The sequence below is a fragment of the Lachnospiraceae bacterium JLR.KK008 genome (assembly GCA_037015955.1).
In the GTDB taxonomy this organism is placed as follows: domain Bacteria; phylum Bacillota; class Clostridia; order Lachnospirales; family Lachnospiraceae; genus VSOB01.
Window position 1 is genome coordinate 2,501 of the sequence record CP143548.1, and the last position, 57,671, is coordinate 60,171.

General features: G+C 46.8%; 54 protein-coding genes, 7 tRNA genes, 1 rRNA gene and 1 CRISPR repeat array (1 of these 63 cut by a window edge). Of the genes, 61 read left to right on the forward strand and 1 reads right to left on the reverse strand.

Annotation, left to right across the window (positions count from 1 at the left end; translation table 11 throughout):
- The first annotated feature begins 22 nt into the window (after nucleotides 1-22).
- The 61 genes from V1224_00025 to V1224_00325 all read left to right on the forward strand — a co-directional run bounded on the left by V1224_00025 (nucleotide 23) and on the right by V1224_00325 (nucleotide 56,324).
- Entirely contained in the window at nucleotides 23-196 is a 174-nt protein-coding gene (locus V1224_00025) for a hypothetical protein (GenBank protein WWR15898.1), read from the forward strand.
- Nucleotides 191-3,073, forward strand: a 23S ribosomal RNA gene (locus tag V1224_00030). Before V1224_00025 ends, V1224_00030 begins: the two co-directional genes overlap by 6 nt.
- Nucleotides 3,074-3,153: 80 nt before the next feature.
- A tRNA-Asp gene (locus tag V1224_00035) sits at nucleotides 3,154-3,227 on the forward strand.
- A 22-nt stretch (nucleotides 3,228-3,249) separates the two neighbouring features.
- Nucleotides 3,250-3,322, forward strand: a tRNA-Val gene (locus V1224_00040).
- Nucleotides 3,323-3,346: 24 nt separating this feature from the next.
- Nucleotides 3,347-3,419: transfer RNA gene (locus tag V1224_00045), tRNA-Thr, on the forward strand.
- Nucleotides 3,420-3,422: 3 nt separating this feature from the next.
- Nucleotides 3,423-3,504 (forward strand) — tRNA-Tyr (locus tag V1224_00050).
- Nucleotides 3,505-3,582: 78 nt separating this feature from the next.
- Nucleotides 3,583-3,656, forward strand: a tRNA-Met gene (locus V1224_00055).
- A 7-nt stretch (nucleotides 3,657-3,663) separates the two neighbouring features.
- Nucleotides 3,664-3,736, forward strand: a tRNA-Phe gene (locus V1224_00060).
- Nucleotides 3,737-3,789: 53 nt separating this feature from the next.
- Nucleotides 3,790-3,862: transfer RNA gene (locus tag V1224_00065), tRNA-Lys, on the forward strand.
- A 274-nt stretch (nucleotides 3,863-4,136) separates the two neighbouring features.
- Nucleotides 4,137-4,667, forward strand: coding sequence for an ImmA/IrrE family metallo-endopeptidase (locus V1224_00070; GenBank protein ID WWR15899.1), 531 nt, complete (start codon nucleotides 4,137-4,139; stop codon nucleotides 4,665-4,667).
- A gap of 390 nt (nucleotides 4,668-5,057) precedes the next feature.
- Nucleotides 5,058-5,642 carry a hydrolase gene (locus V1224_00075; GenBank protein ID WWR15900.1) on the forward strand — a complete coding sequence of 195 codons (585 nt, stop codon included), beginning with the start codon at nucleotides 5,058-5,060 and terminating at the stop codon, nucleotides 5,640-5,642.
- Nucleotides 5,643-5,715: 73 nt separating this feature from the next.
- Nucleotides 5,716-6,435 (forward strand): tRNA threonylcarbamoyladenosine dehydratase, encoded by a 720-nt coding sequence (locus V1224_00080; GenBank protein WWR17386.1) that lies wholly within the window; start codon nucleotides 5,716-5,718, stop codon nucleotides 6,433-6,435.
- Nucleotides 6,436-6,528: 93 nt separating this feature from the next.
- On the forward strand, nucleotides 6,529-8,229 hold the full coding sequence (locus V1224_00085) for a L,D-transpeptidase family protein (protein WWR15901.1): 1,701 nt from the start codon (nucleotides 6,529-6,531) through the stop codon (nucleotides 8,227-8,229).
- Nucleotides 8,230-8,306: 77 nt separating this feature from the next.
- Nucleotides 8,307-8,813, forward strand: coding sequence for an HD domain-containing protein (locus tag V1224_00090; protein ID WWR15902.1), 507 nt, complete (start codon nucleotides 8,307-8,309; stop codon nucleotides 8,811-8,813).
- Nucleotides 8,776-10,317 carry an aminotransferase class V-fold PLP-dependent enzyme gene (locus V1224_00095; GenBank protein WWR15903.1) on the forward strand — a complete coding sequence of 514 codons (1,542 nt, stop codon included), beginning with the start codon at nucleotides 8,776-8,778 and terminating at the stop codon, nucleotides 10,315-10,317. The genes V1224_00090 and V1224_00095 overlap by 38 nt, the downstream gene beginning before the upstream one ends.
- Nucleotides 10,274-11,686 carry a pyruvate kinase gene (gene pyk / locus V1224_00100; protein WWR15904.1) on the forward strand — a complete coding sequence of 471 codons (1,413 nt, stop codon included), beginning with the start codon at nucleotides 10,274-10,276 and terminating at the stop codon, nucleotides 11,684-11,686. Before V1224_00095 ends, pyk begins: the two co-directional genes overlap by 44 nt.
- Nucleotides 11,687-11,695: 9 nt before the next feature.
- On the forward strand, nucleotides 11,696-12,283 hold the full coding sequence (locus V1224_00105) for a guanylate kinase (GenBank protein ID WWR15905.1): 588 nt from the start codon (nucleotides 11,696-11,698) through the stop codon (nucleotides 12,281-12,283).
- 5 nt (nucleotides 12,284-12,288) lie between these two features.
- A complete protein-coding gene (locus V1224_00110) occupies nucleotides 12,289-12,729 on the forward strand; it encodes a YaaR family protein (protein WWR15906.1) in 441 nt (146 codons plus the stop codon).
- Nucleotides 12,730-12,751: 22 nt separating this feature from the next.
- Nucleotides 12,752-13,741: a DNA polymerase III subunit gene (locus V1224_00115; GenBank protein WWR15907.1), complete on the forward strand. Its 990-nt coding sequence runs from the start codon at nucleotides 12,752-12,754 to the stop codon at nucleotides 13,739-13,741.
- A gap of 50 nt (nucleotides 13,742-13,791) precedes the next feature.
- Nucleotides 13,792-14,700: a stage 0 sporulation family protein gene (locus V1224_00120; protein ID WWR15908.1), complete on the forward strand. Its 909-nt coding sequence runs from the start codon at nucleotides 13,792-13,794 to the stop codon at nucleotides 14,698-14,700.
- Nucleotides 14,690-15,427 carry a tRNA1(Val) (adenine(37)-N6)-methyltransferase gene (locus V1224_00125; protein ID WWR15909.1) on the forward strand — a complete coding sequence of 246 codons (738 nt, stop codon included), beginning with the start codon at nucleotides 14,690-14,692 and terminating at the stop codon, nucleotides 15,425-15,427. The genes V1224_00120 and V1224_00125 overlap by 11 nt, the downstream gene beginning before the upstream one ends.
- A 46-nt stretch (nucleotides 15,428-15,473) precedes the next feature.
- Nucleotides 15,474-16,325 (forward strand): 16S rRNA (cytidine(1402)-2'-O)-methyltransferase, encoded by an 852-nt coding sequence (gene rsmI, locus V1224_00130; protein WWR17387.1) that lies wholly within the window; start codon nucleotides 15,474-15,476, stop codon nucleotides 16,323-16,325.
- A gap of 88 nt (nucleotides 16,326-16,413) precedes the next feature.
- Nucleotides 16,414-16,647 carry an acyl carrier protein gene (acpP, locus tag V1224_00135; GenBank protein WWR15910.1) on the forward strand — a complete coding sequence of 78 codons (234 nt, stop codon included), beginning with the start codon at nucleotides 16,414-16,416 and terminating at the stop codon, nucleotides 16,645-16,647.
- Complete coding sequence (gene fabK / locus V1224_00140; protein ID WWR15911.1) at nucleotides 16,648-17,571, forward strand: enoyl-[acyl-carrier-protein] reductase FabK; 924 nt, start codon at nucleotides 16,648-16,650, stop codon at nucleotides 17,569-17,571.
- A 110-nt stretch (nucleotides 17,572-17,681) separates the two neighbouring features.
- A complete protein-coding gene (gene fabD, locus V1224_00145) occupies nucleotides 17,682-18,593 on the forward strand; it encodes an ACP S-malonyltransferase (GenBank protein WWR15912.1) in 912 nt (303 codons plus the stop codon).
- A 117-nt stretch (nucleotides 18,594-18,710) separates the two neighbouring features.
- The gene (fabG, locus tag V1224_00150) at nucleotides 18,711-19,451 is read left to right on the forward strand and encodes a 3-oxoacyl-[acyl-carrier-protein] reductase (GenBank protein WWR17388.1); all 741 of its coding nucleotides are present in this window, start codon (nucleotides 18,711-18,713) and stop codon (nucleotides 19,449-19,451) included.
- An 18-nt stretch (nucleotides 19,452-19,469) separates the two neighbouring features.
- Nucleotides 19,470-20,705 carry a beta-ketoacyl-ACP synthase II gene (gene fabF, locus V1224_00155; GenBank protein WWR15913.1) on the forward strand — a complete coding sequence of 412 codons (1,236 nt, stop codon included), beginning with the start codon at nucleotides 19,470-19,472 and terminating at the stop codon, nucleotides 20,703-20,705.
- A gap of 16 nt (nucleotides 20,706-20,721) precedes the next feature.
- Nucleotides 20,722-21,159: a 3-hydroxyacyl-ACP dehydratase FabZ gene (gene fabZ / locus V1224_00160; GenBank protein WWR15914.1), complete on the forward strand. Its 438-nt coding sequence runs from the start codon at nucleotides 20,722-20,724 to the stop codon at nucleotides 21,157-21,159.
- 1 nt (nucleotide 21,160) lies between these two features.
- Nucleotides 21,161-22,225 (forward strand): nitronate monooxygenase family protein, encoded by a 1,065-nt coding sequence (locus tag V1224_00165; protein ID WWR15915.1) that lies wholly within the window; start codon nucleotides 21,161-21,163, stop codon nucleotides 22,223-22,225.
- 15 nt (nucleotides 22,226-22,240) lie between these two features.
- Complete coding sequence (locus V1224_00170; protein ID WWR15916.1) at nucleotides 22,241-23,203, forward strand: beta-ketoacyl-ACP synthase III; 963 nt, start codon at nucleotides 22,241-22,243, stop codon at nucleotides 23,201-23,203.
- Nucleotides 23,204-23,324: 121 nt separating this feature from the next.
- On the forward strand, nucleotides 23,325-24,203 hold the full coding sequence (locus tag V1224_00175; protein WWR15917.1) for a transporter substrate-binding domain-containing protein: 879 nt from the start codon (nucleotides 23,325-23,327) through the stop codon (nucleotides 24,201-24,203).
- 245 nt (nucleotides 24,204-24,448) lie between these two features.
- Nucleotides 24,449-25,084, forward strand: coding sequence for an amino acid ABC transporter permease (locus V1224_00180; protein ID WWR17389.1), 636 nt, complete (start codon nucleotides 24,449-24,451; stop codon nucleotides 25,082-25,084).
- Nucleotides 25,074-25,817 carry an amino acid ABC transporter ATP-binding protein gene (locus V1224_00185; protein WWR15918.1) on the forward strand — a complete coding sequence of 248 codons (744 nt, stop codon included), beginning with the start codon at nucleotides 25,074-25,076 and terminating at the stop codon, nucleotides 25,815-25,817. Before V1224_00180 ends, V1224_00185 begins: the two co-directional genes overlap by 11 nt.
- A 21-nt stretch (nucleotides 25,818-25,838) precedes the next feature.
- Nucleotides 25,839-26,963, forward strand: coding sequence for an N-acetylglucosamine-6-phosphate deacetylase (gene nagA / locus V1224_00190; protein ID WWR15919.1), 1,125 nt, complete (start codon nucleotides 25,839-25,841; stop codon nucleotides 26,961-26,963).
- A 231-nt stretch (nucleotides 26,964-27,194) separates the two neighbouring features.
- Nucleotides 27,195-27,845, forward strand: a complete 651-nt coding sequence (locus V1224_00195; protein ID WWR15920.1) for a nucleoside recognition protein — start codon at nucleotides 27,195-27,197, stop codon at nucleotides 27,843-27,845.
- A gap of 141 nt (nucleotides 27,846-27,986) precedes the next feature.
- Nucleotides 27,987-28,922, forward strand: coding sequence for a hypothetical protein (locus tag V1224_00200; GenBank protein ID WWR15921.1), 936 nt, complete (start codon nucleotides 27,987-27,989; stop codon nucleotides 28,920-28,922).
- Between the two features lie 24 nt (nucleotides 28,923-28,946).
- On the forward strand, nucleotides 28,947-30,512 hold the full coding sequence (locus V1224_00205; GenBank protein WWR15922.1) for an HD domain-containing protein: 1,566 nt from the start codon (nucleotides 28,947-28,949) through the stop codon (nucleotides 30,510-30,512).
- 97 nt (nucleotides 30,513-30,609) lie between these two features.
- Nucleotides 30,610-31,146 carry a hypothetical protein gene (locus V1224_00210; GenBank protein WWR15923.1) on the forward strand — a complete coding sequence of 179 codons (537 nt, stop codon included), beginning with the start codon at nucleotides 30,610-30,612 and terminating at the stop codon, nucleotides 31,144-31,146.
- Nucleotides 31,147-31,883: 737 nt separating this feature from the next.
- Nucleotides 31,884-32,393 (forward strand): hypothetical protein, encoded by a 510-nt coding sequence (locus V1224_00215; GenBank protein ID WWR15924.1) that lies wholly within the window; start codon nucleotides 31,884-31,886, stop codon nucleotides 32,391-32,393.
- A 237-nt stretch (nucleotides 32,394-32,630) separates the two neighbouring features.
- Nucleotides 32,631-33,611 carry a hypothetical protein gene (locus tag V1224_00220; protein WWR15925.1) on the forward strand — a complete coding sequence of 327 codons (981 nt, stop codon included), beginning with the start codon at nucleotides 32,631-32,633 and terminating at the stop codon, nucleotides 33,609-33,611.
- A 54-nt stretch (nucleotides 33,612-33,665) separates the two neighbouring features.
- A complete protein-coding gene (gene cas3, locus V1224_00225) occupies nucleotides 33,666-36,110 on the forward strand; it encodes a CRISPR-associated helicase Cas3' (protein WWR17390.1) in 2,445 nt (814 codons plus the stop codon).
- A 50-nt stretch (nucleotides 36,111-36,160) separates the two neighbouring features.
- Nucleotides 36,161-36,916, forward strand: a complete 756-nt coding sequence (gene cas5c, locus V1224_00230) for a type I-C CRISPR-associated protein Cas5c (GenBank protein WWR15926.1) — start codon at nucleotides 36,161-36,163, stop codon at nucleotides 36,914-36,916.
- Nucleotides 36,882-38,822, forward strand: a complete 1,941-nt coding sequence (cas8c, locus tag V1224_00235) for a type I-C CRISPR-associated protein Cas8c/Csd1 (protein ID WWR15927.1) — start codon at nucleotides 36,882-36,884, stop codon at nucleotides 38,820-38,822. The genes cas5c and cas8c overlap by 35 nt, the downstream gene beginning before the upstream one ends.
- Before the next feature lie 14 nt (nucleotides 38,823-38,836).
- Entirely contained in the window at nucleotides 38,837-39,688 is an 852-nt protein-coding gene (gene cas7c / locus V1224_00240; protein ID WWR15928.1) for a type I-C CRISPR-associated protein Cas7/Csd2, read from the forward strand.
- Nucleotides 39,688-40,365, forward strand: a complete 678-nt coding sequence (gene cas4, locus V1224_00245) for a CRISPR-associated protein Cas4 (protein WWR15929.1) — start codon at nucleotides 39,688-39,690, stop codon at nucleotides 40,363-40,365. Before cas7c ends, cas4 begins: the two co-directional genes overlap by 1 nt.
- A gap of 38 nt (nucleotides 40,366-40,403) precedes the next feature.
- The gene (cas1c, locus tag V1224_00250; protein WWR15930.1) at nucleotides 40,404-41,435 is read left to right on the forward strand and encodes a type I-C CRISPR-associated endonuclease Cas1c; all 1,032 of its coding nucleotides are present in this window, start codon (nucleotides 40,404-40,406) and stop codon (nucleotides 41,433-41,435) included.
- Between the two features lie 8 nt (nucleotides 41,436-41,443).
- Nucleotides 41,444-41,734 (forward strand): CRISPR-associated endonuclease Cas2, encoded by a 291-nt coding sequence (gene cas2, locus V1224_00255; GenBank protein WWR15931.1) that lies wholly within the window; start codon nucleotides 41,444-41,446, stop codon nucleotides 41,732-41,734.
- 165 nt (nucleotides 41,735-41,899) lie between these two features.
- Nucleotides 41,900-43,062: direct repeats of the CRISPR family, unit length 32 nt; unit sequence GTCGCTCCCTACGCGGGAGCGTGGATTGAAAT.
- Between the two features lie 388 nt (nucleotides 43,063-43,450).
- Nucleotides 43,451-44,470 carry a 4-hydroxythreonine-4-phosphate dehydrogenase PdxA gene (gene pdxA / locus V1224_00260; GenBank protein WWR15932.1) on the forward strand — a complete coding sequence of 340 codons (1,020 nt, stop codon included), beginning with the start codon at nucleotides 43,451-43,453 and terminating at the stop codon, nucleotides 44,468-44,470.
- Between the two features lie 30 nt (nucleotides 44,471-44,500).
- Nucleotides 44,501-45,862, forward strand: coding sequence for a four-carbon acid sugar kinase family protein (locus V1224_00265; GenBank protein ID WWR15933.1), 1,362 nt, complete (start codon nucleotides 44,501-44,503; stop codon nucleotides 45,860-45,862).
- A gap of 38 nt (nucleotides 45,863-45,900) precedes the next feature.
- Nucleotides 45,901-46,923, forward strand: coding sequence for a 2-keto-3-deoxygluconate permease (locus V1224_00270; GenBank protein WWR15934.1), 1,023 nt, complete (start codon nucleotides 45,901-45,903; stop codon nucleotides 46,921-46,923).
- Between the two features lie 104 nt (nucleotides 46,924-47,027).
- Nucleotides 47,028-47,531, forward strand: coding sequence for a YcxB family protein (locus V1224_00275; GenBank protein WWR15935.1), 504 nt, complete (start codon nucleotides 47,028-47,030; stop codon nucleotides 47,529-47,531).
- Between the two features lie 23 nt (nucleotides 47,532-47,554).
- Nucleotides 47,555-48,316, forward strand: a complete 762-nt coding sequence (locus V1224_00280) for a DeoR/GlpR family DNA-binding transcription regulator (GenBank protein ID WWR15936.1) — start codon at nucleotides 47,555-47,557, stop codon at nucleotides 48,314-48,316.
- A 164-nt stretch (nucleotides 48,317-48,480) separates the two neighbouring features.
- Nucleotides 48,481-49,596: a DUF3048 domain-containing protein gene (locus tag V1224_00285; protein ID WWR15937.1), complete on the forward strand. Its 1,116-nt coding sequence runs from the start codon at nucleotides 48,481-48,483 to the stop codon at nucleotides 49,594-49,596.
- A gap of 70 nt (nucleotides 49,597-49,666) precedes the next feature.
- Nucleotides 49,667-50,194, forward strand: a complete 528-nt coding sequence (locus V1224_00290) for a nucleoside recognition domain-containing protein (GenBank protein WWR15938.1) — start codon at nucleotides 49,667-49,669, stop codon at nucleotides 50,192-50,194.
- Between the two features lie 152 nt (nucleotides 50,195-50,346).
- The gene (locus V1224_00295) at nucleotides 50,347-51,531 is read left to right on the forward strand and encodes an ABC transporter substrate-binding protein (protein WWR17391.1); all 1,185 of its coding nucleotides are present in this window, start codon (nucleotides 50,347-50,349) and stop codon (nucleotides 51,529-51,531) included.
- Nucleotides 51,532-51,660: 129 nt separating this feature from the next.
- Nucleotides 51,661-52,554 (forward strand): branched-chain amino acid ABC transporter permease, encoded by an 894-nt coding sequence (locus tag V1224_00300; GenBank protein WWR15939.1) that lies wholly within the window; start codon nucleotides 51,661-51,663, stop codon nucleotides 52,552-52,554.
- A 4-nt stretch (nucleotides 52,555-52,558) separates the two neighbouring features.
- The gene (locus V1224_00305; GenBank protein WWR15940.1) at nucleotides 52,559-53,641 is read left to right on the forward strand and encodes a branched-chain amino acid ABC transporter permease; all 1,083 of its coding nucleotides are present in this window, start codon (nucleotides 52,559-52,561) and stop codon (nucleotides 53,639-53,641) included.
- A 2-nt stretch (nucleotides 53,642-53,643) separates the two neighbouring features.
- On the forward strand, nucleotides 53,644-54,498 hold the full coding sequence (locus V1224_00310; GenBank protein WWR15941.1) for an ABC transporter ATP-binding protein: 855 nt from the start codon (nucleotides 53,644-53,646) through the stop codon (nucleotides 54,496-54,498).
- A 4-nt stretch (nucleotides 54,499-54,502) separates the two neighbouring features.
- Nucleotides 54,503-55,210, forward strand: a complete 708-nt coding sequence (locus V1224_00315; GenBank protein ID WWR17392.1) for an ABC transporter ATP-binding protein — start codon at nucleotides 54,503-54,505, stop codon at nucleotides 55,208-55,210.
- 128 nt (nucleotides 55,211-55,338) lie between these two features.
- Nucleotides 55,339-55,794: a restriction endonuclease gene (locus V1224_00320; protein ID WWR15942.1), complete on the forward strand. Its 456-nt coding sequence runs from the start codon at nucleotides 55,339-55,341 to the stop codon at nucleotides 55,792-55,794.
- Between the two features lie 89 nt (nucleotides 55,795-55,883).
- On the forward strand, nucleotides 55,884-56,324 hold the full coding sequence (locus V1224_00325) for a MarR family transcriptional regulator (protein ID WWR15943.1): 441 nt from the start codon (nucleotides 55,884-55,886) through the stop codon (nucleotides 56,322-56,324).
- A 67-nt stretch (nucleotides 56,325-56,391) separates the two neighbouring features.
- On the opposite strand, the gene V1224_00330 is transcribed toward V1224_00325, so the two are convergent.
- Nucleotides 56,392-57,671 carry the 3' portion of a DUF885 domain-containing protein gene (locus V1224_00330; protein ID WWR15944.1) on the reverse strand. The gene runs 532 nt beyond the window's last position, so the window shows 1,280 of its 1,812 coding nt (coding positions 533-1,812); its start codon lies off the right edge, out of view; it ends in the stop codon at nucleotides 56,392-56,394.

The window sequence follows — 57,671 nt, forward strand, 5'->3', positions numbered from 1 at the left end:
CATGTACCTTGAAAACCGAATATTGAAAGAATCAAACAGAAAGAAAAGAAGAGACATCCGAGGCATCATAGAAGCGGAAGAGGGAAGCGAGAGCGGAAACGGAAGCGGAAATGATGAAAAGAAAGAAACAAAGAAGCAACAAGAAAAGAAAGACTGTGTACGGCATAACGCTATATGCCGTAAGCAGAGAGGTTAAGCAAGAAAGAGCACAGGTTGGATGCCTTGGCACTAAGAGCCGATGAAAGACGTGATAAGCTGCGAAAAGCTGCGGGGAGTGGCAAATACACAAAGATCCGCAGATGTCTGAATGGGGAAACCCCCATGAGGAAGACTCATGGATCCGTATATGAATCAAATAGTATACGGAGGGGAACCCGGTGAAGTGAAACATCTAAGTAGCCGGAGGAAAAGAAAGAAACATCGATTTCCAAAGTAGCGGCGAGCGAAATGGAAGGAGCCCAAACCGCCATGCGAGCATGACGGGGTACGGACTGCAGAAAAGACTGATGCGTATAGCGGAACAGTTTTGGGAAAGCTGGCCAGAGAGGGTGAGAGCCCCGTAGGCGAAATACAAGTCAGGAAAGCAGGATCCAGAGTACTGCGAGACACGAGAAACCTTGCAGGAAGAAGCGGGGACCACCCCGTAAGGCTAAATACTCCTTAGTGACCGATAGAGGATAGTACTGTGAAGGAAAGGTGAAAAGGACCCCGGGAGGGGAGTGAAAGAGAACCTGAAAGCCTGTGTTTACAAGCTGTGGAACTACTATGAGAGAAGTAGGACCGCGTACTTTTTGTAGAACGGTCCGGCGAGTTGCGGCATCTGGCAAGGTTAAGCGCGAAAAGCGCGGAGCCGAAGGGAAACCAAGTCTTAAAAGGGCGGTAAAGTCAGATGATGCAGACCCGAAACCGGGTGATCTATCCATGTCCAGGCTGAAGGTGCCGTAAGAGGTAGTGGAGGGCCGAACCCACATCCGTTGAAAAGGGTGGGGATGAGGTGTGGATAGGGGAGAAATTCCAATCGAACCCGGAGATAGCTGGTTCTCCTCGAAATAGCTTTAGGGCTAGCCTCGTCTTAGTCTGCCGGAGGTAGAGCACTGAATTTCCTAGGGGGCGTCAAAGCTTACCGAAGAATATCAAACTGCGAATGCCGGAGAGATGATGGACGGGAGTCAGACTGCACGAGATAAGTTGGGTAGTCAAAAGGGAAAGAGCCCAGACCACCGGCTAAGGTCCCAAAGTGCGTGTTAAGTGGAAAAGGATGTGGGATTTCAAAGACAGCTAGGATGTTGGCTCAGAAGCAGCCATACATTGAAAGAGTGCGTAATAGCTCACTAGCCGAGAGGTCCTGCGCCGAAAATGTCCGGGGCTGAAACACGCCACCGAAGCTGTGGAACCGCAAGGTTGGTAGAGGAGCATTCCTGAAGGCGGCGAAGCTGTACCGAAAGGAGCAGTGGAGTGACAGGAAGAGAGAATGCCGGAATGAGTAGCGAGATGGAGGTGGGAATCCTCCAGGCCGAATATCTAAGGTTTCCAGGGTAAAGCTGATCTGCCCTGGGTAAGTCGGGACCTAAGGAGAGGTCGAGAGACGTATCCGATGGACAACAGGTAGAGATTCCTGTACTGCTGTGAGACAGAACATGTGGGGACGCATGTGGAAAGTAGAAGCCGGGAATGGGAAGCCCGGTGCAAGCGCAGGAGGCGCATGGGAGGCAAAACCCCCATGCAAGCTAGAGGCGTTAAGCGGAGCGAAAGAAAGTAGCGAAGGATATGAGCCATGTGCCAAGAAAAGCTGCTATGGCTCTCACAGTACCCGTACCGTAAACCGACACAGGTGGATGAGGAGAGAATCCTAAGGCCGGCGGGAGAAGCATTGTTAAGGAACTCGGCAAAATGACCCCGTAACTTCGGGAGAAGGGGTGCCACAGTGATGTGGCCGCAGAGAATAGGCTCAAGCAACTGTTTAGCAAAAACACAGGTCTATGCGAAACCGAAAGGTGAGGTATATGGGCTGACGCCTGCCCGGTGCTGGAAGGTTAAGAGGAGAAGTCAGGCAACGAAGCTTTGAATTTAAGCCCCAGTAAACGGCGGCCGTAACTATAACGGTCCTAAGGTAGCGAAATTCCTTGTCGGGTAAGTTCCGACCCGCACGAAAGGCGTAATGATTTGAGCGCTGTCTCAACAATGCACCCGGTGAAATTGAAGTGCCAGTGAAGATGCTGGCTACCTGCGCCAGGACGGAAAGACCCCATGGAGCTTTACTCCAGCTTGATACTGGGATTCGATGCTGTATGTACAGGATAGGTGGGAGGCTAAGAAGTGATGACGCCAGTTGTCACGGAGCCGATGTTGGGATACCACCCTTGCAGCATTGGGTTTCTAACCTGCGCCAGTGAGCCTGGCGGGGGACAATGTCTGGCGGGGAGTTTGACTGGGGCGGTCGCCTCCGAAAGGGTATCGGAGGCGCTCAAAGGTTCCCTCAGAATGGTCGGAAACCATTCGCAGAGTGCAAAGGCAGAAGGGAGCTTGACTGTGACACCGACGGGTGGAGCAGGTACGAAAGTAGGACTTAGTGATCCGGTGGTATAAAGTGGGATTGCCATCGCTCAACGGATAAAAGCTACCCTGGGGATAACAGGCTTATCACTCCCAAGAGTTCACATCGACGGAGTGGTTTGGCACCTCGATGTCGGCTCATCGCATCCTGGGGCTGTAGCAGGTCCCAAGGGTTGGGCTGTTCGCCCATTAAAGCGGTACGCGAGCTGGGTTCAGAACGTCGTGAGACAGTTCGGTCCCTATCCGGCGCAGGCGTAGGATATTTGAGAGGAGCTGTCCTTAGTACGAGAGGACCGGGATGGACGGACCGCTGGTGTACCTGTTGGGGACCAACCCCATGGCAGGGTAGCCAAGTCCGGCAGGGATAAACGCTGAAGGCATCTAAGCGTGAAGCCCCCCTCAAGATGAGATATCCCACGAAAGGTAAGACCCCTTAGAGAGAATGAGGTAGATAGGACGCAGGTGGGAGTGCAGCAATGCATGAAGCAGAGCGTTACTAATCGGTCGAGGGCTTAACCAAGGGAAGAAAGAAAAGGGATAGGAAGATGTTGTAAGTGATGATTTCAATGTTCGGTTTTCAGGGCACAAGCAATATTGTACGGCCCAGTGGCTCAGTTGGTTAGAGCGTCGCCCTGTCACGGCGAAGGTCGTCGGTTCGAGTCCGATCTGGGTCGTTTATTAATAAGAATTACATATGGGATCTTAGCTCAGCTGGGAGAGCATCTGCCTTACAAGCAGAGGGTCATAGGTTCGAGCCCTATAGGTCCCATTTTTATAGAGAAATAAGCATGATGCCGATGTGGCTCAATTGGCAGAGCAGCTGATTTGTAATCAGCAGGTTATCGGTTCGAGTCCGATCATCGGCTTATGGATGGATTCCCGAGTGGCCAAAGGGGACAGACTGTAAATCTGCTGCAAATTGCTTCGGTGGTTCGAATCCACCTCCATCCAGTTCACTTTTATGTATTGTATAAGTGAGACAAGGAAGTGCATAATATATTATGTGCTGACATATTTATAATTTTATAACGCGGGGTGGAGCAGTCTGGAAGCTCGTCGGGCTCATAACCCGAAGGTCATAGGTTCAAATCCTATCCCCGCTATTAAGATGCCCAGATAGCTCAGTTGGTAGAGCAGAGGACTGAAAATCCTCGTGTCACTGGTTCGATTCCGGTTCTGGGCATTTTGTGTTATTAATCTTTGGACAGGCTGCTTTGGTTTTATGCAGCAAAATAGGGGACACTAGCTCAGGTGGTAGAGCACTTGACTTTTAATCAAGTTGTCGGGGGTTCGAGCCCCCCGTGTCTCATGACTGTATTTATACAGTAATATGTCAAATGTCATAAATCATTTCTTTTATCGATAGTATATAGTTTGTAATTTCTAAGATATTTCAAGAGTTTTTAAAAATTCCCTGTTGAATTAACTGATAAAGATTCGAAAATGTTTTATTTTGATCTATACTTTAATGTCAGTATGGATTCCTATATAATTTATAAAATAGTCACGATCAGGGATTTATGTGTTATAATAAATTAAGAATATATATGTATGTTGTAATGGGAAAGGGGGGGGTGCTATTTATGAGGCAAAGTGAAGTAAAAAAGAGAGCAGAAGATTTTTGCATTCAAAATAACATCAAAACTTATCCGGTAGAAATTGTTCGTATATGTAATGAAAATGGACTGAAGGTATTTGAAGAATATTTGGATTCTGAAGTTTCTGGTTTGATTGTAGTTGATGAGAAAGTGTGGAAAAAATATAATACAAATAAATTTATACTTGTAAATCTTGCAGAGTTGGCAACTAGGAGGCGTTTTACTATTGCGCATGAATTGGCGCATTATATTCTTCATAGAAAAGGAAATAGTTTATATGCGCATAGAGATATGGTTTGTAATGATGTTTTTAAAAGTGGCATAGAGCAGGAGGCAAACTATTTTGCTGCAAATATATTGATGCCTGAAACATTAATAAACGAGAAGATAGAAGACTTAAAAAGTGGAACTTGGGGGAAATTACCTGATTTTGTTTTAGTACGTGAGATTGGGGATCATTTTGCTGTAAGTGAAACAGCAGCGGAGGTTAGGCTGAAACAGCTTGGATTAATTTAGGAGTATCGAATGGAAGACGAACAGTATAAATCTTTCAATTTTTGGGAAGGGTACAGTAACAGATTTAGGGATTATGGTTGTGAATATAGGAGGGATAATTTCAGCATTGGTGATTTTACCCAAAATAATCGCGCAACATTTGTTTCCGACAGATGAAGAAAGAAATATGCTTAAAATGGTCAGAAACATGCAGGATAATGATTCAAAGATACGAAATGTTTTATTCAGGAAGCAATATGACAATAAGTAAACAGTAGTTTCGACTGCTGTTTTATTATTTTGGCGCTTCTTATGTGTTCCGCTTGACAATAGCAGCCGGAAATAACATAATAATTTAAGCAAACAGTGCTGTGATGCGATAAAAATTACAGGAATTATGGGGAAGAGAAAATGAGAGAATCTATCAGCAGAGATGATGCTTTGGCATTGCTAAGAAAATACAATAAGGAGCCTTTTCATATTCAGCATGGGCTGACGGTGGAGGGTGTTATGAAATGGTATGCCAGAGAACTTGGATATGGAGAAGAGGCAGAATATTGGGGGATTGTCGGACTTTTGCATGATATAGACTTTGAAATGTATCCGCAGGAGCATTGCATAAAAGCACCGGAGCTTCTGAAAGAAGCAGGGATGGGGAACGACATGATTCATGCGGTGTGCAGCCATGGATATGGACTGACCGTCGATGTGCGGCCGGAACATGAGATGGAGAAAGTACTATTTGGTGCGGATGAGCTGACCGGTCTGATCTGGGCCGCTGCACTGATCCGGCCATCGAAGAGTGTACAGGACATGGAATTGAAATCATTGAAGAAGAAATATAAAACCGCCAGCTTTGCTGCAGGCTGTTCCAGAGAAGTCATAGAAAAAGGAGCTGAAATGCTGGGATGGGAGTTGAATACGCTTTTGGAAAAGACATTAAACGCTATGCGTTCGTGCGAAGGGGAAGTCGCTGAGGCAATGGAAACATTGTAAAAGGAATAATCAGTTTTCATAAAAGATATATTCAGTGTCATGGATATGTCAGATCATACGGGGAGACAGACAGATGCAGGAGCGGTTTTCGAGAACGGAATTATTGCTTGGCAAAGAAAAGATGGAACGTCTGCACCGGGCGAGGGTAGCGATATTTGGTATCGGCGGTGTGGGCGGTTATGTGGCGGAAGCGCTTGCAAGAAGCGGTGTAGGCACATTGGATTTGATCGATAATGACATAGTGTCGGTCAGCAATCTGAACAGACAGATCATAGCCACGGAAAAAACAATCGGAAAATATAAAGTGGATGTGGCTAAAGAAAGGATTCTGGACATCAATCCGCAGGCTCATGTCAATATCTGGAATGTTTTTTATCTGCCGGAAACTGCCGATCAGTTTGACTTCACGCAGTATGATTATGTAGCGGATGCTATCGATACGGTGAGTGGAAAGCTGGAACTGATCGAGCAGGCGCGGCGATCCGGGGTACCGATAATCAGCTCTATGGGCGCTGGCAATAAATTAAATCCGGCTTTGTTTCAGGTGGCAGATATTTCGGAGACAAGCGTCTGTCCTCTTGCACGTGTGATGCGCCGTGAGCTGAAAAACCGGGAAATTGATCATTTGAAAGTTGTGTATTCGACGGAAAAACCGGTAACGCCGGCTGGTATGATTGAGGATGCTAAGCAGAGACGGCAGACGCCAGGCAGTATCGCGTTTGTACCTGCTGTGGCAGGCTTGGTGATGGCAGGAGAGATCGTGAGAGATTTAACAGGGGACTGTACTGTGTAAAAATTCCAGTAATATTTTTCGGTATCTTATTGTTTTTGCAGCAGAAAGCATATAAAATAAATAAGAGAAAATATCATTACCGGGGGAGAAAGATTGAAAAAAGTAAGCGGAAAAAAGATCTATCTTTTTTGCGGGATTGCCGTGATCATTGCAGCTTTTATCAGTTATCTGGCGCTTTCGCTTTTTTTTATGGATCATTTTTATTTTGGCACGGTCATAGGGAATATTGACTGCAGCGGCAGGTCAGTGGAGGAAGTAAAGGCACTGATCACCGGTCGTGCGCAAAATTATACTTTAAGGATTGAAGGGCGGGAGGATGCGGAAGAAACGTTGTCTGCTTCCGACATTGGTCTGCAGTTTTTGACTGATGATACACCCGAGAGGATCATGGCGGCGCAAAACGGATTTGCATGGCTTTCCTTTCTCTGGAATGAGGGGAATGCTGGCGACATGCCGGTTGCCGTGAGTTATGAAGAATCGCTTTTGGATGACAGATTACAAAATATGTCCATCTTTCAGCAAAAAAATATGAGAAGTCCGCAAAACGCCTACATTGGCGAATACAGTAGTGAGAGCAAGAGTTATCCGATTGTGCAGGAAGATAAAGGAACTACGATCGACAGACAGGCGGCAAAAGAAGCGATTATCTCAGCGATCGAAAATATGGAGGGGACACTCAGTCTGGAGGAGGCTGACTGCTATATCAAACCGGAAGTAGGACAGAATGATGAAATGCTCAAAAAGTTTGACGACTGTCTGAACCGGTTCGTCTCAAGCAGAATCGTCTATGACTGGCATGGAATTGAAGAGATCGTGGACGGCGATGTGATACAGGAATGGTTGGAGATCGACAGAGACAAACGGATAGTTTCCATCAATGAAGAAGCTGTCCGCAATTACATAAACGAAATTTCGAAAAAAAATGATACCTTTGGGAAGACAAGGAAGTTTCGCACGAGTGAGGGAAAGGAGATTGATCTGAAACCGGGAAGCTATGGCTGGAGAGTTGACCGGGCGACGGAGACAGATCGACTGATCGGTCTTGTCCGCAGTGGATGGCAGGGCGACAGAGAACCGGAATATCTGTACACGGCTGCTGTGAAGGGAGAGGATGACATCGGAGATTCTTATGTGGAGATCAACCTGACGGCGCAGCATTTGTATTTATATGTGGAAGGGGAACTCATTACAGAGAGTGATTTTGTATCGGGAAATGTATCGAGAGGCTTTACGACACCGGACGGTGTGTATGGTCTGACCTACAAGACGCTGGATGCCACATTAAGAGGAGAAGGGTATGCGACTCCGGTCAAATATTGGATGCCTTTTAATGGCAATATCGGAATGCACGATGCGAAATGGAGGAAACAGTTCGGAGGAAACATTTATCTGCGAAACGGTTCTCATGGCTGTATCAATCTTCCGGCGGAAGAAGCCGAAAAAATATATGAGCAGGTGGAGAAGGGATTTCCTGTCATTTGCTATTCCGACGAAACTGCGGAAAAGGAAAAACGTAAAGGTGTGAAGAGCAGACCGAGTGCGACACCGGTTGAGAACGTGCCGGAAACCCCGGCTGTGAACCCGGGCGAAGCGCCAATCGTGAATTCGGGCGAGGCACCGGTCGTAAATCCGGGTGAAGCGCCGACCGTGAACCCGAGTGAGACTCCGGCTGTGAATCCGGGCGAAGCGCCGACCGTGAACCCGAGTGAGACTCCGCCTGTGAATCCGGGCGAAGCGCCGATTGTGAATCCGGTCGATGTGCCGGCGGGCGATCCAGCTGTGAGCACAGGATAAGATGCAGCCGGACCCGGCTGATAATACAGGCAGCAATTATAATAATCAATAGCCATACAGGCATAACAGCTTGATTTATGGAGGCAGAGATGACGAAGTGCGGCGATTTGATCAAGAAAAATGGCATCGATATTTTGAATTCTAAACATCACAAACAGACAAGGCAGGATATTCAGCATGGGAACATGTCAGTCAGACAACATGAAATTAATGTGGCGAGGTACAGTCTGCTGATCAGTGAGAAACTGGGGATCACCTGCAACAGACGTGCGCTTGTGCGTGGCGCGCTGCTCCACGATTTTTTCCGTTATGACTGGCATGACCGGGAGCACAGTAATCTGCTGCGGCTTCATGGACTGTATCATCCGGGCATAGCCCTGAAAAATGCAGAACAGGAATTTGAGCTGTCCGATGTGGAAAAAGAAATTATCAGAAAGCATATGTGGCCGTTGACGGTAGTCCCTCCATTATGCAGGGAAGCATGGATCGTATCGGCGGCAGATAAATATTGTTCGTTGATGGAGACGATACGCTTACACAGGAAAAATGACAGAAAAAACAGCAGAAAACACCAGGCAAGATAAATCGAGGCATTTGTATGAAAAATTAAGACAGCTTAAAAATTCATCTGTATACCCTTGCCATATGCCGGGGCATAAACGAAATATGACAAACTATCCCATGAGGGAATACTATGGACTCGATATTACAGAGATTGATGGGTTTGATAATCTGCACAATCCACAGGGGATTCTGAAAGAAACGATGACACGGGCGGGCAGTTTATATGGAGCGGAGACATATCTGCTCGTCAATGGCAGTACCGGTGGGATACTGAGCGCTGTCTCTGCTGCAGTCCGCAGAGGCGATATGTTGCTGATGGCGAGAAACAGTCACAGAGCGGCTTATCATGCCATATATTTAAACGATTGTAAAGTAAAGTATATTTTTCCGTCTTTTTTGGAAGCATATGGAATATGTGGGGATGTTTCGGCCCAGCAGGTAGATAAGATGCTGACGGAAAATCCACAGGTCAGGGCTGTCTTGCTCACATCGCCGACATATGACGGAGTCGTGTCCGATGTAAAAGCAATCGCAGCATGTGCGCACAGACGAGGGATACCCGTAATCGTGGATGCGGCGCATGGTGCACACTTTCTGCTGGATGGGTTTCCGGCCAGCGCGGTGGACTGCGGGGCAGATCTGGTCATTCACAGCATTCATAAGACATTACCGGCATTGACACAGACGGCGCTCGTGCATGTGCAGGGAAATCTGATTGACAGGGAAAGACTTCGGTGGCTTTTAACGGTCTATCAGACGAGCAGTCCGTCTTATCTTTTGCTGGCAGGAATTGAACAGTGTATTTCCATTCTGGAAGAAGAAGGGAGTGCTCTGTCCAGACAATTTTTTGAAAATAATAAATTATTTGAACAAAATATACAAAACCTTAAATATCTGCGGGTCTTTGGTGTAAATATGAGAAACACTCCGGCTGCAGAAAGAGCTTGGAATATGAGTTGTAATAGAGAGTTATTTGATTTCGACGTGGGAAAAAAAGTAATTTCCGCAAGAGGGAGCGGCATGTCGGGTCAGGCTTTGTACCATAAGCTTCTGGAAAAATATGGAATCCAGATGGAGATGGCGGGTCAGGATTATGTGACAGCTATTATGACGGTGATGGACCGCAGAGAGGGATTTTTGCGGCTGGCGGATGCGCTGGCTGATATTGACAGCCGTATGGGTGCGGTATCACCGGTTTCCTGTACGGACCGGGCAAAGCGGATGAACGTGCCGCAGACTGTATTTGAGATTGGCGCTGCTCTGGAAATGGAGCGGGAGACAAAGCGGCTTGAAGATTGTGAGGGCGAAGTGGCGGCGCAGTTTATTCAGATCTACCCGCCAGGCATACCACTGATTGTCCCAGGGGAGCGGTTTACAGGAGAGATCATCGATCTGCTGCTTGAGTACAGGCAGCAGGGGTTTCAAATAGAAGGCATGAGAGAACAGGCAAAAAAAGCAGATGTGGTCAGAAAGGAGATCTATGCGCAAGACGAAAATTATTTGTACGATAGGGCCGGCATGTGAGAGTGAAGAGAAGATGCGGGAACTGATAAAAGCGGGAATGAACGTGGCAAGGTTTAATTTTTCCCACGGAACCCATGAAGAACATAAAGTCAAATTTGGCAGGATCATAAAAGTCAGCGGGGAACTGGGGATGCCGGTTGCCACTTTACTTGATACAAAAGGACCAGAAATCCGTCTGCGTGATTTTAAGGGTGGGAAAGTACAGCTCACTGCGGGACAGGAGTTTATTCTGACGACAGAGGAGATAGACGGAGACGAGAAAAGAGCGTCTATTACTTATAAAAATCTCAAAAACGACGTACAGGCAGGCTCTGTCGTGTTGATTGATGACGGAAAGATTGAGATGGAAGTCAAAGAGATCAACGGTGAGGACATTATATGCGTCGTCAAGAACGGCGGAGCAGTCTCCAACCATAAAGGGATCAATGTGCCGGGCACGGAATTGTCGATGCCATATATCAGTGACGTGGACAGGGAAGATATTTTATTCGGGATACAGATGGGCTTTGACTTTATTGCCGCTTCTTTTGTGCGGACAAAAGAAGATATTCTGGAGATCCGAAAGATTCTGGAAGAAAACAAAAGTCCGATCAAGATCATCGCAAAGATCGAAAGTCTGCAGGGGATTCGCAATCTGGAAGGGATTCTCTCTGTCTCCGACGGAATCATGGTGGCAAGAGGCGACATGGGTGTGGAACTTCCACTGGAGGAAGTGCCGATTATACAGAAAAAGATGATTAAAATGGCGGTAGCGTCAGGGAAACATGTCATTACGGCGACGCAAATGTTGGAGTCCATGATACAAAACCCGCGCCCGACGAGAGCGGAGACGAACGATGTGGCCAATGCGATCTATGATGGTTCTACGGCGATCATGCTTTCAGGTGAAAGCGCTGCGGGAAAATATCCGGCAGAGGCCGTGGAGACGATGGCGAGAATCGCGGAGCGAACGGAAGAAGTGATCGACTATAATGGCAGAATGTTACGCAAAACACCGAGAAATCTCGAAGATGTGACAACAGCGATCTCTTACGCGACCTGTACGACAGCAATGCACCTGAATGCGGAAGCAATCATTACTGTGACGATGTCAGGATTTACGGCGGGAATGGTCTCCCGATATAAGCCGAATTGTCAGATTATTGCCTGCAGCGTAAATCCGCGGGTATGCAGGCAGATGGCGCTTTTATGGGGCGTAACGCCTATACTGATGGAGAAGGAAGATAATACAAAAGATCTGTTTGACGAGGCGATTCATCTTGCGAAAAAGCAGGAACTCATTCATAATGGTAATACGGTAGTATTGACGGCGGGAGTTCCGCTCGGGGAATCCGGAAAGACCAATATGATACAGGTGCTGGAAGCGTAGAGGAATAGAATGGGCAAGATCTTTTATATCATGGGGAAAAGCTCCACTGGCAAGGATACGATTTATAAACGGCTTCTGGAGCATCCGGGCAACACGCTGCGTACGATTGTTATGTACACGACCCGGCCGATTCGCGAGGATGAGCGGGATGGTGTGGAATACTTTTTTGTAGATGAGAAGAGGCAGAATGAGCTGTCGGCAGCAGGAAAGATCATTGAACTGCGATCCTATCATACGTTTCATGGAATATGGAGCTATTTTACCGTAAAGGACGATCAGATTGATCTGGAGCACAATGACTATCTGATGATTGGTACATTGGAGTCTTATATGATGACACGGACATATTTTGGCAGGGAAAGCCTTGTTCCGATCATGATAGAATTAGACGACGGGGTACGGCTGCAGCGGGCGCTTGACAGAGAGAAGCTCCAGAAGCCGCCCCGCTATCAGGAGCTTTGCAGACGGTATCTGGCGGATGAGGAAGATTTTTCAGAGGAAAAGATAGCCGCAGTGGAAATAGAGAAGCGTTTTTATAATGATGACCTGGAGAGATGTCTTACGGAGATTCTCTCCTACATAGAAAAGCGGAGGTAGTCTGAATGGATATGAAAGTCAATTCACTGTCTCAGCCCGCACCGGTAGAGCAGGTACAGCAGCCGCAGGAGAGCGACGGAACATTTAAGTTTACTTTGACGAGCCGCATTGAGGAGGCCGGACTTCAGGAACGACTCAATACGATGATGCAGGAGATCACGATGCAGGGCAATAAAATTGCCAAGCATATGGATGTGCGGGATATGAAGCGTTACCGCGGTATGATCAAGAGTTTTATGAATGAAGTTGTAAGCCGTTCGCACTCGTTTTCCAGAGAAAATTTTCTGGATCGACGAGGCAGGCACAGGGTATACGGGATTATCCGGCTTGTAGATGAAACGCTGGATGAACTGGCACAGGAATTAGTAAAGGACGAGAAGGATCATATCGCGATTCTCGGCAAGATCGGGGAGATCAGGGGTCTGCTGCTGGATATATTTACATAAGACAGCGGGGAAAGGAACTATCGTGGCAAAATTTTCGGATATTATCGGACAGGAGCAGTTAAAAGAGCATTTACAAAATGCGATCAGGGCAAATAAAGTGTCCCACGCCTATATTATCAATGGGGAGAGATGCGCCGGGAAAGAATTTATCGCGGGCATTTTCGCGATGGCGCTTCAATGTGAAAAGGAAGAAGCGGAGCCCTGCCAGGAATGTCATTCGTGCAGACAGGCAATGTCGAAAAGTCAGCCGGATATTATAAGAATCGTACATGAGAAGCCAAACACGATCGGCGTGGAAGACATCAGGAAGCAGATCACCGGCGATATGGGAATCAAGCCCTATAGCAGTCCACGGAAGATCTATATTATCAATGAAGGCGAGAAGATGACTATACAGGCACAGAATGCGCTGCTCAAGACATTGGAGGAGCCGCCGGAATATGGGGTGATACTGATTCTGACCGCCAATGTAAACATGTTGCTTCCCACGATCGTGAGCCGCTGTGTCGTCCTGCATATGAGGCCGGTCGAGGACAGGCTTGTAAAAAAGTACCTTATGGAAGACTTACATATTCCGGACTACAAAGCCGACATATGTGTCGCTTTTGCCAGAGGTAATATCGGCAGAGCGAAGCTGCTTGCCAGCAACGAGGAATTTGACAATATCCGGGAGGAAGCCGTCACGCTGATGAAATATATCGGGGAGATGGAGATCAATGAGATCGCGGCTGCGATCAAAAAGATAAGCGAGTACAAACTGGAAATCAATGATTATCTGGACATCATATCGATTTGGTACCGGGATGTCCTGTTATTCAAAGCGACGAATGATGCTAATCATCTGATATTCAAAGAAGAAATACAGTTTATTAAAAAAGCAGCAGGGAAAAGTGATTACGAGGGCATTGAGACGATACTGAAAGCTCTGGAAAGGGCAAAGAGCCGTCTGAGCGCCAATGTTGGCTTTGACCTGACGATGGAGCTTCTGCTGATGACGATAAAAGAAAACTGACAGCGAATCCGGCTGTCGGAGGGCAGGAGCGCCACTGGAGGTAAATAGAAATGATAAAAGTAATAGGAGTCAGATTTCGCACGGCGGGTAAAATTTACTATTTCGATCCGGCGAAATTCCAGATTAAAAAAGGCGATTATGTCATTGTAGAGACTGCCCGTGGGGTAGAGTTTGGCACGGTCGTCAGCAATATTAAGGAAGTAGAAGACGACAAAGTCATTCAACCGTTAAAACCGGTGCTGCGAATTGCCAATGAAAGAGATCTGGAGCAGGAGCAGGGGAATAAAGTAAAAGAAAAGGAAGCCTTTCAGATCTGTCTGGAGAAAATTAAAAAGCACAACCTGGAGATGAAGCTGATCGACGCGGAATATACGTTTGACAATAACAAAGTATTGTTTTACTTTACCGCAGACGGACGGATTGACTTCCGGGAACTTGTCAAGGATCTGGCATCCGTATTTAAGACAAGGATCGAGCTGCGGCAGATCGGAGTCAGAGATGAGACGAAGATCATCGGCGGTATGGGCATCTGTGGGAGGACTCTCTGTTGTCATGCGCATCTGTCCGAATTTGTACCTGTTTCCATCAAAATGGCCAAGGAACAGAATCTCTCACTCAATCCGACGAAAATATCCGGTGTCTGTGGCAGACTGATGTGCTGTCTCAAACATGAGGAAGAGACTTATGAGGAGCTGAACAGGAAACTGCCCAATATCGGAGACTATGTGACGACAGACGACGGGCTCAAGGGCGAGGTATCCAGTGTCAATGTACTGCGGCAGCTCGTGAAGGTGCTTGTAACGGTGGATGATGAGAAAGAGATCCGCGAATATAAAGTGGAGCAGTTAAAATTCCGCAGACGGCACAATAAGCGCAACAAAATAGAAGTGGATGCGGAGTTGAAAGAACTGGAGAAGCTGGAAAAACAGGAAGGAACATCAAAACTGGATGACAACTGAGTTAAAGGCGGGAGAACGTCTGGACGATCTGCAGAGAAATAATCTGCAGATCATTCAAAATCCGCATCAATTCTGTTTTGGCATGGATGCGGTACTTCTGTCCGGTTATGTGAAAGCCGGTTGCGAAGACCGGGTGCTGGACCTTGGTACGGGCACGGGTATTATACCGATCCTGTTATCGGCAAAGACACAGGCACAGCATCTGACAGGTCTGGAGATCCAGGATGAGAGTGTGGATATGGCGAGACGGAGTGTGCGGCTGAATGGTCTGGAAGCAAGGATCAAGATCGTACATGGAGACATCAAAGAGGCTTCGTCTATATTTGGGGCTGCTTCCTATGATGTGGTTACATGCAATCCGCCTTATATGATCCGTCAGCACGGCCTGCAAAACGCGGATGGTCCGAAAGCGATCGCCAGGCATGAGATTCTGTGTACCTTTGAAGACGTGGCGCGGGAGGCGGCGAAAGTGCTGAAGCCGGGAGGCAAATTTTATCTGGTACACAGGCCATTCCGGCTGGCGGAGATTGTCTCTACACTGATCGCCCATAAACTGGAACCGAAACGGCTCCGGCTTGTCTATCCGTTTGTGGACAAAGAGCCCAATATGCTGCTGCTTGAGGCGATCCGGGGAGGAAATTCCCGGATGACGGTGGAGAGACCGCTGATCATCTACAGCGAACCGGGGGTATATACGCCGGAAATATATGAGAGATACGGATATTAAGAATAAGGGAAGTCAGGAGCAGATCAGGCTGTCCCATGGAGACGATATGTGCGGAAAGTTATTGCTGTGCGCGACACCGATCGGCAACTTACAGGATATGACGCCGAGGGTCATCGAAGCGCTTGAAGGGGCGGATCTGATCGCGGCGGAGGACACACGCAACAGTGTGAAGCTGCTCAATCATTTTCACATTGCGACGCCGATGACAAGCTATCATGAATACAATAAAATAGAAAAAGGACGTTATCTGATCGGGTGTATGAAGGACGGCAAGACGGTAGCGCTGATCACAGACGCAGGTACCCCTGCCATCTCAGACCCGGGGGAGCTGCTGGTACGGATGTGCCAGGAGGAACAGATACCGGTCACATCTCTGCCGGGGCCGGCGGCCTGTATCACGGCGCTCACGTTATCGGGCCTGTCTACGAGAAGGTTTTGCTTTGAAGGATTTCTTCCGTCCGACAAAAAAGAAAAAAGGCAGATATTGGAAGAGCTTCGGGAGGAGGCCAGAACGATCATTATTTATGAGGCGCCGCACCGTCTCGTGCGAACGCTCGGAGAACTGCTGGAGACGCTCGGACAGAGACGGCTGACATTGTGCAGAGAATTAACCAAAAAGTTCGAGACAGTCATTCCCACGACGTTGGAAGAAGCGCTCTCTTTGTATGAAACACAGGAGCCACGGGGAGAATATGTGCTGGTACTGGAAGGAAAGAGCCGCACGGAACGGGAGCGGGAGAGCAGAGAGGGCTGGCAGCAGGTTACGCTGGAGGATCATATGAGACTCTATGAAGAAAAAGGTGTTGACCGCAAAGAGGCGATGAAGCTGGTAGCGGCGGACCGGGGAATTTCCAGAAGAGAAGTGTACCGATATTTTGTCGATCATAAAAATAGTTGACGAAAATAGTTGACAAAAGTATGTGTGGAACATATACTTTGAATGTCAAACTATTTCAATATATAAAAAATAAAAAGGAGATTAAGTTATGTTAGAAAGAGTAAAAGAAATCATTCAGGAACAGTTAAATTTGGACGGAGTTGAGATTACTGAAGAATCTTCTTTTAAAGACGATCTGGGCGCAGACTCTCTTGATCTGTTTGAGCTTGTGATGGCGTTTGAGGAAGAGTATGGAATCGAGATCCCTTCCGAAGACCTGGAGCAGATCACTACAGTTGGTGCTGTCATTGAATATATGAAGAGTAAGGGCGTTGAAGCATAAATGAAAACAAGGGTAACAGAATTACTGGGAATCGAATATCCCATTATCCAGGGCGGAATGGCATGGGTAGCGGAACATAATCTGGCAGCCGCTGTGTCGGAAGCCGGAGGATTGGGACTGATCGGCGCCGGTGGGGCGCCGGCAGACTTTATCAGAGATCAGATCCGACAGGTGAGAGCGGTTACGAACAAACCGGTTGGTGTGAATCTGATGTTGATGAATCCGGAGGCGGATGCGATCGCACAGATTATCGTGGATGAAGGTGTGGAAGTCGTCACGACTGGCGCAGGCAATCCGGGAAAATATATGTCCATGTGGAAAGAGGCCGGGGTAAAAGTCATTCCCGTAGTGGCCAGTGTGGCGATGGCAAAGATGATGGCGCGTGGCGGGGCAGACGCTGTGGTGGCGGAAGGCATGGAGTCTGGCGGTCATATCGGATCGGCAACGACGATGACACTGGTACCACAGGTTGTGGATGCAGTGAGCATTCCGGTCATTGCAGCCGGCGGAATCGCAGACGGCAGAGGATTTGCGGCCGCTATGATGCTGGGGGCGGAAGCGGTCCAGATGGGGACACGCTTTGTTGTGGCAAAAGAATCCATTGTCCATGAAAATTATAAGAAAAAACTTATTGGAGCCAAAGATATTGATTCGGAAGTTACGGGCATGAGTCACGGGCATCCGGTTCGTCAGCTTCGCAATAATATGACGAGAGAATATCTGAAATTGGAGAAGTCCGGCGCTTCTTTTGAAGATCTGGAAAAACTTACGCTGGGATCTCTGCGCAAGGCAGTGGTAGAGGGCGATACGGTCAATGGTACTTTGATGGCAGGACAGATCGCGGGACTTGTAAAAAAAGAGCAGACATGCAGTGAAATGATCCGGGAGATCATGGCAGAGGCAGAGAAACTGCTGACACGGTAAGAGAAACAACAATGGGTGAAATACATAGGGGGTCATCACAGACCTCCAATTTCACATATTAATACTTTGAAAATCAAAGTAAAATTTGGATAGTTGAGAAGGAGCAGGGTATGGGCAAGACAGCATTTATGTTCCCGGGGCAGGGAGCGCAGTATGTAGGGATGGGGAAAGACTTTTATGACGCAGTCCCCGTGAGCCGGGAAGTATTCGACCTGGCAGGGAAAGCAAGCGGGCTGGATGTGGCAGCCCTGTGCTTTGAGGAAAATGAGAAGATCAATATTACGGAATACACGCAGATCGCAATGCTGGCAACAGAGGTGGCGATATTGCGGGCCGTGGAAGAAAAAGGCATCAAAGCGGATGTGACCGCGGGTCTGAGCCTTGGAGAGTATGGAGCCCTGGCAGCAAGCGGTGTGATGAGTGATGAAGACGTATTCCGGATTATCAGAAAACGTGGTATTTATATGCAGGAGGCGGTTCCGACCGGAGGCGCTATGACGGCTGTGCTTGGTCTGGATGCGGAAGTCATCGAAAAGATCTGTGCGGAGACGGAAGGGATCGTATCGATTGCCAATTATAACTGCCCGGGCCAGATCGTGATCACCGGACAGGAGACGAGTGTTGCAGAAGCGGCGCAGAAGCTGTCGGAGGCAGGTGCAAAGCGCTGTGTACCGCTGAAAGTAAGCGGGCCGTTCCATTCACAGATGCTGAGCGGTGCGGGAGAAAAACTGGGCGAGGCGCTGAAGGACGTGGAGATCCGGGAGATCGGGATTCCATACATAGCAAATGTGACGGCGGATTACGTGACGGATAAAGGACAGGTAAAGGATCTGCTGACAAAACAGGTATCTTCTTCTGTCAGATGGCAGCAGACAATCGAGCGGATGATCGCAGACGGTGTGGACACCTTTATTGAGATCGGACCGGGAAAGACACTGTCTGGATTTATGAGAAAAATTAGCAGGAATGTAAAGACCTTCAATATAGAAAAATTAGAAGATTTGGAGAAATTAACGCTGTAATTGTGTTTATTATGATAACATCTGCCCGAATGAAAAAAGGCAGACTACAAACAAATATATCAGACGATTACAGAACGAAATTGGATATAGAAGCCGGATATGGAAAGGGATAATGGGATGTTGGAAGGTAAGGTTGCACTGGTAACAGGAGCCAGCAGGGGCATTGGCAAACAGATCGCGCTGACGCTGGCTGATTATGGCGCTGTTGTCATCGTGAACTATAATGGATCGAAAGAGAAAGCGGATCAGGTAGTGGCACAGATCGAGGCGAAGGGAGGCCGTGCGGAAGCAGTGCAGTGTTCCGTTGCCGATTTTGAAGCCTGCGGAAGCATGGTCACGGAAATGCTTGGAAAATATGGACATATTGACATTCTTGTCAACAATGCGGGTATTACAAAGGACAACCTTGTGATGAAGATGACAGAGGCAGACTTTGATGCGGTCATCGCAACGAATCTGAAGGGCACTTTTAATACGATCAAGCATATGTATCGTGCTTTTCTGAAACAGCGCAGCGGCGCGATTATTAATATGACAAGTGTGTCAGGTGTGCTTGGCAATGCAGGACAAGCCAATTATGCGGCTTCTAAGGCAGGTGTGATTGGTCTGACTAAGACAATGGCCAGAGAACTGGCGAGCAGAAATATTACCGTTAATGCCGTGGCACCGGGATTTATTGATACCGACATGACGCAGGCGATGACAGAGACGGCCAAAGAGGCTACATTGGCACAGATTCCACTTAAGCGAATCGGGAAACCGGAAGATATTGCGGAGACAGTGGCGTTTCTGGCAAGTGATAAGGCTTCTTATATTACAGGCCAGATCATCAGTGTCGATGGCGGTATGGCAATTTAGGAAAAGAGAGGAAAGAGTATGAGCAGACGAGTAGTTGTGACAGGTATGGGCGCGATCACCCCCATCGGACTCAGCGTTGAGGAGTTCTGGCAAAGTGTGAAGGCACAAAAAATCGGATTTGCTGAAATCACAAAGTTCGATACGACAGATTATAAATGTAAACTGGCGGCAGAAGTAAAAGACTTTGATGCCAAAAGTTTCATGGATTTTAAATCGGCCAAGAGGATGGAGTTGTTTTGCCAATACGCGGTAGCGGCTACAAAGGAAGCGATGGAAGACGCCGGACTGGATATGTCAAAAGAAGATCCTTATAAAATAGGTGTGGCCGTCGGATCAGGAATTGGTGCTCTGCAGGCGATGGAGCGGGAACATAAGAAATTGCTGGAAAAGGGACCCGCAAGAGTGAATCCGCTGCTGGTGCCGCTGATGATCTCTAATATGGCGGCAGGTAACGTTTCAATCTATTTCGGATTAAAAGGAAAAAGTATCAATGTGGTGACAGCGTGTGCGACTGGGACTCATTCCATCGGGGAAGCGTTCCGCTCGATCCAGTATGGTGAGGCAGATGTAATGATCGCGGGCGGCACGGAGAGCAGTGTCACGCCGATCGGTATCGCAGGCTTTTCTGCATTGACGGCATTGTCTACCAGTACGGACCCGGCCCGCTGCTCGATCCCGTTTGATAAGGAGAGAAGCGGCTTTGTGATGGGAGAAGGTTCTGCGATTGTTGTCTTAGAGGAACTGGAACATGCGAAGGCACGCGGAGCAAAAATTTATGCGGAAGTCGTGGGCTATGGCGCTACGAGCGACGCATATCATATTACATCCCCTGCGGAAGATGGAGCCGGAGCGGCGAAAGCGATGGAGTTTGCGATTGCAGATGCGGGAGTTGAAAAAGAAGCAGTTACATATATCAATGCACATGGTACGGCAACCCATCATAATGATCTGTTTGAGACACGGGCAATCCGGCTGTTGTTTGGTGAACATGCGGACCAGATGAAGATCAATTCCACAAAGTCGATGATCGGTCATCTGCTTGGTGCGGCCGGAGCGATCGAGTTTATCACTTGCGTCAAAGAGCTGGAAGAGGGATATATTCATGCGACAGTGGGCTATCAGGTGCCGGATGAAGACTGTGACCTGAATTACTGCAAGGAGCCGGTCAAGGAAGATGTCACATATGCGCTTTCCAATTCTCTTGGGTTTGGCGGACACAATGCAAGTATTCTTGTAAAAAAGTACGAGGCATAGGACAGGAGGAGACGGTATGTCGATATTGACAGCGAAGGAGATCATGGAGATCATCCCTCACAGACAGCCTTTTATGCTCGTAGATACGATTGAAGAGCTGGAGGCAGGGAAAAAAGCAGTAGGCAGAAAATGTGTCTCATACAATGAACCGTTTTTTGCAGGGCATTTTCCGGGAGAACCGGTGATGCCGGGCGTGCTGATCGTTGAGGCGCTTGCGCAGGTAGGCGCGGTGGCGATACTGAGCCTGCCGGAAAACAAAGGAAAGACCGCTTATTTCGGTGCGATTAATTCGGCAAAGTTTAAAGGAAAGGTCGTACCGGGAGACGTACTTATGCTGGAGACAGAGATCATAAAATCGAAAGGTCCCATTGGCGTGGGCAGCGCCAAAGCATACGTGGACGGAAAGGTAGTTACACAGGCAGAACTTACGTTTGCACTGGGAAAAGCGGAGTAAAATGATGGAGGATAAAAGAAGGAAATCACTTGTTATCGGGGATCTGAAAGCAGAAGTTCCTGTCATTCAGGGCGGCATGGGCGTAGGCGTCAGCCTGTCCGGGCTGGCAGGGGCGGTTGCTGCCCAGGGGGCTGTCGGCATCATATCGACGGCGCAGATCGGATACCGGGAGCCGGATTTTGATGAACATCCGATTGATGCCAATATGCGTGCCATTCATAAGGAGATTGAGAGAGCACGGGAGATCGCGGGCGGCGGTATCGTGGGTGTCAATATCATGGTGGCAACAAAAGAATATGAGCGGTATGTGAGAGCAGCTATAGAAGCAGGAGCCGACCTGATTATTTCCGGGGCCGGTTTGCCGATGAAATTGCCGGAACTTGCGGGGGAATCAAAGACCAAACTGGCGCCGATCGTGTCCAGCCTGAAGTCGGCGGAAGTTATTTTTAAATACTGGCTGAAAAAATATCACAGACTTCCTGATCTGGTCGTCATAGAGGGACCGCGTGCGGGAGGCCATCTCGGTTTCCGGATGGAGGAACTGACAGATATTGATGATGCCGCCTACGATAAAGAGATCAGGAAGATCATTGACCGTGTGAACCAATATGGGACAGAGCATGGGAAAGAAATTCCGGTTGTGGTTGCCGGTGGCATATATGACAGAAAAGATATGGAGCATTATCTGGAGATGGGGGCGGCCGGAGTGCAGATGGCGACCCGTTTTGTCACAACGTATGAATGTGATGCTTCACCAGCTTATAAACAGACCTATATTGACGCTCAAAAGGAAGATATTATCATTGTCAAAAGTCCGGTTGGAATGCCGGGAAGGGCTATACGAAATGCATTTATGGAGCGGGCCGGGGAGGGAAAGATCCCTCACGGTCGTTGCCACACTTGTATCAGTACATGCAAACCGGCGGAAACACCCTATTGCATTACAGAAGCACTGGTCAATGCTGCCATAGGCAATGTGGATGAGGCATTGTTATTCTGCGGGAGCAACGCATACCGCGCGACGAAGCTGGAGCATGTAAAAGATATTATCGATGAATTCAGATGACAGATGGAGATTAGGATGACAGGTAGAATTATAGGAACAGGGAGTTGTCTGCCCCCCAATGTAGTGACGAACGATTATTTGTCCACGATCATGGACACATCTGACGAGTGGATCTCTTCCAGGACCGGAATCAGGGAACGACACCTGGTCAGAGAAGAGACGACGGCAGACCTTTCCATAATGGCAGGCAGAGCGGCGCTTGCAGCGGCGGGTGTGGAACCGGAAGAACTGGACATGATCATCGTAGGTACGCTGACAGCAGATTACGTGACGCCGTCTACAGCCTGTGAAGTGCAGGCAGGCCTGGGTGCGGTCAATGCAGTGGCATTTGACATCAATGCCGCCTGCTCCGGATTTATGTTCAGCTTACATACCGTCAACGCTTATATACAATGCGGTATGTGCCAGACTGCGCTTGTGATCGGGGCAGAGACGTTATCTAAGATCATGGATTGGAATGACAGAAGTACATGCGTTCTGTTCGGAGACGGTGCAGGAGCGGCAGTCGTGCGGGCAGAAGATACCGGTCTTACTGCATTTGATCAGGGCGCGGACGGCAGCAAGGGAAAATATCTTGCCTGCCGCGGCAGGACAAATAATAATCCGTTGATACAGACGGACAAGGCGCTGTCCTATACGCAGATGGACGGGCAGGAAGTGTATAAATTTGCAGTGACGTGCGTGCCGAACTCGATACAGAAAGTATTGACAGAGTCCGGGCTGACATCGGACGATATCAAATATTATATTCTGCATCAGGCGAATCTGCGGATCATCCAGTCTGTGGCAAAAAGATTGAAAGTAAGTCTGGACAAATTTCCGATCAGCCTGGACCGCTGCGGCAATGTATCGGCAGCGAGCGTGCCGATTCTGCTGGACGAGGTGAATCGCAAAGGAATGCTGCAAAAGGGCGATAAGATCATTATGTCAGGGTTCGGCGGAGGTCTGACATGGGGTACCTGTCTGCTCGAGTGGTAAATCTTGTTTCTGAAAAAATGGTATCATATCAAAAAACAGGCTTGTAATTTGTGAAAAACGTGATATTATAATTACTTGATGTATATTTATACAATTCAGAAACAAAATGGAGGAGAAAGTTATGAAAAAATTAGCGGCATTACTTATGGCAGTATGTGTGGCGGCTTCTCTGGCAGCCTGTGGCAGCCAGGAGGCGGAGACATCTTCCCCGGCAACGGCAGAGGATGCGGCAGCTCCGGAAGCAGATGCAGCAGAGGCAGATTCTGCAGAAAGTTCGGAGGGAATCCCCAACACGGTAAACTCTCTGGAGGACCTTCCGGGAAAAACGATCGGCGTACAGCTCGGTACGACCGGTGACATTTTTGCCAGCGATTATGAGGCAGAAGGTTCGACGATTGAGCGTTACAACAAGGGCGCTGATGCAGTACAGGCTTTGAAGCAGGGCCAGATCGACTGTGTGATCATCGATGCACAGCCGGCACAGGCATTTGTAGAGAAAAACGATGATCTGACGATTCTGGAAGAAGATTTCGCAGTGGAAGATTATGCGATCTGTGTATCCAAGGACAACACAGACCTGACAGAAGCAATCAACGGTGCGCTGAATGAGCTGAAAGCGGATGGCGTTCTGGATCAGATCGTGGCAAATTACATCGGAGATGACACAAAGGGAACGTGCCCTTATGAGTCCCCTGCGGACGTTGATTACTCTAATGGTAAGCTGATCATGGCAACTAATGCAGCGTTCGAGCCGTACGAGTATTATGAGGGACAGGATATTGTAGGAATTGATGCGGACATTGCGAAAGCAGTCTGCGATAAACTTGGCTATGAGCTTCAGATCGACGACATGGAATTCGATGCGATCATCGCTGCTGTACAGTCGGGCAAGGCTGACTTTGGCGCAGCAGGTATGACAGTAACGGAAGACCGTCTGACAAGCATTGATTTTACTGATTCTTATGCAACATCTACGCAGGTTGTTATTGTAAGAAAATAAAATGTCGATTATAATGAAATAAGCGTTACAGATCAAGCGGGCTGTTACAGTGTAACGGTCCGCTTTTTTCGCAGGGGCACATATGAAGTTGCTGGTGCAGATTTCTGGTGCAAACCGACAAAAAAGGAAAATAATGAATCAACATCAGAAACGTGTGCCGAACAACAGCCGATAAGAGAAAGGGTGAGGGTGTGGAGGAATTTCAATTAAAATTTTATACAAACTTTATCAAAGATGACCGCTATATGTATCTCGTGACCGGACTGGGCAATACACTGATTATTACGTTTCTGGCGGTGCTGCTGGGAATCGTGCTCGGGTTTCTGGTGGCGATCATACGTTCTACATACGACAAAACGGGTAAGGCGAAGCTGTTGAATCTGATCTGTAAAGTATATCTGACGGTAATCCGGGGTACGCCGATGATGGTGCAGCTGATGATTATGTGTTATGTCGTATTCGGGAAATATAATGTGAGTAAGCTGATTGTGACGACTCTGGCTTTCGGCATCAATTCCGGTGCATATGTGGCGGAGATCGTACGTTCGGGTATCATGTCGATCGACGCCGGTCAGCTCGAGGCGGGCAGGAGCCTTGGGTTTAGCTATGTGCAGACAATGCGTTATATTATCATGCCGCAGGCATTCAAAAATGTACTGCCTTCTCTGGCCAATGAGTTTATTGTCCTCTTAAAGGAAACTTCTGTCTGCGGATATATCGGGATGATGGATTTAACGAGAGGCGGAGATATAATCCGCAGCCGTACTTATGAGCCGTTTATGCCGCTGATCGGCGTGGCTCTCATTTATCTGGCCATGGTCATGGCGTTTTCCGCGTTGGTAGGAAAACTGGAGAGGAGGCTGCGTACAAGTGAGCGTTAAGGGAGAAGTGTTATTCGAAATCAGAGATTTGTGCAAGGCATTTGGCAGTAATCTTGTCCTGGATCATATCAGTACGGAGATCAGAAGCGGGGAAGTCGTTGTGATTGTAGGTCCTTCGGGATCCGGGAAATCTACATTTCTGCGTTCCCTGAATCTGTTGGAGATACCGACCTCCGGTACGATCTGCTTTGAGGGTATGAATATTACTGATAAAAAGGCAGACATTAATCAGTACAGACAGAAAATCGGTATGGTATTCCAGCATTTTAATCTGTTTCCCCATAAGACGATACTGGAAAATCTGACGTTGGCGCCGATCAAATTATTGAAAAAGTCAAAAGAAGAAGCGGAGACAGAGGCCAGGGCGCTTTTGCGGAGGGTCGGACTGGAAGAAAAGGAGAATTCTTATCCGGCACAGCTTTCCGGTGGTCAGAAACAGAGGATTGCGATCGTCCGTTCGCTTGCCATGCACCCGGAAGTGATGCTCTTTGATGAACCGACTTCGGCACTCGATCCGGAGATGGTCGGGGAAGTATTGGAGGTTATGAGTGAACTCGCAAGGGATGGGATGACAATGGTCATCGTTACTCATGAGATGGGGTTTGCCAGAGAGGTCGGCACGAGAGTACTGTTCGTGGACGAGGGCATGATCAAGGAAGAGAATACACCGGACAAGTTTTTCAGTCATCCGGAAAATCTCAGATTGCAGGAGTTTTTGTCAAAGATATTATAATAAATATAAAGGAGGTATTTTATGGTTATCAGAGGAGGTATGGTTTTTCAGCCGGACGGCAGCTTTGCAGAAAAAGAAGTGTATGTAGAGGGTGAGAAGATCACAGACGTAAAGAATGACATAGATGTCATAAATGCGGAGGGGTGTTATGTGATCCCGGGACTGGTTGACGTCCATTTTCATGGCTGCGTAGGTCACGACTTCTGTGACGGAAGTGAGCAAGCGATCGCGGATATGGCCAAATATGAGCTGGCAAATGGTATTACGAGTATCAATCCGGCTACGATGACGCTGGGAGAGGACACGTTATTACAGGTAGCGGAAGCGGCTGCCGCTTATAAAAAGGCAGACCATAGCGAAGGTGCAGAACTTGTTGGTATCAATATGGAAGGACCTTTTATTTCCAAAGAGAAAAAGGGTGCACAGAACGAAGAGTATATTCATCGTCCTGATGCGGAGATGTTCCGTAGATTGCAGAAAGCGTCGGGTGGTCTGTTCCGTCTGTGTGCATTGGCGCCGGAGGTAGATGGTGCGATGGAGTTTATTGATGCGTGTAAAGATGAAGTTGCCATTTCCGTTGCACATACGACGGCCGATTATGATACGGCGAAAAAGGCTTTTGACAAAGGGGCGAAGCAGGTGACTCACCTGTATAATGCGATGCCGCCATTTACACACAGGGCGCCGGGTGTGATCGGAGCCGCCTGTGACAGTGATTGCAAGGTGGAGTTGATCTGCGACGGCATTCATATCCATCCTTCGGTTATCCGCACGACGTTTAAAATGTTTGGTGATGATCGAATCATTCTGATCAGCGACAGCATGGCAGCGACCGGCATGACGGACGGAGAATATTCTCTGGGCGGGCAGAAGGTAATTGTAAAAGGTAATCTGGCGACGCTGGAGGACGGCACGATCGCAGGATCGGCGACAAATCTGATGAACTGCCTGCGCTTTGCGGTAAAGACTGCGGGCATACCCCTTGCCAGCGCAGTGAAATGTGCGACGAAAAATCCGGCCCAGGCCATCGGCGTGTTTGATTCGTATGGCAGCATTGAGGCGGATAAATATGCGAACATGGTTATCCTGAATGAGAATCTGGACATTGTGAAGGTAATCCGCAGAGGAAAAGTTGTAGAGGGCTAAGAGGTCGAAAACCTCAGGAGAAATTTCTTAAACGGAAACGGGAATACATGAAACAGACAGTAGCGGCTTGTTTTAAGTATGAGCGGTATAAGTTATGCTTTGAGATTTGCAGAGAAGAACTTAATACAGTCTCATACTCTTATGTAGACGGTGCTGTCTGGTTTTTGTTAATAAAAAAGACTGAAGGGAATATTTCCGGCATATACTGAAGGAAAAACAGGAAAAAAGTATATGCTGAATTATATTTGGGCAGTTATGATTCTCATTGGCATCGTTTATGGATCTTTGACCGGTCATATGGCGGAGGTGACGAATGCGGCGCTGGATTCTTCCAGGGAAGCGGTCAGCCTTTGCATCACGATGATCGGTGTGATGGCGTTGTGGATGGGACTGATGGAAATTGCGGAGAAAGCGGGACTGATCGACAGATGGACAAAGGCGATCAGTCCTTTTGTGTCTTTTATGTTCCCGGATATTCCCAAAAATCATATGGCCAGGAAATACATCTCGACAAATATTATTGCCAATGTGCTGGGACTTGGCTGGGCATGTACGCCGGCTGGGCTGAAGGCGATGGAGGAGCTGGCAAAGCTGGAGGCAGAGCGGGGGAATGCGGAATATCTGCCGGATAAAAATAAAATTAAGAGTACGGCAGGAAGAGCGGGAAGCGCACGGCGCACAGCCAGCAAGGAGATGTGTATCTTTCTGATCTTGAATATATCATCTCTGCAGCTCATCCCGGTCAATATGATCGCCTACCGCAGTCAGTACGGAAGCACGAACCCGGCAGTTATCATCGCCCCGGCGATTGTAGCAACAGGGGTGAGTACTTTGGCAGCAGTAGTGTTTTGTAAGGTGATGGACAGAAAGCGGAGAGGATGAGAGGCTCCGCCTTCATAAACGCAGTTTTTACCAGATTCAAATTGACATTTTATTATACCCGCTATATCATATAACATATATCTAAATACTAAATATGTAGGACTATATTCATGTCTACAATACGGTATTAGGGAGGATAAAATGTCACTTGATGAATTGCAAGTGCAATATGAAGAAAACAGAAATATATATATTAGTTTTTGTCACTATTTGGAGAGAGAATTAAAGGAGTTATTAAAAAAAGTACAAGTTCCTTATTTTGAGTTACACTGGCGGGTAAAGGAGTGGAATTCTATTTTAGAAAAGGTAGAGCGAAAATGCTTGGATCCTCGATCTATTTTCAGTATTCATGATATAATAGGATTTCGCATTACTACACTGTTTAAGCGGGATATTGCTAGTGTCTGTGATATGATTCATAGTAATTTTCCTATTTTGTGGGAAGATAATAAGGCGGATAATAAGTCAGAAAACACGTTTGGATATTTGTCTGTTCATTTTCAAATAAAACTTCCGGATCAGTGGCTTCAGACACCAAATACAAAGGCTTTTCTGGGTATTGAGGCGGAAATACAGATCAGAACCTTTAGCCAGCACGTCTGGGCAGCATCCTCTCATCTTTTGCAGTATAAAGCAGAAAATACAATTCCATATTCACTACGCCGTAATATTAATCGTTTGGCTGCTGTATTGGAAATTGTAGATGACGAGCTGGAAAATATTCTCAGTGCAAAAGAAGCTCTTCAAAACACTTCATACATAGATGACAGCTTGTCAGAGGCTGAAACTGAGTTAGATACTATTGTGCTTGAGCGTATTCTGGATGAACATTTTATAAAAAAGAATAAGAATCAACATGAACCATTTGATATTCTATTGCAAGAATTATTATTTTGTGGCGTTAATACAGTAGGAAAACTTCGACAGTTACTGGAGGATAAGGCTGGAGAAATCCAACTGCTGGAGAAAGAAAGGTATGTACAGCATGGAAGGGCTTTCTATACGTACACAGGAAAACTGAGGATTGCCATGCGTTCTGCTTTTCCAAATGAATATAGAAAGTTGCACCGACGATAGTCTATGATAGGAGACTGATGAAATATGTCTACAAAAGATGACAATCTGAATATTTCTTTTGAAAAATGCAAATCTAAAACTGGTGTATTTCGGGATCCAATCCATGGATTGATTAATGTATATCCCTGGGAGCGAGTACTCATTGATACAAGGGAGTTCCAGAGGCTTCGTAAAATTCACCAGTTGAGTATGACATATTTGGTTTATCACGGTGCTGAGCATACTAGGTTTGGACATAGCATTGGGACGATGCATATAGCTGGGCGGGTAATGGATCAATTAAAAGGATTTCATCCGCTGAATAAATTGAATGATGAGGAATTTTTTGAAAAGAAAGCGTTAGTTCGTATGGCTGCCTTACTTCACGATATAGGGCATGGCTGCTATTCACATGTAGGGGAAGGCGAAAGCAGTGTTTATCCGAAACTTGAAGATCCGATTAACGGTGAAATGGTTTCAGGGCATGAAGCATATACTCGATGTATTATCAAAAAGCGTCTTGCTTCGGTTATTGAATCTTTCTGGCCCAAAGAGCAATACCATATGGTAGAAGATATTCTTCTGATCCTCAGTCAAAGTACCAATGATCCTAAATACCGGTTTTTTGATGACATAATTAGTGGTCAATTAGATTGTGATAAAATGGATTATCTTCTGAGAGACAGCCATTATTGTGGAGTGGAGTATGGAACATATGATCTGGAAAAGCTGATTCATTCCATGCGAGTAGCAGAAATTGAGGGAAATCATGTATTGGCTATTGACCAAAGTGGCATTCAGGTTGTTGAAGAATTTGTTTTAGCTCGCTATTGGATGTTCATCCAGGTATATTTTCATAAGGATCGGCGATTGTTTGACTATTATTTGAGTTCTTTTATAAAAGAATACTTGCTTCTTGAAGAAGATAAGACAGGACAATATCCAAATGACCTGGAGCAATATTTGAAGTTGGATGATAGTAAAATTGATTGTAAAATAAAGTACTATGCCGACTTGCATTCTGATATAACCACGAAGAGGATACATGATTTTGCAAACAGGCTTTTGTACAGAAAACATCACAAGGTTGTATTCAATCCGGCCTATGTGCATTATGACCAAAAGAGTGGTGATGAGCGGGAGGATTACAAGCGATTACATTTTGTTACGAAACATATTAAAAATTTTATAAAGGATGATGATAATCTAAAAATTTTTGTTGATTTAGCAACGGGCTCCACAGCTAAACATATGTTTGAAATCAAATTCTATAATGATGAACAGAATCCCGATATGCAGTCTGAGGAGGAATCTTATAAACAGTTGCCAGCCATCCCAGTAGTCACAAAGCATGATGATGAAAAACGTCCTATTCAATATTACTCCTTTACACTACGTAGTATTTCTGACCTTAAGATTGGAATTTTGCGTATTTATGCAGAAGATGAGATTGCGGAAGAAACACGGGAAAGATGTCAGCAGCTATATTCTGATGAGTTTACAAGGCGTATGGATGAGATAAATAAAACGCAAGTAGAATTGGAAGCCACTCAACAGCGAGAAAAGAAGCTGAGAGTCAAGCTAAATGAAATGAGAGAAGAGATTAACTGATCTTCTAATATATGACTTGTGCATATTAAAATTATAATAAAAAGTATTTACCTTGTTCCTTGATCAATGACAAAATACTACACTTAGGAGGTATCTTATGGAATTACAATCATTTATGGTTCAGTTAGTGGACAAAAATGGTGGAAATGTTGCAGGACGTGTAAGGCTTCAAAAAATTATTTATTTTTGCAAGGCATTAGGTGCAGATATAGATCCAAATTATAAGCTTTATGTTTATGGCCCGTTTAGCCAACAGGTAGCTGATACTTTACAGGATTGTGTAATGGAAGATATTCTGGTAGAAAAGAATGGATTTATTCAAGAAGGAATTGAATTTGAGGATTGTTTGAAGTCTGCAACGAGCATGGAGGATTTATCCATGAAGATACTTATCGATGTGTTGGAGCTTTGCGAGGCACTAAGTACCAGACAGTTAGAAATTGATGCAACTACGTTTTTTATTAACAGACAACAGAAGATTTTGTTTGGATGTGAAGATAAGCAGAATGTGATAGACAAAGTAATTCGTGCCAAGGGAAAGCGCTTTACGGAGGAGGAAATAACAGAATCTTATCAACGGGTGGTGCAGAATTGTTTTCCTTTGGTAGAAAAATATGCTGTTGCCAGGCAATGATGTAGTATTCATGCAAGATTAGCAAAAGGAAAAGTATTAGTTATTTTTTCATAGAAATTCATAAATATAATTTTTGAGATTATAAATGAGTAAAAATTATTTGAAAAGAGATCCTACTATTAAAATAATGAGCTATATTCAGGAATAAGTGACTGCCGAGTTGGAAAGGGAGTATCCCGGGTGTATCCGATATACAGATATTTTCTTGCCGTCGGTATTGGCAAATATTAATGCATCGATAAAAGAACAGTTTATTATTTTTATTGATGAGTGGGACTGTCTGTTTCGGGAGGATAAAAATAATAAAAAACTTCAAAGAAAATATATTAACCTGCTGAGAGAATTATTTAAAGCCTTCTATCGGGAGCATTCTTAAAGCTGGCATATATCACGGGAATTTTGCCAATCAAGAAATATGGTACACAACCAGTAGCAAAGAACTTGGAAACTACTGGTCTTGAACAGAAACATACGAATCATTGAAACTGTATATTACAATGGATTTTCATGAATTAAGGCAGTTAATTGTGGACATGCTGAGCGGGCAATGGGTTTTCCGACATGGTTTTCTTTCCGAAATGTGCTTGCTGGAAACCAGCTTTGGTTTAGGAATTGAAATGTGATTTTAAAGAGTGATGGTGTTCAACATAAAAATAATATGCCATTTGACACAAAAATGTTCATAACGTATAATAATAGGTGCGGCACAAAAGAATAAGACATCAGGAGGAAACGTTATGAAAAAGTGGAAATTGTTAGTTGTTGTAGGAGCTATGGTGTTGGGCTGTGCAGGCTGTGGGGCTCAGGAAGCGGAGGTGAACAATCTGCCGGAAGAAGCAGTGGAGGAAGTTGCTGTAGAAGAGACCGGTGAGGAAAGCGGACAGGCAGAGAGCGAAGCAGAAGAGAAAAATGAAAACTTTAATGACTTGGAGGAGCAAGGAGACAGTGGCGAGATCGCGGCATTTGCGGAAGAAATTCAGGCAGCAGTCTCCAATCAGGACATGGAAGCGCTTGCCGGTCTGTGCAGTTATCCGGTGGCCGTAAATGGGGACGTTGTTGAGGATAAGGACGCCTTTATGAAACTGGGAGCGGATGTGATTTTTACTGAGGACAGATGCGCGACGATCGCGGCGGTCGATGTGCAGGCATTGGAAGAGACGATGGCCGGTGTCGTCATGGGAGATGCTACCCCGAATATTATTTTCAAGTCTGTTGACGGAACGTTAGGGATAACGGGGATTAATTAAGAGTAGAGACATTTTTTATGGAATACATGTTTAAAGGCGGAGAGCTTTCGGGCTCTTCGTTTTTTTATATTATAATTTTTATTTAACACGAATTGCCGACAGATAAGTATATAGAAAAATGGTTTCATTGGAGATATATCAAAGATTAAGCGAAAAATAATAACATAAAAACTTATATTTTAAAAATATTGACAAAATAAAATATATAATGTTAAAAATTGAAAGGAAGGAAGAAATATGAACTATAAAAGTATCATAGAAAATTTTATTAAAGAATATCCGGATTATAAAAGTGATGTTGCGAATTTTGAGGAATATCTGGAAACGTATTGGGGCAACTCATTGTCTGGAGATTCTTTTCGCATCTTATTAAAAGGCATCGATGTAGAGTTTATACTAAAAAGCTTAATTTATAATGTTGAAGAAGTAAGAAGAATTAAAAGTAAAACAAAGGCAAAGCGTTATTCGACTGTTATTGGCCAGCTATTCAATTACATTCGAAAGACAACAGACATTGTAAATCCTGAATTGTATGACGCGATTTCATATAATAGATTACGGGAAAACTCTTATATGAAACAAATGATGTCTTACATTTTGAAGTGTGACATGCTGGCGGGAATTGTAGAGCAGGAAGCTTTATCGTCGGATCAGATAGAGAAAATTATAAAGTGGACAGATGAGCAACTTGATGGACAAGATTGGATTGATGAAACAAAATTTAAAAAAGCAATGGCAGCTATTGGCATTAAAATGATGACGGCATATGGGCTTACATACCGTGAACTGAGAAAAATAAAATGGAGTGATTGTGATAGTATATATGGATTTGTTACGGTAAATGGATTTGAACTTAGACTGCCGCCTAAATTGGCAATACAATTAGGCAGAATGGAAAGATTCGTTTTAGAAAGAAAAATAGTCACCAAGAAAGACTCGTTGTTTGTTAATTGTTCAGGGGAACCATGGGCTGATGTAACATCGTATTCTGGAATCCCAGATTATCTTGGCGCTTTGATTGATGTTACCAGTGTGACGAGCATTATAAAATACGGAATAGGACAGCTTCTAAAGGCTGGATTAAGCGATTCTGTTATCAAAGAAATAACAGGAGCAAGCGACAAAATCATTCAAAATTGTTTGGTTCATGAAGACTGTGAACTGAAAAGAATCGTTAACAATAAAATAGCCATGGCAGAATTCTATTATGAGCTCTAATGGGTAATCTATAAAATTGGAATGAGAATGATTAAACGAAAGAGGGTAGATTTCATGATCGCGCATATTTCAAACGATAGACTTGAGAGAAAAGAATCGGTGGCGGAACATACCGAAAAAACGACCTATTTGTGCAGGGAAAAGGGCAGGCGGTGCGGGATTTCCCATGTTATGTCATTGTGTGGTATCTTTCATGATCTGGGAAAGAATAAGCAGGCGTTTGCGGATTATATACAGGCCGATGACAGGACAAGGCGTAAGCTGAAGGGGATGGTCGCACACGCTTCGGCAGGCGCAAAATATCTGTATGATATGTATCACGGCCTTTCCGGCAATGTGAGATTCATGGTGGAAATGATTTCCTATGCGATTGCAGCGCACCATGGATTGTTTGATTGTGTGAATAATGAAAATATCGATTTATTTTCGAAGAAATTACAGATAGTCGAAGACTATGGGGAGGCATGTGACAACGCGGGTCGGGACTATTTGCATGAATATGAGGTTGATAAAATATTCACAAACGCGTCGACTGAATTTGATATGGTCTGGAAGCGGATCAGGGAACTTTATACAAGACTGACGCCGTTATTGTCAGGCAGATATGGTCAAAAGGCCAATAAGATGTTATCTGACTGTAAATATTTTATGCTTGCATGTATGCAGCGGCTTATACTGTCGATTCTGATCGACTCTGACTGGGAGGCGACCTCAGATTTCATGGCTGGCATTGATACACTGTCGAAAGGACGAGGGACTGATACCGGAGAAATCTTTGGGACAGCGCTCAGAAATTTTGACGTTTATATGCAGGACAAGCTACAGGCAGCCGCAGCTTCGCAGCTTACGGACCGGGAACGGGAGATCATCGATGCCAGAAATGTGTTGCAGGATGCGTGCAGGCAGTTTGCCGGACATCCTGCCGGCATCTATTGTCTGCCCATTCCTACAGGCGGTGGTAAAACGCTCAGCGGTCTCGCCTATGCGCTGGAATATTGCAGATTACATCCGGAAACGGAGCGGATTATCTATGTATCGCCTTATATCAGTATTACGGAGCAGAATGCGCAGGTATTCCGTGAGGCGATCGGCAACGAATCGTGGATACTGGAGCATCATTCATCGGTAGTCAGAAGGGATGATAACGAAAGCGGAGAGAGTAAGCAGGAGGATTACCGGCGTGAAAAGCTTTCCAGGTATGATATAAACTGGGAAGACCCCTTCATCTGTACGACATTTGTCCAGTTTATGAATACACTTTTTTCAGATGAGAAGGTTTCGATACGGCGGATGCACCGTCTGGTCAATGCTGTTGTGATTATTGATGAAGTGCAGTCGATGCCGCTGAAATGTGTACATACATTTAACTATATGATTAACTTTTTACATGCGGTCTGCCATACCAATATTGTTTTATGCACAGCAACACAGCCAACACTGGAAGAGGCGGAGTGCCCGCTCTGTTACAGCGTACCAAAATATATGATCACGGACAGAATGGGCTGGTTTCACAGGTTTGAGCGGGTGAAAATCAATACGCCGGTAAGAAACCAAAAATATACATTGGAGAGTCTGGGAACAGAAATTATGGAACGAACGTCAGAATATCATTCAATCCTTGTTGTCTTAAATACAAAGTCCGCGGTCAGAACATTGTATGATATACTGAAAGAGAAAAAGCTCCGTGTCGAATATCTGACGACAAACTTATGCGCGCAGCACAGAAGTGACAAAATCCGTTCGATCAAAGAGGCGCTTGAGGACAGGCAGGAAAGGATTATAGTCGTCAGCACCAATCTGATCGAGGCAGGTGTGGATCTGTCGTTTGCCTGCGTCTATCGGTCGATGGCAGGCCTGGACAGCCTGGCACAGACAGCCGGACGGTGTAACAGGAATGGAGAGCTGGCTCAGGGCGTGATACATCTGATTACACTGGAAGGCGAGCACACCGGGAATATGGTGGACCTGCAGAGAGGTATCGGGGCGGCGGAGAGTGTCATATATCAATATGAAAAAACTGAAAAGAAGGACAGCCTGCTTACACCTGTATGGATGGATGAATACTACAGACGTATCTATGAAAGTGCGGCAGACAGCATGAATTTTCCGGTCACAGATCTGGATACCAATATTGTGGAACTTTTGTCAGAGGGATTTGAGCTGCAGGAGAAGAAGAACTATATGAATCAGGCGTATCAAACGGCGGGAAAGGCATACAGGGTTATTGATGACAGGTCTTTTGGCGTGATCGTACCTTATAAAGATGGAGAACGGATTATCGAGTCTATCCGCAATACATCTGATATGGCAGAGATAAAAACATATATCCGACAGGCACAGCGCTACACGGTAAACCTCAGGGAAAATCAGTGGAAAAATTACAATGGGCTGATAGAGCCGGTGAGTGATCAGATAGCGGGACTTTATATGGTAGCTGCTCCCGGAGCCTATCATCCTGACTGTGGGATCACATCCGAATGGGAGACGCTGATCATTTAGCTTTGATCGATTATTTTTGTAAATACAAAATGAGAAAGGACAGGTGAGAGATGGACAAGCCGAATATCATTGAATACAAGGTATCGGGCAGATACGCACTATTTACAGATCCTCTGTCAAAGACAGGTGGAGAAAAGTGCAGCTATCAGATACCGACCTATCAGGCACTAAAGGGAATCACGGAATCCATATACTGGAAACCGACAATTACATGGGTGATTGATGCCTGCCGTGTGATCAAACCGATACGGACGGAGTCAAAGGGAATCAGGCCGATCCGATACAGCGGTGGGAACGATCTGTCATACTATACCTACTTGTCTGATGTGGAATATCAGGTGAGAGCGCATTTTGAATGGAATGAGAACAGAGAAGACCTGGCGCATGACCGGAATGAAAATAAGCACTTCGACATTGCGAAACGGATGATAGAGCGGGGAGGAAGAAGAGATGTATTCCTGGGGGCAAGGGAGTGCCAGGGGTATGTGGAACCGTGCACGTTTGGTGAGGGAGAGAGCGCGTACTGTGGCAGGAACCTGTCATTCGGTATTATGGTACATGGCATTACTTATCCGGGTGAGGCTGTCCGGGAAGAAGAAAAGGGAAAAATGACGGTACGTCTCTGGAATGTGCAGATGAAAGACGGAATGATCTGTTTTCCATGTCCGGAACAGTGTGAGATCAGGCATATCCTGAGGGATGCCAAGCAGAAGCAGTTTGTGCCGGGTAAAAATTTCAGAGGATTGCAGGAGTTTGAAGGAGGTGATTTGTTTGGCGTGGTTGAAGACTCTGGCAGAGACATATGATGCCTGTGCCGATCAGGCAGGAATAGAGCGGAACGGTCAGGCGGTATTGCTGCCCATCTCACACTCGACCTTCAATGCCCAGATCGAAGTGAAGATCGATGAGAATGGAAATTTTCTGGACTCTGTGAAACTGGATAAGGGGCGCAATGTCGTAACGGTCATTCCGGTCACGGAAGATTCGGCTGCCAGAAGCAGTGGTATTGCCCCGCATCCGTTATGTGACAAGCTCTGTTATGTGGCCGGGGACTATACTTTGTATACCGGTGATAACAGGGAGAAGTATTATGAGGCGTATATGGAACAGCTGCGGGACTGGGCAGAGTCGGAATATACGCATCCTATGGTACAGGCAGTATATCAATACCTTGCCAAAGGATCACTGATTCATGATCTGGTGGAAAATCATGTGTTGCAGCCGGATGATGCCGGAAGACTTTCGGATAGCATGAAAATTCAGGGGCTGGGACAGACGGGAGCCAATGTTCGCTTTAAGGTCATCGGCGGCTGCAGGCCGGAGGAAGTGTGGAAGAATCAGGAGCTATATCGAAGATACAGCGCCTATTATGAGCGAAAGGCCGGAGAGGAAGGGTTGTGTTATGTGGAGGGAAAGATCATGGCCTGCTCCGACAAACATCCTTCCAAGATCCGTAACAGTGGGGATAAGGCAAAGCTGATCTCGGGAAACGATGAATCCGGATTTACATACCGTGGCCGGTTTACAGCAAAGGAACAGGCAGTTTCAGTCGGCTATGAAACTTCACAGAAAGCGCATAACGCTTTAAGATGGCTGATTCAGAAACAGGGGTACACACGGGACGAGTCGGCGATCGTCTATTGGATGACCAACAGAGAGATGCAGCTTCCGGATATAATGCAAGATTCTGTCAATGCCTATCAAAAGATTGATGATTTTGACTTTGATTTTGATCATATCGAGTTGTATCAGACAAAGACAAGAAAATATGATACAGGTAAATATTTTGCCGAACAGTTTCAGCGTGCAGTGAACGGCTATGCAGGGAAGATCAAAGAGGATGACAAAGTTGCGATCATCGCGCTGGAAGCGGCGACGACTGGCCGGCTTTCCATCGTATACTATGACGAGATGGGCGCAAGACAGTATATTGACGCCGTGCTGGACTGGCAAGAGCATTGCAAATGGCGGCGTACAGTCAGGCTGGAACGGTCAGAAGACGGAAAGGAAAGGATCACTTGTGAAAGCAGCCCATCGCCCAGAGCGATGGCACTTGCGGCCTACGGCGTACAGCGGTCAGATTGGCTTGAGGCGGACAGCAAGCTGATCCGGGCGACGGTAAAACGGCTGCTTCCGTGCATCACACGGAAAGGGAGGAAGATTCCGGCAGACCTGATCAAAGCGGCAGTAAGACGTGCCTCCATGCCGGAGACAATGAGTGATTTTATCTGGTATAACGACTCATTATGTGTTACCTGTGCAATGATCCGTTACAATTACGAAAAGGAGTATGGAACGATGGACAATTTTCTGAAGGAACATTTGGATGACCGTAATGTTTTGTTTGGCAGACTGCTGGCAGTTTATGACTATATGGAACAGCGGGCGATGTATGAGCGTGATGAAAGTGGAAAAGTCAGAGACCGGCGAACGACGAATGCAAAACGGTACTGGAATGCATACAGCAGCAGGCCGGCGAAAACATCTCAGACGATAAAAGAGAATTTGAACGCATATGAAAGAAAGTTAACGAATTATGAGTGGAAAAAGTTTGAAGAGTGGACGCTTGAAATTATGACACATATGTCAGGCGACATGTACAGCAATATGGCGTTGTCGGAATGGTATCTGCCGGGATATTATAAACAGCTGGAATATATGAAGAATCATTTTTACAATAATACGCAGGAAGATGCAGAGGAAGAAGAGTAGAGGAGAGAATAGCAATGGGTGAATTTACAAACAAAATTGACTTTGCAGTATTGGTAATGGTGAAGAACGCAAATCCAAACGGGGATCCCCTGAATGGAAACAGGCCACGCGAGACATACGATGGTTTTGGAGAGATTTCCGACGTGTGTATCAAACGGAAGATCAGGAACCGCCTGCAGGATATGGGAGAAGCTATTTTTGTGCAGAGCGACGAGCGCTGCGACGACGGATGTAAAAGTCTGGCCGACAGGGCAAAGAGCAATGAAACAATGAATCAGGCGCTGAAAAATAAAGACAAAGACGCTTATGCAAAGGCGGCCTGCGAAAAGTGGATTGACGTCCGCAGTTTCGGCCAGGTGTTTGCATTCAAAGGGGACAGTGTGTCCGTAGGTGTAAGGGGACCGGTCTCCGTACACTCCGCATTCAGCGTAGTGCCTGTCTCAATCGACAGTATGCAGATTACGAAAAGCGTCAATGGTGAGACGCAGAAAGACGGGAAGAAATCGGCGGATACGATGGGTATGAAACATAAAATATCCTCGGCGTTATATGTAGTCAAAGGAAGTATCAATTATCAGCTTGCGGAAAAAACCGGATTCAGCGATGAAGATGCGGAAAAGATCAAAGAGGCTCTGCGTACGCTGTTTGTCAATGACAGCTCTTCCGCAAGGCCGGATGGGAGTATGGAAGTGTGTAAAGTGTACTGGTGGAGGCATAACTGTCCCATGGGACAATATTCTTCCGCAAAAGTTCACAGACTGGTCGGGATCGGGACGAAAGTGGACGATCCGAAGGAATTTGCGGATTATGAGATTCATGTCGGTTCTCTGCCTGATTTACAACTGGAAGAGATCGAAGGTATCTGATGATGTATGCGGAAGAAGATTATCTCATGCTTTCCGGCATTCAGCACTTTGCGTTTTGCAGAAGGCAGTGGGCGATCATAAATATCGAACAACAGTGGGAGGAAAATGGCAGAACGACAGCCGGTGAGTTGATGCATAAGAAGGCGCATGATGAGGGCTCTTTTGAGAAGAGAGGCAGTCTGCTGACAGTCAGAGGACTACGTATTGCTTCCCGTGAGCTGGGACTCAGTGGACAGTGCGATGTTGTGGAGTTTCGGGAGGATGCAGACGGTGTTCTGCTGTTTGGATATGACGGGACATGGGCACCGGTGCCGATAGAATATAAACGCGGAGTACCCAAAGAGAACAATGCGGATGAATTACAGCTTTGCGCCCAGGCGATCTGTCTCGAAGAGATGTTTCAGATCAGGATACCGGAAGGATACTTGTATTATGGAGAGAACAGGCGGCGCAGCCATGTCGAATTCACGGACGACCTGCGACAGCAGGTAAAAAAGACGGCGCAGGAAATGCATGACCTTTATCAGAGAGGACATACGCCAGGCAGTAAAAGTTCGAAAAAATGTAAAGCGTGTTCACTGGAAAATCTGTGCGTGCCCAAACTGCAAAAGGCAATGAAAGTCAGGGATTACATGGAACGGCATATAAGACTCGCTGATGAAAGACAGGAGCCATAAACATATAACCGGATGCCGGAGAGTACGGAGGTGTTGATATGCGGAAATTATTAAATACATTATATGTTATGACTGAGGATTGTTATTTGACGCTTGATGGCGAAAATGTGGTAATATTGAAAGACGAAAAAACGCTTGGCAGATTTCCGCTGCACACGCTGGAAAATATGATATGCTTTACTTATAAAGGGGCAAGCCCGGCGCTGATGGGAGCCTGTGCGCAGAGGAAGATTGGAATGACTTTCTTTTCGCCCAGAGGTGCATTTTTAGCCAGAGTCGTCGGCAAAGAATATGGAAATGTATTGCTTCGAAAGGAGCAGTACCGAATATCAGACAATGAGAGCAGAAGCGCCGCATATGCGAAAAACATGATTGCAGGCAAGGTCTTTAACTGCAGATGGAGCATAGAACGAACATTGCGGGATCATGCGTATCGTGTCAATGCGGAAAGGTTGAAGCAAGTATCACATGCTTTGTACGATATGTTACCGGAAATCGATGGTGCGACGGCTCTCGATGAGCTGCGGGGATTCGAAGGGAAAGCGGCGGAGCAGTATTTCTCCGTGGTGGACGATATGATTCTGAATCAAAAAGAAAATTTTATGTTTACAACGAGGAACCGCAGACCACCTCTGGACAATGTCAACGCCCTGTTGTCGTTTGCCTATACGGTACTTGCAGGGGACTGCGCGAATGCGCTGTCAAGTGTCGGTTTGGACCCATATGTAGGATTTATGCACAGAGACAGGCCGGGCCGGACTTCGCTGGCCCTTGACCTGATGGAAGAATTGAGACCGGTTATGGCGGACAGATTTATTCTGACACTGATCAACACAAAGGCGATTCAGACGAATCATTTTGAGAAACAAAAAGATCATGCGGTTTTCTTAAATGATGACGGCCGAAAAGTATTTTTTCACGCATGGCAGAATCGTAAAAAGGAAGGGATCACACACCCGTATTTAAAAGAAAAAGTCGAATGGGGACTGGTCCCCTATGTGCAGGCGCTTTTGCTTGCACGAACAATTCGGGGCGACATCGAAGAATATCCCCCATTTTTTTGGAAGTAGGTGTTTGTATGTTAGTATTGATTACATACGATGTCTGTACGCAAAGCGCAGCGGGAAAAACGCGCCTGCGTAAGGTTGCCAGGGAATGCGTAAATTATGGACAGCGCGTGCAGAACTCTGTTTTTGAGTGTATTTTAGATGCCTCACAATTATTACTGTTAAAAGACCGGCTTGTGTCGCTGATCAACGATAAGGAAGACAGCCTGCGGTTTTACTATTTGGGAAATCATTATCAGACAAAAGTGGAACATTTCGGCAGCAAAGATTCCTATGAGGCAGAAGGTATTTTGATGATCTAAACTGGTGCGAACAATAAGCTGACATTAAATGCCTGAGAGGTTCGCACCATGAAAAAGTAACAAAAACACAATGATTTAAGTTATTATATGAAACAATAATATTGTAATTTGTCAGTATTGTCTTAGCAAAAATCTCTAAGGCTTTAAAAATTAGTGACTTTTGCTGTCGCTCCCTACGCGGGAGCGTGGATTGAAATTTCTCCCTTTATGCCTTTTAAAGCTGTTTTCTTATGTCGCTCCCTACGCGGGAGCGTGGATTGAAATAACAAGTTTTTCGTAATCCTTTTCCAGCGATAATGTGTCGCTCCCTACGCGGGAGCGTGGATTGAAATAGTTTCTTTCGGGGATTTATAAATTTTCTGAAAGTCGCTCCCTACGCGGGAGCGTGGATTGAAATTGTTTGACAAATATCTAAAAGAGAGCTATAATTAGTCGCTCCCTACGCGGGAGCGTGGATTGAAATATCATGTGGTCTGTCAGTATGGATGCGTCTATATCGTCGCTCCCTACGCGGGAGCGTGGATTGAAATCTTTCTGTGGTATAATCTCCCTATCAAATGATAGTCGCTCCCTACGCGGGAGCGTGGATTGAAATTAAAGAGCATCTGCCATTTCGGTAGGTGTTCTTTGTCGCTCCCTACGCGGGAGCGTGGATTGAAATTATTTGGATGTCTAATCTGTCTATTGTCGCCATGACGTCGCTCCCTACGCGGGAGCGTGGATTGAAATCTTTTTTTAAGAGAGCTAAACAGGTATGGATACATGTCGCTCCCTACGCGGGAGCGTGGATTGAAATGTCAAGTAAAAATGCTTTACACCAGCTGACTGTGTCGCTCCCTACGCGGGAGCGTGGATTGAAATCGTCAGCAGATAAGTTTGAGCGGTGGATTTTTGAGTCGCTCCCTACGCGGGAGCGTGGATTGAAATCGAGATAACGGCAAAAATTGATAAAAACGCCGCTGAGTCGTTCCCTACGCGGGAGCGTGGATTGAAATAGATATTACATTAATGATTAAACATATTATGTTAGTCGCTCCCTACGCGGGAGCGTGGATTGAAATACAGAAATCCTTGTACTGTGATACGCTGAAAAAGGGTCGCTCCCTACGCGGGAGCGTGGATTGAAATTGTAGATAAGTGGGTAGAGATTGGTCAGAACATGAGTCGCTCCCTACGCGGGAGCGTGGATTGAAATTCCACAATAGCGGTAGTAGTCCATCTATTCCGGTGTCGCTCCCTACGCGGGAGCGTGGATTGAAATAAACACCAATCAGGCATATGCAAGCCAAACAACGAGTCGCTCCCTACGCGGGAGCGCGGACCTGAAATATTACTATATATATAAATCCGGAGGGTTGCAGCTTCTGGATTTTCTTTTTGCGTTTTCTCTGTTCCATGAGGCAAGTCTTCGCTTAAAATCTGATTAAAGACTTTCTGTTCTGTGCATTCATCTGTTTCTCATATTTGGAATGTTGTCAATTCAGACTTGTATTACCGAAAATTTACCTGTACCAATTATAGTGGAAGTAAGCAAAAGTAAAAACGAAACAAAACGAAAATAATATTAAAAAAAGTAATGCAAAATGCACAAATATGACATATGAAAAGTATGAAACTATACGAAATGACAAAAAACAGTTGTAAAAACGAAAAAAATAGATATAGAATGAAAATATAAAAACAGATAAACAAAATATATCGAAAGGAAAACGAAATATGAGCGAAAAATTCAAACCGGTAACAGCGATTACGATGGGAGATCCGGCAGGAATCGGACCGGAGATCGTAGTGGGAACGATGCTCTCTCAGGAAATCCATGATTGTTGCAGACCTTTTGTCATTGGTAGTCAGGCGATTATGGATAGGGCGGCGAAAGTATTAGGCAAGGAATTAAAATATCATTTCATTTCTGATCCGTCAGAGGCAGAGTATGTGTATGGAATCGTGGATATTCTGGAGACCGGTGATTATGATACGGACTCCATTGAATGGGGGAAAGAACAGAAGTTGGCAGGGCAGATGGCGATCGACTGGATCATGAAATCAATCTCTCTCGGCATGGAGGGGAAGATCGACGCGGTGTCGACATCACCGATTCACAAAGGTGCGATCAAATTGGTCGGGGTAAAAGAACCGGGTCACACGGAAATATATCAACATGCGACGAATTCTCCCTATGCACTGACGATGTTTTCCTGCCATAAATTGAGAGTGTTTTTTGCCAGTCGTCATATGTCTCTTGTAGATGCCTGCCATTATGCGACGAAAGATGTCATTTTGGAGAATGTGATCAATATTGACAGGGAACTGCGCAAAGTGGGGATTGAAAATCCACTGATTGCCGTTGCCGGATTGAATCCGCATAATGGTGACAATGGCCTGTTTGGAACGGAAGAGCTCACGGACATCGGTCCGGCAGTGGAAGCGGCAAAAGAAAGAGGAATTAACGCGATCGGTCCCTGTCCCGCAGATTCCGTATTTCATATCGGAAAATCAGGGAAATTCGATGCGATTCTTTCCCTCTACCATGATCAGGGGCACATTGCATGTAAGACACTTGATTTTGAGAAATCTGTAACGCTTACATTCGGACTTCCGTTTATCAGAAGTTCCGTCGATCACGGTACGGCATTTGACATTGCCGGCAAGGGGGTTGCAGGCTGTGTCAGTCTGATCGAATCGACGAGGGTAGTGGCAGAGTATGCGGCAAAGCAGCATGAGAGAAATGTAAAATAATGGAAAATTAAGAGAAAGAGAGGGGTTACTATGCCATCGATCGGAGTAGTTGCGGATGATCTGACAGGTGCAACAACGACAGGGGTATTGCTTGCGAGAAGCGGAGCAAAGACACACGTTTTCTTTAATGTGGAAGCGGCTTCGAAGGCAGAGCGTGCGGAAGCGCTGGATGCTGTCATCATTAGCAGCAACAGCCGGCCACTTCCTGCCAATGAAGCATATGAAAAAGTAAAGGATGCTACAATTACATTAAAAAATATGGGTGTCAAATATTTCCAGAAACGGACCGATACGACGATGCGCGGTGGTATCGGCGTAGAGATTGACGCCATGCTCGATCAACTTGACAACGATACGGTTGCCGTAGTCGTACCTGCCATGCCGCAGTCGAGAAGAATATTGGTCGGCGGCTATTCCGTGATCGACGGTGTCGCGCTGATTAACACACCGGTGGCACGAGACGTAAGGACGCCGGTCAGGGAAAATTATATTCCCCGGCTTTTATCGGGACAGACAAGGAGAAAAGCAGGTCTTGTTACTCTGGACAATGTGCTGGAGGGCAGCGATGGGATCAGGACAGCGATGAAACGTCTGCGGGAGGATGGCTGCCAGGTTATCGTTGTCGATGCCATTACCCTGGAAGATGTGGAAAGTATTGCGCAGGCGTGTATTACGCTCGGCTGGGATGTCGTCAGCGTGGACCCGGGGCCGTTTACTTCCAAACTGGCATATTGCCGGGGGTTGATCGATGTGGAGAAAGATAATGTGCCACCGACGGCCGATGAGGCGGGCAAGACCGTTCTCATTGCGGCGGGAAGCGCCACACCGGTCACAAAACGACAGATGGAAATCCTCTGTGAAGATCAGCGGCATGTACGGATCAGCGTAGATCCGCTCATATTGATCGAAGGCGGCGACGATGCACTCGATGAGGCGTTCCGGGCGATCCACATCGCAGTTGACCTGCTGGAGTCGGAAGCGCCGCCGCGGGCGATTCTTTTTGAGACGGCGTTGCATGGACCTGTCCTTAATCTGGAAGAAGAAGACAATAAAAGACATTATGCCGATGGCATGAGCGCAAACCGGATCAACGGAGGATTGGGCATTATTATTTCTCAGGTTCTGGAATTGGCTGGCAGAGAAAAGATAGCGGGACTGTATACAACAGGTGGAGATACGATGGTGAATGTCTGTCATCAGCTCGGCGTGGAATGTATCGAAGTCATCGACTACGTGATTCCGCAGACGGACATCGGACGGCTTGTCGGCAGCTATGACGGACTGCCGATCGTCGGCAAAGGCGGTCTGACAGGTACGGATACTTCCGCATGTGAGATCGTGGACCGACTGTTTCGGGAGGCAGCCAGATGTGCGCCCTGTGTGGAAGTATAGCAGAGTACTTAAATATAGTAAAATAGAGGAGGAAAACAATGAGCGAACAATCGAAAGATGTGAATAAACAGACGGATCTTAATATATTGAATAAGATGAAAAACCTTCCGGGCGGCCTTGTCATCATTCCGCTTGTGATTGCGGTACTGCTGGCGACTTTCGTTCCGCAGGTTTTTCAGATCGGTGGTTATGTGACAGCGCTGTTCTATGAAGGAAATTCCTGTATGATGGGTTTCTTCCTGATCGTATGCGGCTCCATGATCAACGTCAAGCAGGTGGGGATGCCGCTGTACAAGGGTGTGATCATGACAGGTACGAAATTTGTCCTTGGTGTGATCGTGGGGCTTATCGTAGGCACGATCTGTGGGCCGGAAGGATTTTTAGGGATTGCGCCTTTTGTACTGATCGCAGCGATTACAAATTCCAACGGCTCTCTTTACATATCGCTGTCATCGCAGTTTGGGAATGCGACAGATACGGGAGCGATCTCTGTCCTTTCTCTGAATGACGGACCGTTTTTTACCCTGATCGCGTTGGGTGCGACAGGATTGGCAAACATCCCGATCAAGTCTCTGATTGCAGTACTTGTGCCTTTGCTCATCGGGTTCGTATGGGGGAATCTTGACAAAGGTTTCCGCGATGCCTGCAGACAGGCGCAGCCGATCGTCACCTTTTTTATGACGATTTCGATCGGTGCCAAGACAGATGTGAAGACGATTCTCATGGCCGGTGCGTCCGGTATCGTACTCGGATTGATCTCTGCAGCGACGGCGGTCCTCTTCTTCTTTGTCATTAATCTGCTGCTCCCGAGGAAAGAGAGAAATGCGATGGGGGCAGCGATCGGTACAACGGCTCTGAATTCTGCCATGACACCGGCGGCAGTGGCGGAGGCTGACCCGACAATGGCGCCTTATGTGAGCATGGCAACCGCGCAGTGCGCGACGGCATCGATTATCACCCTGTTCCTCTGCCCGTTTATTACGGCGGCGTTTGACAAATATATGCAGAAACGGCAGAAAGGTATCTATAGTCCGGACGGATGGGCTTATAACGGAAATTAAGACAGAAATTAAGAGTGTAAAAAGTCCTTTTATATGTTAAGATATAAAAGGACTTTTTTACAGAGAACGCCGGGCGGACCGGTTGAGGCTGTAAAGGAGGACTTATGAACAAGATAACGGTACATATGACGAAGGAAGCACTGTTTGATTTTCTTTTGTTTCATGCGTATTCGAAATTCAGTGGATTTTTGATCAATATCCTTGGATTGGCTGTGGCGTTTACAGGCGTCTTTATGTATCTGTCAGGAAAAACAGGTGCTGTCAGTGTGGCGCTTTATCTTGCGGCGGCGCTGCTCTTTCTCGGAAATATGCCGTTTCAGCTCAGCAGGAGAGCAAAAAAGCAGGTGCTGACCAATCCCGAATATTGTAATCCGGTTATATATACCTTTTCGGAAGAGGAAGGGATCTTTGCAGAATATGGGGAAAATCTGCATCACTATTCCTGGGAGGAGATCGAGAGGGCGGTCGTGACGCCAAAGACGATTGGCATCTATTATGAGAAAGAGAGAGCCTTTATCATTCCGAAGCAGGATTTCGGCGACCAATTTATTGACATTTTTCAGATGGTCGCCAGACATCTTGGCAGGAACAGAGTGAGAATGCGCTGACACATGGCTGTGGGGAGGCATAGATGGAGGAACGCAGACAGAAGATTTTGCAGCAGATAAAAGAACGGGGAAAAGTGCGTGTCGCGGAGCTGAGCAGAGAACTGAACTGCTCGGAGGTGACGATACGCAATGACATTAAAAATATGGATGCGGAAGGGCTGCTGAAACGGACTCATGGAGGGGCGGTGAGGATTGGCGGAGAACCGGAACGGAAATATGCTGCTGAGAGCATTTATCGCCACACGGAGCGTAAGAAAAAGATTGCCGCATGCGCCTATGAGTTTCTGGAAGATACGGACACGATCATACTGGATGATGCGTCGAGTACCTTTTATCTGGCAGCCCATATCCGACAGCATCCGGAGAAGCGTCTGGCGATTGTCACGAATTCTCTGCTTGTGGGAAATGAACTTGCCGGAGCGGCGCATGTGGAATTATATATGTTAGGAGGCTATGTGGGCGGCCATCTGGCGGCGACGATGGGAGACGCCGCCATACGCAATATCGAACAGTTTTGTGTGGACAAGGCTTTTATCGGTGTCCACGGTATCAATTTTGACGTTGGCATCACATCGATTGCCACACCGCAGATGCAGGTAAAGAAAGCGATTTTCCAGACGACGGATCAAGTGTATGTGCTGGCGGACAGCAGTAAATTTGGCGGCGGTTATCTGTCAGTCATCTGTCCAATCAGAGATGTTTACAAGATTATTACAGACAGTGAGGTCTCTCAGGAGTGTATCAGGAAGGCACAGGAGGCGAAAGTGCCTCTTGTAATCGCATAGAAAGGCTGCGCCGGCTGTTAAAAAATAGGAAAATTGGAAAGAAAAACTTCATTTTTTTGTAATAAAAACCAGTTGGACTTCCCGTCATATTGTAGTATGATAGGAAAAGGAATTGAGGCACCTGAGTAAGTAACGAAACAAAATGAAAGGAATTTGGTGAACCAATGAAAAGAAAATCAGTTTTGCTTTTAACTTCCGTGATGCTGACAGCGATGGTTCTGAGCGGCTGCGGTAAGAAGGCAGAGGAAGAAAGCGCTTCTTTATTAGAAGATATTCCGGAGGAAACAATTGAGGCAGAAGTAGAAGAGTCGGAAGAAGAGACAGAGGCGGAAGAGACAGAAGAAGAGAATCATGACGGCATGTACCGCAGTGAGATTACCAATGAGTGGATCGACGAAAGTCTCAAAAACCAGAGACCGATTGCGGCGATGGTAGACAATGAAAAGACAGCATTACCGCATTATGGGCTGTCAGAGGCAGATGTTGTCTATGAGATCATGAACAGTACGAAAAATGACAGGATCACACGTCTGATGGCTATCGTGAAAGACTGGGGGAAGATCGAACAGCTCGGAAGTATCCGCAGCACCAGACCGACGAATATCCTGCTTGCAGCCGAGTGGAACGCAGTGCTCTGCCATGACGGCGGCCCGTTCTATATCGATCCGTATCTTGCAAACGATTATGCAGCGCATTTCAGCGGCGGATTTGATAGGGTAAACAACGGCAAGGCAAGAGAGTTCACAGAGTATATCTGTACAGGAAATCTGGATTCCAAGTTTGACGCTTCTCATTACTCCAAAGAGTATGACGAGTTCTATCCGGGTCCGCATTACCGGTTTTCTGATGAAGAACTGACACTGGAAGGCGAGGACGGCGTGATCGATGCGAAAGAGATCGTACTTCCGTTCAAACATAATCAGTCTACATTAAAATATAATGAAGAGACACAGACCTATGATTATTATGATTATGGAAACCTTCATAAAGATCCGGGCAACGGGGATGCAGTTCTTACCTTTAAAAATGTGCTGATCCAGAAATGTACATTCAAGCAGTATGACGAGAACGGTTATCTGATCTATAACTGTATCGATACGAATCAGGATGGCTATTATATTACAAACGGTAAGGCAATTCCGGTTACCTGGGGTAAGGTAAGCGATACGGAGCCGACCCGCTATTTTGATTCGGATGGAAACGAGATCGAGATCAATACCGGCAAGACTTATGTTACGCTCGTTCCGGATGATGGCTGGAGCAACCTTTCCATTAACTAAATATTGAATTGTATTCTGTTTCCGGGCATGGTCGCATATATATGGAATAAACGACTGCCCGGAAATTTTTATGCTTTCTGTACTGACAAATCTATCTAACATCATTATTCCACTCGTAATCTTCTATATTGTGGCAGAAGGACTCCTGATGAAAACAGATCTGTACGAAAATTTTATCAAGGGAGCCAGGGACGGTTTTCATGTTGTTATCCAGATCATGCCAACGCTGATCGGTCTGATGGTGGCGGTCGGCATTTTGCGGGCATCCGGTTTTCTGGAGTTTATCGGCAGGGCGCTCGGCGTACTGACAAAGCCGTTTGGGTTCCCGGCGGAACTTGTGCCGCTGACGATTATCAAAATGTTTTCCTCTTCTGCGGCGACGGGGCTTGTGCTTGATATTTTCAAGGAATATGGCACGGACTCTTACATCGGCCTGGTGACTTCCATCATGATGAGCTGTACGGAGACCGTATTTTATACGATGTCGGTTTATTTTATGGCAGCAAAAGTGACGAAGACAAGGTATACGCTGACGGGTGCTCTGCTCTCCACCTTCGCCGGCATCGTGGCCAGTATTGTTATCGCAGCGGGATTGTAGGAGCATGAGCACAGAGAGGGGGCGCGGGCCTACAGAAAAAAGAAAAACTGACAAAAAATCCTTGCGTATAGGAGGAGGTTGCGGTAAACTAGGAATGTCAGGCAAGAAAGACAAATGTCTTTGCTATACGGACAAACTGAGCAGGAGGATAGATTATGAAAAGAAAAGTAATATCACTGTTGTTACTCGCAGCCATGACAGCGACTATGCTGGCGGGATGCGGAAAGTCTTCCGAAGGAGGGGCTGCTGCGGATGCAGGTGGTGACTCGGCGGAAGTGATCAAGATCGGTGTGTTTGAACCGCTGACAGGGGAAAACGGCGGCGGCGGCTCTCAGGAAGTGGACGGCATCAAGTATGCGAATCAGGTATATCCGGAAGTGCTGGGAAAGAAAGTGGAGCTCGTTATTGTGGACAATAAGTCCGACAAGGGAGAGGCGACAACGGCGGCGACCCGTCTGGTAGAGCAGGAGGGCGTTGTAGCGGTACTTGGCTCTTATGGTTCCGGTGTTTCCATTGCCGCAGGAGACATTTTCAAAAATGCGGGAGTTCCGGCGATGGGCTGTTCCTGTACGAATCCGATGGTAACGGAAGGGAACGACTATTATTTCAGGACATGCTTCCTTGACCCGTTCCAGGGTACGGTTATGGCTAACTACTGCACGCAGCAGGGTTATACGAAAGCGGCGATCGTATATCAGAACGGCGACGATTATTCCACAGGTCTGGCTAACTTCTTTAAGGCGTCTTTTGAAAAGTCCGGCGGTACGATTGTCTCCGAAGGCGTCATCCAGACAAATGATTCCGATTACAACTCAATCCTGACAAATATCAAGGCATCGGACGCAGAAGTTATCTTTGCTCCTTCTTCGATTACGGTGGCCGGTGCATTCATCAAGCAGGCAAGAGCGCTCGGCATCGATGCTCTGATCTGTGCCGGGGATACATGGGAAAACGAAGCAATTATCGACGTGGCCGGTGAAGCGGCGGAAGGTGTTGTTCTCTCTACGTTCTATGATGAGAATGATGCAAGCGCTTCCGAGGAAGCGAAGAAATTCGTTCCGGGCTTTAAGGAATATCTGGGCGGAGACGCGATCATTCCTGCGGTATCGGCGCTCGGCTATGACGCTTACTGTGTAGTCATCGATGCGATCGAGCGCGCGGGTTCCACGGACGGCGAAGCGATCCGTCAGGCACTGGCAGATACGAGTGACTTCGTGGGTGTGACCGGAGCGATCACCTTTGACGAAAACGGCGACGCACAGAAGAATGTGGCGATTGTCAAGGTCGTAGAGGGCGGACAGTTTAAATATCTGGATACGGTAACAGTTACGGAATAGTGTGAAAGAAAGGCAGAGAAAGGTCTCGCGGGCTTTTCTCTGTCTGCATTTTTCGCGGGCGTCCGCCAAGTGTCTGTAAAGATACGGGTATTTGGCGGATGTCACGACAGGGATATGGAGGAAACTGGTATGAGTATGGACATTTTTTTGCAGCATCTGCTGAACGGGATCTCCGTCGGCAGTCTGTATGCACTGATTGCCATCGGCTATACTATGGTTTACGGAATTTTGCTTTTGATCAATTTTGCCCATGGAGATATATTCATGATGGCTTCTTATTTTATGATCTTTGCTGTGGTTGATTTTGGACTGCCGGTCTGGATTTCGCTGCCGCTGATCATTGCGCTGACGATCGCGCTTGGTATGTTGCTGGAAAAAAGCGCATATAAACCGCTTCGCACTGCGCCGCGGATGTCGATCATGATCTCAGCCATTGGTGCTTCTTATCTGTTGGAAAATCTGGCGACCTATCTGTTCACCGGTGTGCCGAAAGGGTATCCGGATATTCCCTGGCTGACAAAGGTTGTCAATGTCGGAAATATTTCGTTCCAGATTGTCACGGTTATCGCCCCGATTCTGATCGTACTCATTCTCGCAGGACTGATGATGCTTGTCAATCATACGAAGACAGGTATGGCGATGCGGGCTGTGTCCAAGGACTTTGAGACGGCCAGACTGATGGGCATTAAGATTGACCGGGTTATCGCCGTCACCTTTGCGGTCGGTTCCGGGCTGGCAGCAGTCGGTTCGGTACTCTGGGGAGCCAAATATTCTTCTGTCTATCCGCTGATGGGCGTCATGCCGGGCCTCAAATGCTTTGTGGCGGCCGTTTTTGGCGGTATCGGCAATATTCCCGGCGCGGTGCTGGGCGGCATCGTTCTCGGACTCGGAGAGACGCTGCTCGTGGCGTTCTTCCCCGGACTGACCGGATACCGGGATGCGTTTGCGTTTGTTGTGTTGATCATTATGCTCCTTGTACGGCCCAATGGTCTGCTGGGAGAGAAAGCGACGGATAAGGTGTGATAGTATGAATAAAAAGACAAAAAATATATGTACTGCCGCGCTCATTCTTGTTTTCCTTGTTCTGATCGCCCTGTTTGACAATGATGTGATCGGAAATGCGTATGTGAAACGAGTGCTGAATCTGGCGGCGATCTATGCGATCATCAGTGTATCGATGAATCTTGTAAATGGATTTACCGGACTCTTTTCTCTTGGCCAGGCCGGTTTTATGGCCATCGGCGCGTTCAGTGTAGCGATCTTTACGGTGCCGTCAGAATATATTGGCTCTATCTTTTACATTGAACCGATGGCTCCCGCGCTGGCAGCGGTCAGACTGCCTTTTGTCGCAGCGCTGTTATTGGGTGGCCTGGTGGCGGCCGCGCTGTCTCTGCTGATCGGCTATCCGGTCCTGCGGTTAAAGAGTGATTATCTGGCGATCGCCACGCTGGGATTTTCGGAGATCATCCGCATTGTGTTCACACAATTACAGACGATCACGAACGGTGCGCTCGGCATCAACCGTATCCCGGGTATCACGACGATGTGGGTTCCTTTTGGAACGGCAGCAGTCTGCATCGGTATAATGGTGCTGCTGATTCACTCGTCTTATGGAAGAGCATTCAAAGCGATCCGGGAGGACGACATTGCGGCGGAGGCTATGGGCATCAACCTGAGCTTTCATAAAAACCTGGCATTTGCTGTCAGCTCCTTTTTTACGGCGATTGGCGGCGGCCTCTATGCGGCGCTGCTCACTTCCGTAGATCCGAAACAGTTTTATTTCACAATGACTTATAATTTTCTGCTGATTATCGTACTGGGCGGCATGGGCAGCGTGACAGGGACGGTCATTGCCTCCTTCATCATTACGGGCGGCCTTGAATGGCTCCGCTTCTTCGACGAGCCGCTGAGTCTGTTCGGATATGAGATACCGATTTTCCGCTCCGGCCTGCGTATGGTTGTGTTTTCGATTTTGCTGATGCTCCTTGTGCTCTTCTACCGGAAGGGTCTTATGGGTCAGAAAGAATTTTCCTGGGATGGGATCTATCACTGGCTGACCGGATGGAAAGATAAGAGGAAGCGACTTTCTGAGAAGAAAGGAGGGGCCTGACAATGGAAAAACGGGTGTTATCTGTAAGCGATGTGACAATGCAGTTCGGTGGCGTGGTGGCTGTCAATAATCTCTCGCTCCATGTCAATGAGGGAGAGATCGTGGCGCTCATCGGACCGAACGGCGCCGGCAAGACGACAGCCTTTAACGTAATTACTGGCGTGTATGCGCCGAGCAACGGACAGGTAAAATTTAATGATGATATAATTTCTTCGAATTTCCCTCGCGGGCAGATGAAAAAGAAGTATCTGGGGGAACCGGAGACGGCAGATAAGTACTCGGTCGTGAAGTCGATGATGCCGGACCGGATTACAAGGCTGGGTGTTGCCAGAACATTTCAGAACATTCGCCTGTTTAAAAATCTCACTGTGTTTGACAATGTTCTGATTGCGAAACATATGCGCTCGAAAGCGAATTTCCTGTCAGCAACGTTTCGTCTGAACTATAAAGAAGAGCAAAAGAACAGAGAAGAGACAATGGAGATGCTGGAAATACTCGGACTTGCCGATGTCAAAGACGAGATCGCCAGTTCGCTTCCATATGGAAAGCAGAGACATCTGGAAATCGCCCGTGCGCTGGCCACGAAACCGCAGCTGCTTTTGCTGGATGAACCGGCGGCCGGCATGAATCCACAGGAGACAGATGAACTGACGGCTTTTATCCGCAAAATCAAAGATGATTTCCATCTGACAGTCTTTATGATTGAGCATCATATGGATCTCGTAATGGAGATTTCCGACCGTATTTATGTGCTGGATTTCGGGAAAATGATTGCCGAGGGCTCGCCGGAAATGATACAGAACGATCAGCGGGTTATCGATGCTTATTTGGGGGTGCAGAAAGATGACGAATCATGAAAATATTTTGGAAATCTCTAATCTGTCTGTCGCCTATGGTGGCATTCAGGCAGTCAAGGATATTAGTTTTGCCGTGCCAAAAGGCAAGATTATCACACTGATTGGCGCCAACGGCGCGGGAAAGAGTTCCACACTGCGCGCGATCGTCGGTCTGGAAAAGCCTGCGCAGGGCAGTATACGATTCCAGGGTGAGGAGCTGTCCGGTCTGTCTACGGATGCGATCGTAGAAAAGGGGATCACGCTTGTACCTGAGGGACGACGAGTGTTTCCCAATCTGACCGTGCAGGAGAATCTGAAGATCGGGGCCTATATGAGAAAGGACGATCTGACGGCGGATATAGACTGGGTTTGCCAACTGTTTCCTCGTCTGAAAGAGCGTTCCTGGCAGAAGGCGGGGACGTTATCGGGTGGTGAACAGCAGATGCTGGCGATCGGCCGGGCGCTGATGAGCAAGCCGTCAGTCATTATGATGGACGAACCGTCTCTGGGCCTGGCACCGATCATTGTCCAGGGTGTGTTCGATATTATCAGTGAAATTAACAAACAGGGGGTGACGATCCTCCTCGTTGAGCAGAACGCCAATATGGCACTGAAGGCGGCGGATCTTGCCTATGTGATGGAGACGGGTACGATTACGATGGAAGGCAGCGGCGCGGAGCTGCTTGAAAATGATCAGATCAAAGCGGCATATCTGGGCAAAAAGAAAAATTAAATTAAGAATTGATAAAAGGTTTCTGCGCTGGTCAAATTATAAAGTATAAAAGTGCGGAAATGTCAGCGCTTGAATTTAACAAGAAATTTAATTGAGAATTAATATTTATACTAAGGGGATAACATATCTTGAGTATCATAAAAGCGTGCATTGCAGCCCTGATCATTTTTCTCATAGCATTTTGTCTGTTCCGCTATCTGGCAGCTTTAAAGAGAAACAGACTACTTCCGATGGACGACATGGAGGGCCGGGATTTTGAATTTTATTGCGCCAGACTGCTGCGGGCAAACGGTTTTCTGGAAGTGGAGGTGACAAAGGGCAGCGGTGACTATGGGATCGACATCCTCGCGGAGAAAGACGGCGTGACCTATGCGATCCAGTGTAAGCGATATACGGCTCCGGTCGGGGTGAAAGCCGTACAGGAGGCTTATGCGGGCAGAGACTTTTATGACAGGATGGTGGGCGCGGTATTGACAAACCAATATTTTACAGCCTCTGCGGTGGAAGCGGCGCAAAAACTGAAAATTCTTCTCTGGGACAGAGGGTATCTGGAGGAAATGATGGAGGAAGAAGAGGCGATGTAAGAGACGGAATTCGCAAGAGTCTGTTTGCGCTGCCGGAAAAACTGTGATATACTTTGAATATCAAAGTATAGAGAGGGTACGGGCAGCAAGTGGATATTAACACAGCTTTGAATGAAGTGTTTGTCAAAGTTTTTAAGAATATAATGGCGCTGGAAGAACAGGCGATCCGTTCGGAAGCATATCAAAATGCCACGGCAAACGATATGCATGTGATGGAAGCGATCGGCAATGGGAAGCCGAAGAATATGACTTCCGTAGCCCGTTCGCTTTCGGTTACGACCGGCACATTGACGATCTCTGTCAACAGTCTTGTGAAAAAGGGCTTCGTGGAGAGAGTGCGGAGCGAGGAAGACAGGCGGGTAGTGCTGATCTCCCTGACAGAGAAAGGCAAGGCGCTTTACAGGAGGCATCAGAAGTTTCATGAAGAGCTGGTAGAGCGAATTGTCAACCGCCTGAATGATCAGGAAAAAGTATTATTGGAAAAAGTATTGTCGAATTTAAATCTTTATTTTAAAGAAATACAAAAATAGCACGGAGCTGCCTGTGAGATGGCAGATTCGTGCTATTTTTAATGCACAAAGGCGCACAAGTTTTAATTTAGGAGGCTGCCCTTTCTATCTGCTGTTCCAGAATGCGGAAAGGACAGGGGCCCGTTTCGAGTATCAGTTGATGAAAGCGTAAGTCGCTGTAGTCATCCTGCCAAAGTGTCTGTGCCTGCTCTTTTAACAGGCGAAATTCAAGATAACCGACATAATATTTCGGATAATTAACAGGTTCTTCCACGATTGCTTCATAAATCTCTTCTGTGACGTCCGGGTCGGTAATACCAAACCCGGCGAGGCAGGCGCGCACCTGCTGTAAGTCGGCGCCGTCATAGTGAACGGCGATGTCAAGCAGTGTGTACAGGCAGAGCTGGATACTGCGGTTGAGACGCAGCAGCTCCGTATATTGCAGTACTTCATCGGAAGCGCCGTTTTCTTTCAAAAGTTCCCTCGCGTAATCATAGGAAAGCATTTCCACATAGAGTGCCCAACCTTCCGAATAGCTGCCATAGTGAAAGAGACTCCTCGCAGGATCACAGCCGTCTTTTTGCTGGCAGAGCTGATGATAGACAGTCTGATAGAGATGGCCGGGATAGCCTTCGTGGGCGAGGGTGGTATATAGTTCCAGCCCGGAGGGATTGTCTTTTTGATTGATATATATGGAATTTTCGCTGATGTCGTCGATGGGCGGCGTCAGATAAAATGCCGGACTGCAATAGTCCTGCAGGTTTTCATCCACCTGTTTTACCGTATAAGAAGGCAGTACATCCGTCTCGGGGAAGGAGGGGAAAGCAGACTGCATCCGTTCCTGCAGGTCTGCGAGATACGCTTCCGGATCTGCAGAAGGAAAAAATTCTTCCCGGGAAAGAGATAAAATTCCCGGCGACTGGCTGATGATCCGGGATAATTGCTGCGAATCCTCCTGCAGCCGCGCAGTGAGCATCTTTTTGACTTCGTCCAAAGAGCGGTCGCAGCCGGTCGTCTGCCGGAATAGCAGAGTATAGTATGCCCGGCCATCCGGCAGATGGGATAGTCCCTGCTCAGGGACGCCTGTGCCTTTGAGCAGAAGCAGTTCATCTCCGAGCGCTTCATAGGCCGGCATAACGGCATCGATCAACAATGTTTTATTGCGCTCGCGGTAAGAGGAGGCTTCTGCTTCCGTGAGCAGGTTTTGCTCCATGAGCGTCTGTAGCCGCCGGTCAAACGTCGTGACCATAAAATGAGTGCCGTTTCGCAGCTTTTCCTGTTCCATGATCTGATAACATTGATCGATTACTTTGTCAGCGCAGACATCGGACATAAAAAGGCCCATTTGTGATTTTTCTTTTTCGTAGT

Coding starts and splice junctions, on each gene's coding strand:
- V1224_00070 (WWR15899.1), top strand. CDS start 4,137: ATGAGGCAAAGTGAAGTAAAAAAGAGAGCAGAAGATTTTTGCATTCAA.
- V1224_00075 (WWR15900.1), top strand. CDS start 5,058: ATGAGAGAATCTATCAGCAGAGATGATGCTTTGGCATTGCTAAGAAAA.
- V1224_00080 (WWR17386.1), top strand. CDS start 5,716: ATGCAGGAGCGGTTTTCGAGAACGGAATTATTGCTTGGCAAAGAAAAG.
- V1224_00090 (WWR15902.1), top strand. CDS start 8,307: ATGGAGGCAGAGATGACGAAGTGCGGCGATTTGATCAAGAAAAATGGC.
- V1224_00095 (WWR15903.1), top strand. CDS start 8,776: ATGACAGAAAAAACAGCAGAAAACACCAGGCAAGATAAATCGAGGCAT.
- pyk (WWR15904.1), top strand. CDS start 10,274: ATGCGCAAGACGAAAATTATTTGTACGATAGGGCCGGCATGTGAGAGT.
- V1224_00105 (WWR15905.1), top strand. CDS start 11,696: ATGGGCAAGATCTTTTATATCATGGGGAAAAGCTCCACTGGCAAGGAT.
- V1224_00110 (WWR15906.1), top strand. CDS start 12,289: ATGGATATGAAAGTCAATTCACTGTCTCAGCCCGCACCGGTAGAGCAG.
- V1224_00120 (WWR15908.1), top strand. CDS start 13,792: ATGATAAAAGTAATAGGAGTCAGATTTCGCACGGCGGGTAAAATTTAC.
- V1224_00125 (WWR15909.1), top strand. CDS start 14,690: ATGACAACTGAGTTAAAGGCGGGAGAACGTCTGGACGATCTGCAGAGA.
- rsmI (WWR17387.1), top strand. CDS start 15,474: ATGTGCGGAAAGTTATTGCTGTGCGCGACACCGATCGGCAACTTACAG.
- acpP (WWR15910.1), top strand. CDS start 16,414: ATGTTAGAAAGAGTAAAAGAAATCATTCAGGAACAGTTAAATTTGGAC.
- fabK (WWR15911.1), top strand. CDS start 16,648: ATGAAAACAAGGGTAACAGAATTACTGGGAATCGAATATCCCATTATC.
- fabD (WWR15912.1), top strand. CDS start 17,682: ATGGGCAAGACAGCATTTATGTTCCCGGGGCAGGGAGCGCAGTATGTA.
- fabG (WWR17388.1), top strand. CDS start 18,711: ATGTTGGAAGGTAAGGTTGCACTGGTAACAGGAGCCAGCAGGGGCATT.
- fabF (WWR15913.1), top strand. CDS start 19,470: ATGAGCAGACGAGTAGTTGTGACAGGTATGGGCGCGATCACCCCCATC.
- fabZ (WWR15914.1), top strand. CDS start 20,722: ATGTCGATATTGACAGCGAAGGAGATCATGGAGATCATCCCTCACAGA.
- V1224_00165 (WWR15915.1), top strand. CDS start 21,161: ATGATGGAGGATAAAAGAAGGAAATCACTTGTTATCGGGGATCTGAAA.
- V1224_00170 (WWR15916.1), top strand. CDS start 22,241: ATGACAGGTAGAATTATAGGAACAGGGAGTTGTCTGCCCCCCAATGTA.
- V1224_00175 (WWR15917.1), top strand. CDS start 23,325: ATGAAAAAATTAGCGGCATTACTTATGGCAGTATGTGTGGCGGCTTCT.
- V1224_00180 (WWR17389.1), top strand. CDS start 24,449: ATGTATCTCGTGACCGGACTGGGCAATACACTGATTATTACGTTTCTG.
- nagA (WWR15919.1), top strand. CDS start 25,839: ATGGTTATCAGAGGAGGTATGGTTTTTCAGCCGGACGGCAGCTTTGCA.
- V1224_00195 (WWR15920.1), top strand. CDS start 27,195: ATGCTGAATTATATTTGGGCAGTTATGATTCTCATTGGCATCGTTTAT.
- V1224_00200 (WWR15921.1), top strand. CDS start 27,987: ATGTCACTTGATGAATTGCAAGTGCAATATGAAGAAAACAGAAATATA.
- V1224_00205 (WWR15922.1), top strand. CDS start 28,947: ATGTCTACAAAAGATGACAATCTGAATATTTCTTTTGAAAAATGCAAA.
- V1224_00210 (WWR15923.1), top strand. CDS start 30,610: ATGGAATTACAATCATTTATGGTTCAGTTAGTGGACAAAAATGGTGGA.
- V1224_00215 (WWR15924.1), top strand. CDS start 31,884: ATGAAAAAGTGGAAATTGTTAGTTGTTGTAGGAGCTATGGTGTTGGGC.
- V1224_00220 (WWR15925.1), top strand. CDS start 32,631: ATGAACTATAAAAGTATCATAGAAAATTTTATTAAAGAATATCCGGAT.
- cas3 (WWR17390.1), top strand. CDS start 33,666: ATGATCGCGCATATTTCAAACGATAGACTTGAGAGAAAAGAATCGGTG.
- cas5c (WWR15926.1), top strand. CDS start 36,161: ATGGACAAGCCGAATATCATTGAATACAAGGTATCGGGCAGATACGCA.
- cas7c (WWR15928.1), top strand. CDS start 38,837: ATGGGTGAATTTACAAACAAAATTGACTTTGCAGTATTGGTAATGGTG.
- cas4 (WWR15929.1), top strand. CDS start 39,688: ATGATGTATGCGGAAGAAGATTATCTCATGCTTTCCGGCATTCAGCAC.
- cas1c (WWR15930.1), top strand. CDS start 40,404: ATGCGGAAATTATTAAATACATTATATGTTATGACTGAGGATTGTTAT.
- cas2 (WWR15931.1), top strand. CDS start 41,444: ATGTTAGTATTGATTACATACGATGTCTGTACGCAAAGCGCAGCGGGA.
- pdxA (WWR15932.1), top strand. CDS start 43,451: ATGAGCGAAAAATTCAAACCGGTAACAGCGATTACGATGGGAGATCCG.
- V1224_00265 (WWR15933.1), top strand. CDS start 44,501: ATGCCATCGATCGGAGTAGTTGCGGATGATCTGACAGGTGCAACAACG.
- V1224_00270 (WWR15934.1), top strand. CDS start 45,901: ATGAGCGAACAATCGAAAGATGTGAATAAACAGACGGATCTTAATATA.
- V1224_00275 (WWR15935.1), top strand. CDS start 47,028: ATGAACAAGATAACGGTACATATGACGAAGGAAGCACTGTTTGATTTT.
- V1224_00280 (WWR15936.1), top strand. CDS start 47,555: ATGGAGGAACGCAGACAGAAGATTTTGCAGCAGATAAAAGAACGGGGA.
- V1224_00285 (WWR15937.1), top strand. CDS start 48,481: ATGAAAAGAAAATCAGTTTTGCTTTTAACTTCCGTGATGCTGACAGCG.
- V1224_00290 (WWR15938.1), top strand. CDS start 49,667: ATGCTTTCTGTACTGACAAATCTATCTAACATCATTATTCCACTCGTA.
- V1224_00300 (WWR15939.1), top strand. CDS start 51,661: ATGAGTATGGACATTTTTTTGCAGCATCTGCTGAACGGGATCTCCGTC.
- V1224_00305 (WWR15940.1), top strand. CDS start 52,559: ATGAATAAAAAGACAAAAAATATATGTACTGCCGCGCTCATTCTTGTT.
- V1224_00310 (WWR15941.1), top strand. CDS start 53,644: ATGGAAAAACGGGTGTTATCTGTAAGCGATGTGACAATGCAGTTCGGT.